The organism is Fibrobacter sp. UWB12, assembly GCF_900142485.1.
Lineage (GTDB): Bacteria > Fibrobacterota > Fibrobacteria > Fibrobacterales > Fibrobacteraceae > Fibrobacter.
Window position 1 is genome coordinate 288,358 of the sequence record NZ_FRAZ01000001.1, and the last position, 56,901, is coordinate 345,258.

The window sequence follows — 56,901 nt, forward strand, 5'->3', positions numbered from 1 at the left end:
CTTACTGATAAGTAATTTTTCCATTTGCTTCGCATAGCGGCGTTCTCGACCTCTCGCCGTACGTTTTGTACGGCTTCGGGTCTGCGGCCTTGCTCTGCTCGCAACTGAAAAAATTCCTGACTTTAAAACCCTGCAAGTTTTTGCAGGGTCTTTTGTTTCTACTCGCCTCTAAGAAAAAATTCGTAAGGCGAGTGAAGCGCGAACGCTTGCGTTCGCATTTCCGAGCCTAGAATTTTGCGCTTGCGCAAAAAATTGGATTTTATAGAGACTCTCGTTTGCGCGAGGGTTTCTTTTTTTATTTCTGATTTTGTTGTGAATCCGGCTTTGGCTCGGCGGTTTCGTCGTGTTCCTCGATTTTTGAGACTTTGGTGAACCAGTAGTCTTCGCTGTTGATGGAACTCATGTTGCCGATGAGTTGGTCGAGGTCGAGATTCTTGATGTCGTTGTTTTCGTTAGGCATGTAATGAATATAAAAATCATTTGAAAAGGAGGTTCCCGCTCGGGGGCGGGAATGACATTTAAAGAGATCGTTTTTACATGATTTTTGTAGATTTACAGTGTCTTTAGCAAAGGAGCATTTATGTCGATTGCCGAATTTTCGAAGAAATTTCATGCAGATAAGCGTGGTAATTGTGCCATGGCTGTAGCTTATGGCTATGCCCGTGCAACGGGCAAATCCGAAGAAGAGGCTGTGAAGGCTGCCGAAATGTTCCGTGCTTTTGGCGGTGGCAAGGCTCCTGATGGCTTGTGTGGTGCGCTTTATGCAGCGAAGATGATGCAGCCGGACCATGCCGAAGCGATTGAAGAAGTCTTTAAGCGTGGGGCGCAGAATTGCACCAAATGTCAGGAAATCCGCCCGAATAAGATTATCCCGTGCAACCGTTGCGTGGAACTTGCCGGCGAAGCGCTGGACTTTTTGGAAAAATAACTGGATGCTTCGGGCTTTTTGCCCTCAGCATGACAAAATTGAAAGCCTAGTCTATATTCTCACGTTCAGCAGGTCTTCTTCCCAGGCTTCTTTTTGCTTGCGAAGTTTTTCGAGTGACTTGTCGTCAGCGAGGCTTTCGTCGCGGGCTTGCATGAGTGCGCGGTAGCTTTCGACGAGCTTGTTTGCGTGCGGATAGTCCGGTGCAAGTTCCGACAGTGCGTTCAAAATGGCGTCGTCGGAGTACAGGCGGGCGATTCCTTCGAGAGTGCGCTCGATAAATTTCTGTGTCTCGTTTTCTTGCTTGAACGCTTTGGCTTCTTCGAATTCAGTGGGCGTGATTTTGTCCATCCACTCACATTCTTTGGCGTAAAGTTCGTTGTCTTCGGCGATGGCATCCTTGCGATCGAAAATTTCCAACTGCGACTTGAGGAACGGACGGTAGCTTTCAACGTCGATTTCAAGCGATGTGCGCTTTGAAAAATCGGCAAGATTCCTTAAATTTGCCTCGGAAGGGTTGTTCAGGAGGCATTCCTTGAGCACGGCAAGCTGGTCTTTGGGCGGAAGCTTCTTGAATGATTCCGAACGGGTGCTGTTGGCGCGGATTCTCAGGCGCAAAATGCGCAAGAGCAAAAGCATCATGACAACGAAGAATACAATGGACCAATTCATGGGCGGAAAAAATAGTTAATCCGTCTAAAAAAGGGGTGGTCCTTTAGGTGTTTTTGCACATATTATACGTATGTTTTCAGGATAAGTAAAATATATTACGTTTTTACATATATTTTGCATTATCATCGAACCTCATTTGACTTTAATTGGTTTATATTTAGGTGGAATTGTTGTAACCTATTATTAGGTGGAGATTGGACTATTATGAAATTTTATAGATGGATTACTCTCGGTGCTCTGTTTGGTTGCTCCGTAGTTGGTTTTGCACAAACGGCTGCCCAGGATGTCCGTACGTTGGATATTGTTATTCGCGATTTCCAGCCGAATCACCCTGACTTTGAAAACTTCTCCGAAGAATCTGTCAATCATATCAACGAAATTTATAACTACAGAACAGCTACTGGCGCTGCAATGAACGCCTTCGGTTACGATGCTGTGTGGTATGGAAACTCATCTCTCCACAATACCTGTGGAAACATGAATGCATTTGAAAAGTATGGTTTCGGTACCCAAATTGGCGTTGATGGTCTTCCGATGAAGGCTAATCTTTCTTTGCCAGGATATTTGCAGAACACATCTCTTGGTCCGGTCTTGAAATATGGTGAATGTAACCAGAAGACTAAAGATGCTGTTACCGGTGCAGATGTGACTTTGCGTGGTTACGAAAACGCAAAAGATGACGTGAGTGGCTACAAGTGCCCTGCTGGAAATACGAACTGGTCTAACCCGGTTATTTACACTCCTGGAATGGTGATGCCTTATTTGCTTTTCACCAAGATGGATGGTGAAAAACTGGATATGTATGACGGCGTTATCATTCAAAGAGCGAATTTGTATTGTGATAACCAGTTCTTTGAACAGTGGTATGTTGATGTGCCGGGTCAAAACAAGCGCGTGAATACGACGATGGATATTCCGAAAGACCCGAATTCCAAATACTACGTCTACGACTATAACTATAATAATGGTGGTTACTCTCCGCTGGATAGCATCAACCCGACTACAAGAGAATGGGTGATGAACAAGCCCTGTAACGCTTCGATTCAGCCGAACGGTGTTTGTGACCAGTTTGAACCGCAGACGCTTTCCATTTTCTGCCCGCCTTATAACTATCAGTATGCGAATAACCAGGCAGACTTCTTGGGCAATAATACCTTTGAACTTTGCAAGGAATGGCTGAATCAGGGTGGTCCGCGTGCCACGAATTCGGCTGGTTCTGGCCATAGTGCTGCTTGGCAGGCTGCTGTGATGTACGATGCCACTCACCCTGGTAAACTGGGCATGAAGCATCTCCGTAACTACGCCTTTACTATGATGGGTTATGCTAGCTTTAAGTACAAGCAGTCCAACCAGATTCCGACACCGGAAGTGTTCGAATTCGCTGGTGACGATGACATGTGGATTTTCGTGGATGGTGTGCTCGTTGTGGACTTGGGCGGTACGCACTTGTCTGCTCCGGGTAAGGTCAATATCCAGACTTTGGCTGTGAACAACCATGGTTGCCATGCAGGTGAACCTCTCGCTACTTATACAAACTGCTTGGGTGCTTCTGATGCAACAGGTTGGGCTGATGATACTTGGCATCATTTGCACTTCTTCTATGCTGACCGTCAATCCGATGGTTCCAACATTTACATCCGCACGTCTCTTGCCGAACTCGCTCCGTCTCGCTATGGCCAGCCCACGGTGAACGATGTCGTTGTGAAGGTGGACGAAAACGGTATTTCTCATAACAGCATGTACATGAACGTTCCGCTTGCTGACTCTAGCCTTGTTGCTATCAACAATCCGAATGTTCCGTCTATGGTTGTTTTGCGCAACATCACTGTGCTTGGTCCTGATGGTACACCGCTTAAGACGATTACGGGCCAGGATTCTGTTGTGACGATGGTCTATGGCTTCTATGTAACTACGATGACAGGCCCGATTGACAAGGGTGCTGCTGGTTTGATGTACCAGTTCGAAGGTGTCGTGAAGGATTTGAATGGCAATGTTATCGATGGTGGCCTTTTGGGCGATGACCGCTTGGCATTTAACGTTCCGTACAGCCAGGGTCTTAATGACGACGGCAATGGCGGTAACTACACGGCTCAGGAATGGGCTCAGTTGATGGCTTGGTCCCAGAAGGTGAACTTCTATGTGGCTGCTTCTTCTGGTAAGCATGTGGAAGGTTTCGATGAACGCGAAAAGTGGGGTAAGATTTCTTATACTGCTGTCGCTCAGACTCCTGTTATTCCTGATGATCCGGCATTTGACCGTCCGGACTTTACCGCTGAAGCTCAAACGCTTACAGACATTGCTGGTAGCGGCACGCTCCCGACGGACATGACTGCTGACCTTGTTTTGACTCCGATTCCGGCTGTAAGCAATTCTGACCCGCTCAAGTGGGCTAAGGACAATGCTGAAACGCTTATGATATCTGGTCCGCAGGGTGCAACTGCTTTGCCGGTGGGCTCCTCTGTTGTGTATGGTGCAGGCCAGAATGAAAACAAGACTCTCTGCTATAACGATGGTTCTGCAAATGTCCCGGGCAAAAAGAGTAATGAAACTTGCACAAGTTGGTCTTTCCCGACGACTCAGCCGTTCCATGTGAACATTCGCGTGTTTGACCACTTGGGTCACTTTGTGAACCAGTACAATAAGCGCGTGACTAAGGAAGAATTCGAAAACGCTTTGAATGGTCTGCGTTCTTCTACTCAGTCGGCTGGTCTTAAGATGCCAGGCTGCGGTGATACGCCGATGTATGGTGCAACGGGTGCTATGCTTGCCACAATCAAGATGTATCCGGTAACGGATAAGGGTCGCTTGCTTGCAACGGGTCCGTATGTGTACCAGATGACGGTTGTGAAGGATGCTTACACTTACTGCTACGAAAGTAATGGTAACAACCCGACGACTATGACCATGCCGTTCCAGCGTACTACCGAAACGATTAGACGTGGTTACCGCAGAACTCAGAAAAAATAAGGCATAGTTCTGTAGAGTTTTGAACACCCTGTGGCTTTACGCTGCGGGGTGTTTTTCTACATTGTGAATATGCTTTACCGTAAGTTTATTTCTCGCTTGTTTGTTGCCTTGATGCTTGCTGTGTTGACTAGTGTTTTTTCGGGCTGCTATAGCTTTACCGCAAGTACGCTTCCGAGCCATATCAAGACCGTCAACATTCATGAGGTCGATGACAAGACTCTTGACCCGGTACTTGCGAACAACATCCATACAGCTGTTGTCGATATGTTCAAGCGCAATGCTGGCGGTGTGCGCTTGGTGAACAATGATGCCAATGCTGATTTTGAAATTACTTTGTTAAGCTATTCGAACAAGCCTGAAAACTATAATAGCAATAGCGATGTGGAAACTTATCGTGTTACAATACGTGTTGAAGTAAAGTTTTACGATAACGTAAAAGAAAGAATCATCTATGAAAGCAAGTCGCTTTCTGCTGATGGAGTCTATGACGTCCAAGCTAACGAGACCGAGGACCGCCATGGCCAGACGCGTGCCGTTGAAAAACTCCAGGACTTGATAGTCTCGAACGCTCTTGCCAAGTGGTAATAGAAAAGGGTAATAAAAAAAGCGACTCGGCAATATCGCTTGAAGGCACATCTTGCCGAGTCTGGGGTTGGTTTGGAGTATTACAAATATGCTTATTTTAATGTGTTTTGTTAAGCCCCTAATATCAAATTATACCGAAAAATAGTGTAAAATATTTCTTTAGAGGAATTCCTGGAGTGTGACTTTTTTTTCGTTGAGCAAAGCTTCCGTAAGCGTACTCCCTTTATAAGTCAGCTTTAGTGAGAAGAACGGCTCTCCTCGTTCGAGTAGCGCAAGGAATATCAAGTCTCCGTCCCAGTGGGGGAGTTCCTTCACTTTTTGCTTGTCCACCCATTCCAGTACGCCCTCGTTGCAGTCCTTGAGCGAACCCGTAAATTCAGTTGCTGTAAAGAGATGCATGAATTCGGTCTGGTCCATGCCGTCGCTGATGAACGTGACAATGCCGCGGTATTTGGGGTGTATCAATGTGAGTCCGGTTTCTTCGAGCGCCTCGCGGTGGATGCAGTCCTCGGGGGATTCCCATTCTTCGAACTTGCCACCGATGCCGATCCACTTGTCCTTGTTGATGTCGTTTTTTTTCTTGACTCGGTGGAGCAACAGGTATTTGTTGTCTTGTTCGATATAGCAGAGGGTTGTGTTGATCATACTGCTCAAATATAGAATTGTTTGTAAAATAAAGCTTTTGGGAGCGTTCCTGCTAAAAAAATTGACATTTCTTGCGAGATAAATGTATAATTATTGTATGTTTTACAAAACATGCGACTAGGACTATGCAAAATTGCGTTAAAGAAATTGTAGTTGATTCGAAGTTCGAAAATGTCAGGGCTCTTACTGAGTTTGTTGAAAGTTCTCTAGAACCCTATCATCCGTCAATGAAAGCTGTTACGCAAATTGGCGTTGCCATTGATGAGTTGTTTAGTAATGTTGTTCGTTATTCGGGATCTGCAAATATGAAACTCATCCTGCATGTGAACGAGGATGTGTTAACCGCAAAGTTGACATTTATTGATGAAGGTGTAGCGTATGATCCGCTTTCGAAGGCTGATCCGGACGTGACACTTTCGGCGGAAGATCGCGAAATTGGTGGGCTTGGAATTTTTCTTGTGAAGAAAATTATGGACGGCGTTGAATACAAACGCGATGGCCAAAAGAATGTTTTAACAGTTGTAAAAAAACTGACTTAATTTATTAAACTAAAATCGAGGCTAGAATGAAAATCGAAAAAAATGTGGATGCATCCAAGGTGTCATTTGCCCTAGAAGGTCGTTTGGACACTATGACTGCGCCTTTGCTCGAATCTGAGATTCAAGGCAAGTTGGATGGTGTTACGGACTTGGAATTTAATTTTGCTAAGCTGACGTATATATCTTCGGCAGGCTTGCGTGTTATGCTTGCTGCGCAGAAGGTTATGAATAAGCAAGGCACGATGGTTATCAAGAACGTATGTGATGAAATAAAAGAAATTTTTGAGGTGACGGGATTTTCAGATATTTTGACGGTTGTCTAAAATCTGAATGCATAGTTTGTATGGATGTTAAAAAAAACGGCACCTGTGCGGTGCCGTTTTTTGTATAAAAAGGAGATGCCCTTATTTAACTCCAATTAGAGATAAGTCTCTGACAGCACCTTTATCTGCACTTGATGCCATAGCAGCGTATGCCTGGAGTGCCTTGGACACCACGCGGTTGCGGGTTTCCGGTTTCCAAGCCTTGGCACCGCGAGATTCCATTTCCTTGCGGCGGGCGTCGAGTTCGGCGTCGGTGAGTTCCACGTTGATGGTGCGGTTCGGAATATCGATTTCGATAACGTCGCCCGTGTGCACGAGGCCGATGTTGCCCTTGTTGGCTGCTTCCGGAGAAGCGTGACCGATGGAGAGACCGCTCGTACCGCCGGAGAAACGACCGTCGGTGAGGAGGGCGCAGGACTTACCGAGGTGACGGCTCTTGAGGTAAGAGGTCGGGTAGAGCATTTCCTGCATGCCGGGGCCACCCTTCGGGCCTTCGTAGCGGATGACGACGACGTCGCCAGCCTTCACCTTGTTGCCGAGGATGCCTTCGACGGCTTCTTCCTGGCTTTCGAACACGATTGCCGGACCGGTGAACTTCCAGATGGATTCGTCAACGCCTGCGGTCTTCACGATGCAGCCGTCCACAGCGAGGTTACCGTACAGAACAGCGAGGCCGCCGTCCTTGGTGTAGGCATGTTCGCCATCGCGGATAGCGCCGTTTGCGCGGTCGAGGTCGTGATCCGGGTACATGAAGTTCTGAGAGAAGGCTTCGATATTGTACTTGCGGCCCGGGCCAGCGAGGTAGCGCTGCTTGGCTTCGGCGCTCGGGTTACGCTTGAGGTCGTTCACTTCGAGAGCTTCGCCCATGGTGGCGGCGTGAACGGTTTTTGCATTCTTGTGGATGAGTCCCATGCGGTCGAGTTCACCGAGAATGCCCATGATGCCGCCAGCGCGGTTCACGTTTTCGACGTGGATGTTGTGGACGGTCGGGGCGACCTTGCAGATGCACGGCGTGTTGCGGGAGAGACGGTCGATATCCTTCATGGTGAAGTCCACGCCAGCTTCCTGTGCCACAGCGAGCAAGTGGAGCACGGTGTTGGAGGAACCGCCCATGGCGATGTCGAGACGCATGGCGTTTTCGAAGGCGTCCTTCGTGGCGATGCTGCGCGGGAGGATGCTTTCGTCGTTCAAATCGTAATACTGGTGGCAGAGTTCCACGATGCGCTTACCGGCAGCTTCGAAGAGTTTCTTACGTTCGGCGTGAGTTGCAACGATCGTGCCGTTGCCCGGGAGGCTAAGGCCCAAAGCTTCGGTAAGGGAGTTCATGGAGTTTGCGGTGAACATGCCGGAGCAGGAACCGCAAGTCGGGCAAGCGTTTGCTTCGATGGCGGCCACTTCTTCGTCGCTGATAGTGTTGTCAGCGGAATCAATCATGGCGTCGATCAAGTCGAGAGCGCGGTCCTTGCCGTCCTTCGTCGTGACGTGGCCAGCTTCCATCGGGCCGCCAGAAACGAAGATTGCCGGAATGTTAAGACGCATGGCAGCCATGAGCATACCCGGAGTCACCTTGTCGCAGTTAGAAATGCAAACGAGTGCGTCTGCGCGGTGAGCGTTTGCCATGTATTCGGTGGAGTCGGCAATGAGGTCGCGGCTCGGCAAGCTGTAGAGCATGCCGTCGTGGCCCATAGCGATACCGTCGTCCACAGCGATGGTGTTCATTTCCTTCGCGACACCGCCTGCGGCTTCGATAGCGCGGGCGACAACCTGTCCCAAGTCCTTGAGGTGTACGTGGCCCGGAACAAACTGAGTGTAGCTGTTCACGACGCAAATCACTGGCTTACCAAAGTCTTCAACCTTGGTTCCTGTTGCGTGCCAAAGGGCACGTGCACCGGCCATTTCACGGCCTTCCATAGTCTTGAGCGAACGAAGTTTCGGCATAATTTAATCCTCATGAATGCGGCGGCTACTGCGCCAAATTTTGGGTCAAAATGTAGAAAAAAAGTGGATTTGCACACAATTATGAAGTTTTTTGGACCAAAAAACAGGCTTTGTTGTGATTTGTAATATATTTTATGTAAAAATTGTTATTAAAATATTACATTTTATTTTGAAAACTCTGGTCTTAATCTATATTAAACAAAAAGAGAATCTTAATGAAGGGGTATAGCTCTATGACAAGAATTATCATGTTGATCAGCCTCGTGGTTGGCATGGGGCAAGTTTTTGCAGCTTGGGATGGGGTTTCCAAGGAAAAGCCAAGTAAGAATACTGATGACGTTTTTTTGATTGAAAACGAAGCTCAATTGGCTTGGCTTTCGGATTCTTTGAATATCAAAGAGTCTAATCAAGGTACTCTGAACTATAAAGTCAATGTTAAGTTGATGACTGATCTTGATATGGGCAATCATCTGTTTGTGCCTATTTGCGGTGGTGGCGGTGACAGGCATTATACGGGTGTCTTTGATGGTAATGGCCACATTATCTCCAACTTGACTATCAATGGAGAAACGATTGCTAAGCAGAAAGATGATCCTAGGTATGGGCAGAATATCGCCTTTATTGGTGTTTTGGGTGCTGGCGGAAAAGTCAAAGATTTAGTTCTTGAAAAAGTGAATATCCAAAGTTCCACGAATATAGGTGTTGTGGGTTCATCTAACCAGATTTCGGTGGGTGCAATTGTTGGCTGGCAACAGAGCGGAACGATTGAAAATTGTTCTGCGTTTGGTTCTATTATTACAAGTGGTAACGGGCAAGGTGTTGGTGGTATTGTCGGTAACTTGCACAATGGTACAATCACGAATTGCTTGAGTTCTGTTGAAATTCGCGCTTCGGGTAAGAATGTTGAAGTTGGTGGTATTGTTGGATTGACAAAAGATAATGCCGTGACAATACAATCCTGCGTTTATGAAGGGAGTGCATTGGAAAGTACGGAAACAGGCCATGTTGGTGGTATTGTTGGTCAGCAACTCGGTGATAAAGCTTTAGTTGTTGAAAGTTCTTTTTATAATTCGGAAGCTGCTGACGCTGGTATTGGTCAAATAAATGGAGAAAATACGCAAGATGGTTCTAAAGGTGTTAAAAAACCTAATAGTGAACCATTCATTTGTGTGATGAATGGCGGTGTATGGACGGAATCGAGTGGCACCTGTAGTATTACAGAAGGTGAAACCTGGTTTACCGGAGACTCGGCTGTATCCTTAAAGGGTTATGGTGCTGATGGCTTTATGGTGACGTTCAATGCGAATGAAGGTGCTTTCCCTGCAAAGGCAAAGAAAAGGAAATTCATTGAAAGGGGAAAAACTATTACGGGCGATGAAATTACGACGCCGGTCCGTGAAGGTTTTGCTTTTGCAGGCTGGGCTTTGACGAGTGATGCCAATGAACCTGCTAGTGATTTGGGACAGGTTAACAAGGTTATGACAATCTATGCTGTATGGAAACCCGTTTATGCAGTGACACTTAGTGCGGCTCCAGGAAAGTTTCCCAATGGAAATGAAGAAGAAACTGTTCTTGTGGTCGAAGGTGAAAGAGTTTCCGTGAATAACTTGGAATTGCCATTTACATATACAGATGCAGAAAGTAGTACAAAGTATTACTTTAAGGGCTGGGCTAGTGAGTCTGGAGCGTTAGAGGCGCTTGATGTTCTTCCGACAATAACTGCAGAAAAAACGCTGTATGCTGTTTGGAACGAAGCTGTTTTCTATACAGTTGCCTTTAATGATAATGGCCGTGGCAAGACTGTTGTTGACTTTGTTCTTGCCGAAGAAGGGCAAAAAATAGCCGCTCCGGAAGCTCCTGTTCCGGATGAAGGCTATGCTTTTGATGGATGGTATACTGAATCTACTTGCGAAAACAAGTTTAATTTTGAAAGTACTGTAATTAACGAAAATGAGATACTTTATGCTAAATGGAATAAAGTAAAGTATGATATCGAGTATCATTTGGATGGCGGAACCAATAACGCAAAGAATCCGGCATCTTATGATATTGATACTGAAACGTTTATGTTTGAAGCGCCTGTAAAGGATGGCCATGTCTTTAAGGGCTGGTATTATGATGCTGAGTTTAATGAAAAGGCAACACAGGTGACCAAGGGAACAACAGGCAAGAAGGACTTGTATGCTGAATGGGAAGCAACAAAATACGTGATTTACTATTTGGCGGGTCCTGATGCATACGGAACGCTTGCTCCGGATACTCTTGTTTATGGAAAATCTGTAAAGCTTAAGGGCAAAGATTATTTCCATCGTGAAGAATTCAGACAAGTTGGCTGGTTGAATGCCGATAGTACTAAGATTTATGACTTAGATGCTGAATACAAGGAGAATGCATCAATAATGCTGTTCCCGAGATGGAAGGCTTTGTCATATAAGATTACATATGAGCTGGACGGTGGCGTTAACAATTCTGCGAATGTAGATAGTTATGTTGATGAAGATGTAGAAGACGGTAAGGTGATTGAATTGAAATCTCCGTTTAGGTGCGGCTATAAGTTTGATGGTTGGTACGATAACAAAAAGTTCACGGGTTCTGCAGTAACACAGATTAAGAGTGGAACTGAAGGTAATTTGACGTTCTATGCAAAGTGGAATAGTTTCTCGGCATTTAAAACCTATGGAGCTGTTAAGATTTATAGGGACAATGGCGTGAATTGCGCTGTGATGGAAAACGGTTCAAAGAGCAAGGTTAATATTAATAGCGATATTGGTGTTAGCTTTGTGTCTTACGATCGTAAGTTCCCGGTGAACAAAACTGATGATGATAAAATGTACTCTACGATTGTGTTGCCCTTTACCATTGCAAAGAGCAAGGTCGATGGTGCTGAATTCTATGAGTTTAAGGGAGTTGCAAACGATGGTGGAACTAAAAAAGTTCAGATTAGCCTTGTGGAAGGTGATAAGATTCAAGCCAATAAGCCGTATATCATCCGTACCACCAAGGAACATCTCTCGTTCAACATTGGTGATGGCGAGTCTGTTGTAATGAATACAAGTGATGCGAAAAACACTAAGAGCACGGATGGCTTGTGGGAACTTCGTGGAATGTATTCTTACAAGCAATGGGCTGCTGGTGACAAGGAACTTGGTTTTGCTTATGGTTATACAGCCAAGGCTACGAAGAACGTTCCTGTGGGACAGTTCGCACGAAATGTCGCAAATGCATACATTTATCCGTTCCGTGCTTACCTCCTCTATACACCTCAATCTAAGATCTCTGCACCTCAAAAGGTGGCTTCGGGATACTTATCCAAAACGGCAACATCGGCATCTATAGATGAATTTGCTTTGCCGGAAACGATGGAAATCGTGGTTGTAGATGGAAAACAAGGACGATTTGGCGAAACGGCTCCTGCTTTCAACATGTGGAAATCTGCACCTGGTCAGGTGAAATTGCTTGACGGTTGGTTCGATATGTTGGGACGCAAATTGAAAGCTAAGCCAACGGCTAAGGGAATTTATTATTATAACGGCAAACGAGTAAGGATTTATTAATTATGGAACAGAAAAAAAGAGAATACGTTGCGCCTGATATGAAGGTTATCGGCCTGAAAACTCAAGTTGCTTTATTGGATGTTTCGAACGATAGTGAAGTGGGACAGGCTCCCATTCCTTGCGATACAGATCGCTTGGCTTAATTAAAGCCTTCATTGAGAATGGATAAACTTTTTTCACGGACCTTTTCGGTCCGTGGAATTTTTTGCGTTTCTTTAAACTTTGGCGATAAACACATTAAGGCTAAATCCGCCATGGCTGGTGACGATTTGCTTTGCTGTGGGATTGCGCTTGGGCGATAACGCGGAACATTCGCGCAATAGATTTGATGTGCAAGTATATTTGGAACCTACGTGGGTGTCGTCTTTGGGTGCAAGGATGGCAACCGTAAGTTCTTTGTGGAACTGTTTAAGGTCGTTTCCAAGCTGTGTAAGCTTACGGCCTATTTTTGTATATAGCTTTGGTGCATCGAAATCGAGACGCTTGCCGTAGGGTGGATTCAGTACGATAATGGGGGAGGCTTTATCGCTTGCATCTGCGATTTCTTTTGCAGTATAAGAGAAAAAGTCGCGGATTTGCGGAGTGATGGGCTTGGGCTCGATGCTTGCGAGCGGGCAGCAATCTACGTTGTGATTGATGATTTCGATGGAGCGTTCGGAAATGTCGCTCGTTAGAATTTTAGCGATGATGGGAAGCCTTGTCGCATTACAAGACTTTATTGGGCCCTGCTCCTTCGAACCTAACTCCACTAAGGGGCTGAAGCCCCTAGTCTCGTATATCGTTTCACTCAGGGTGACGTGTGAAGGTGTGTTGCTTCTTGTATCGTTCGGTGTGCCGCTTCGCGTAATAAAATTCCAGGTGGCTTCTTTAAAGGCGGGGTGATGCTTGAGGGCGAAATCTCTGCATATGCCGGGGATGATTTTATTTGCAATGCTGGCGGCTTCGAGACTGAATGTGCCGCTGCCGGCCATCGGATCGATAAGGGTGATGTTTCGCGGATGTTCAGTGTCATCCTGAGTGGAGTGCGTAGCACGAAGTCGAAGGATCTCTATAGCTTCGAAGATCATCGCAACGGCTATGGTTTCTTTGAGCGGGGCGTCGTTCACGAATCGCTCAAAGCCGCGCTTGTAGAGCTCTTCTCCGGCGAGGTCTTGCCAAATGGTGCAACGGTCATCGATGAGGGTAACGTATAGGTTTTGCATCGGGGCGTTGCGGGGTGCCCCCGCAGAGGGGGTAGCGGATGCCGAGTCGGCAGGAGCGAGGGGGAGGCTTACCCCTTCTATTATTTTATACAAGCGTTCAGCGATGGCATCGCTGTGGTACAGGCGAGAATGTTTACAAGTAACGTGAATGTTTAATGCGTTGGTGAACTTAACTGGATCCTTCGCGCAGTTCGGGATGACGTTGCTTGTCTTTGGATTATCGCTTCGCTCTAATCCCAAATGCTGGACTCGGTCATGCTCATGCAAGCATGGTCGCGACGCTCGTCCTACGCATTTGTCGTCTGGTAAATACAATTCCCACGGGATTTCTGCGGCTTTCTTTTCGAGCTCGCGAAAGTTTTCTGCTTTGAAGTCTGCTATGTGCATCAGTACGCGATTTGCAATGCGACTGAATGCGACCGCTTTCCAGGCTTCCGTTATTTTTGCAGTGAATTCAACTTTGCCGTCCCCAACAATGTGAGGCTGATCTACAGGATTATTTGCATTGAATGTTTCGACGCCTATGGACTTAAGTTCGTTAATGAGCGTTTGTTCGAAACCGAGTGGCACTACCGCCAAAAAACGATGCGGTTTTCCAATGATGTGCTTTTTGATGCGTTTGTCGAAGGCGTCACTCATGGACTGCAATATAAAAATTGCTACATGTCCAGATCAATCGCAATCAAGTTCTTCGAAGGTTTAGTCGGTGCGACCACGGGCAGCTTGCTCAAATCTAAGTTGATAGCAATGATGTCGCCAGAAAGTGACATGATGGCGCCTGTGGATGTATTGAATGTACCGATGACTTTTCCAAAACCATTGCTTACGGTCATGGTTGTCGGTGCAATGACATAATAGCTTGTGCCAAGTTGGTAGAAGTAACTGGGCTCGCTTACGACGATGTTTTGCGGAATTTGAATGTCCAAACCACCTGTTGTGGTTTTGGATGCAGGTTCCTGAACTGCCGCACTTTCGGAGCAGTTCCAAGCTGTAGCTATGATTCCAGCTAGTAGCAGGATTTTAAAAATCTGGTATCTCATTTTCATTCCACTCTTCACTCGTTGTAAAAATATATTGACGTTTCCATAAGCGGTTGCGAAAAAATCTGTTAAAATCATTAAATGTTCTCGAGGCGTTCTCTATGTGTATATTTTATTCGGTTAGAAATCTTACGGAAAACTTACTGCTGTTTTTGCGGAAAAATGATGCGATATTTGGCGTTCTTTCAAACTTTTTTCTGCGTGTTACTATCTTTTTTAATATGAAAATGAAAAAGTTTGCTTTGATTTCTGCGATGGGCTTTTTGGCCGTTTCCGCGTTTGCTGCACAGGGTGCTCCGATGGGTGCTTCTGTCGATCCAACTCCCGAAGAACAGAAGGCTCTCGATGCCTTGAAGGGAAAACTCGAAGGTGCTATTGTGTGGGCAACGAGCCGAGCAAATCCGCACCATGACATTTGGATTATGAACGCTGACGGGACGAATGCCCGTGCGCTTACCAAGAGCAACAATGTGGACTGGTTCCCGCGTGTAGCACCTGATGGCTCGAAGGTGCTCTTTAACCGCAGCAAGGCTGGCTGGGTTCCTGAAAACGATGCAAACTACCCTGAAAAGTGGGACTTGTGGACTGTCGGTATTGACGGCACGAACGAGACGAAGATTGTCGAAAATGCAACGTGGGGCACTTGGCGTCCGGATGGCAAGTCGATTGTGTTTAGCCGTGCCGGCAAGGTCTTTACGATGGACCTCGCAAGCAAAAAAGAAACGCTTGTGCTTGATGGCGAAAAAGCGTTCAATAAGGCTGGCGTGATTTTGCAGGAACCGAACATGAGTCCGGATGGAAAGCATCTTGCCATTACGCTCCGCGGTTCTATGCGCGAAACGGGCGTGTGGGACTTGGCTAAGAAATCTTGGACAAAGTCTGGCGATGGTTGTCAAATTGACTGGAACTTTGACGGTTCTAAGCTTTATCGCGTGAACCCTACGGGTAACGGTGGTACGGCTGCTCCGAGTGAAATTTTGTGGTTTACTGCTAAGGATGGCAAGCAGGTGGAAAAGGTCGGCTTCTTTGGTATCCCGAAGAACGTGAAGCTGATGGATTTGCCGGGCCGCCGCAGTCATGAATACTTCCCGCGCCTCTCGCCTGATGGCAAGTGGCTTGTGTGGGGTGCAACCGACAAGGGCCACGACCATGACTTGTTCGACTATGAACTTTATCTGTGGAAGATTGGTGAACCTGTCGAAACTGCAACGCGTATTACGTACAACAGTGGTAATGACCGCTGGCCGGATATCTGGTTTGGCAAGGTTCCTGTGAGCGCAGCTCCGACTGCTGCAGCTAAGGCTGTTGAAACTGCCGCGAATGCAACTGCTGCCGCTGTTGCTGGAGGCGTAAGCGATGCCAAGATGGATGAACTCATCAAGGCTATTGACCGCTTGACGGATGCAGTGAAGGCACTTGCTCCACAGAAGTAACAATGTACACTGAACCAAAATTTTTAGCGATGAAAGAAACCTCCAAGTTCAAACGCTTGGCGGAACTTTTGCGCGTCATTATTCTGCAGTTGGGCGACGATGTGCCACGTGCTCGTCGTGAATTTGAAACTTACGCCGAGTGGCTGCATTTGCCCGAATCTGAACGTCTGGTGGGCAAGAATCAAGCGCAGATGATTGACTTGTACAAAACCTTCCGCACTCGTGCTGGTCTTGGTTTTGAACGTGACATTTATTTGGAACAGGAACCGGGCGACCGCGAAGTTGCCAATGAAAAGCCAATTCAATTTGCGGTGCTTGTTCACAATTTGCGTAGCGCTTTCAATGTCGGTTCCATCATTCGCAGTACGGATTGTTTTGGCCTTGAAGGTGTGCATTTGAGTGGTTACAGCTGTGGCCCGGACCATGTGACGGTTAAAAGTGCTGCACGTGGATGTCAGGAGTGGATTCCGATTAAGCGTTGGGACGATCCGTTCGAATGTATCAAATGGCACAAGGAAAACGGTTACGAAATTATTGCGCTTGAAACTGGCGAAGATATTCCGAGTATAAACAACGTAAAATGGCCTGAAAAGGGCTTGATTGTGCTCGGTAATGAAGAACTTGGCATTGCTCCCGAAATTATGGAACAGGCGACCATGAAAGTCACGATTCCGATGGCTGGCCGAAAGGCGAGCATGAATGTGGCTGGCGCTTTTGCCATCATGGCATTTTGCTTGAGAAGCGCCAAGGGCGAGTAATTCAGATAGAATTGTTAAAACAAAAGTCCCGCGGATTTCTCCGCGGGATTTTCCTCCTCACATTCCCCTTGCCCAAACACATGGGTTCCAAATTTAGGGGATGCTATTTTTAGTTCTTTACACAGCGTACGCGTGCTCTCTGTTGCCGGCCTGAAGGCCCGCCAATACCTCTGCCACTGCTGACCGAAATTTTAAAGGAGCTTTGGAGTTCCTGAAAGTCACGGAGGGAATTCAAGTTCGCTTTCGCCCATTCCACACCTTCGGTATCTCCGACAGCGGTGTAATGATGCAGCAATGAATCGAGTTCCATCTCCTTGTCTCTAGTGAATGTATTGTGAGAGTAGGTGTTGTAAGTGACATTTAGGTATTTCTTTTCCATCGGTTTTAGATTGAAGTCGAATTTGTTGAAGAATACGCCTGTCATATCTTTTGCCATAGCGGTTTCTTTATCGGTTCTCCAAGTCTCGTCAAGCAGGTTACCGGCATTACCGACATAGTTGATTAAGTTTTTCCAATCGTTGGTGCTGGCGATGTGCCAACCGTCGGGGCAAATGCCTTGATGAACTGAATCGATTAAGCCTTCTTCAACAGGCTCCCACAAGTATTTGACATCGATTTGCATGGCATTGGTCCAGCTATAAATGCCATCTGTAATAAATGGAGACTTTTTGCCGTTACTGGGTAAATCCGAAAGCGTGACAAATCTTAGGTCTTCTGCCATCCATTCGTATGTTTTACCGTTGTGCTCGAAAATTACGGTTTGGTATTTGTGGCCGTCTCGAGGATCGGTCATGCTTCCTATTTCATGGTCGATTCTCATCTTGAGTGAATCGATATGCTGTTTTGTAGTCAGATGCCAGTCGAAACCATCGCAGAGGAAGTAGTTTGGAGATTGGAGCTTGTTTTCGTCTTCCTCGTCGTCGTAAACTTCAAGGGGCTTGTCAATTCTTTTTGTTTCGCCCCAGCGATTTTCTGTGCAACTTTCGAAATCAAAATATTGCGCGAGAACCAACCTGTAAAATTGAGTTCTTTCTGCCATGAGCTCGTACTTATCTCTGCCTTTTGCTCCGGTTTCGCCTTCGTACATCACGTTGCCAAAATAGCTGTTTGTTATGTAGGCATTTCCGACAAGTGGTGCCAACAAAGAGTCGTTGAGTGTGCCATCTTCAGCAAAGTCATCGGCATACTTATCGACGTATGCTTGCAATTTGGAGCAGTTTATGTTGGCTGGGTCCATCTTATATTCCCATTTATCGCCTTCTCCGTTCCAGGGATCTGTGAAATCTTGGGTATCGACAAAGATGCTGATATGGTAGAGCGTTCTATCGGCGTCTGAAGAATTATAGATGTTCAAATCTTCTGCTGCGGGGACCTCTATCCTGACACCGAATGCACCAAGAACTTCAGTGGCGGCTTGTCTCTTGGCTTGAGCGAATGTCTTGCCTGATTTGACTAAATTCAAAACACGTTTGTATTCAAAATGTGTCAAGAGGTTGATGTTTGCTGTGTTGCGTTTTTCCAAATTGGATACCGCGTTGAGGCGCAGAGAACAGTGGGAGCGTTCACCGTTGACTTCGCGAGTGTAGTGGCCTTCGGCGGTGAGAATCGCGTATTGGCATTCCAAATCTAAGTCGCCAAACTTGAAATCGCCATCGTCGTTAAGGACCTTTGTTTCGAATTCCCTGCCGGTGGGCTCAAGGTTACCTTCTGCCGAAGTTTCCTTGAGAACTACGCTGGAACCTTCTACAAAAGGACCTTTCTGTACGGCGCCGGAAAATTTTTTGCCCAAGAGAGCGGTAACGCCTTCGGTTTCTTCGCTTATACCGCCGGCGGTGTTGATATCGCTACAGGCGCTGATGCCTGCAATAAGAGCAACAGCATTAAAGAGTTTTAAAGAAAAATTCTTCATTGTTAAACCTCGCTGTTCGATGTGTCTTCTTTGGAACGTTTTTTGATATTCTTTGTTAAAGGGAAAAGCTGTACGTTGAGTCTGCAAATTTTTTCGACATCTTCTTCGGCTGAAACGATGGCGAAAATTTTTTTGCGACATTCCTTAAGGGTTTCGATGACTTCGTTGTAGCTTTTCTCTGTCATGCCCATGGTAAGGCCGCTGAAGTGCCTTTCTGAAATGGGAAGGTCTTCGAATGCTTGCAATGCGAATTCTCCCATTTTTCGAATAAGGGAATGAACGGGAACGGAAACAAAGCCTAAACGCCCTGTGGTGAGCAATTTATCGGTTTGATGGTAGTTGCCGTTTTCGTCCATCTTCAAGAAATTGTTCTTGACAAGGAAATGCAAACTTTCGCTTATTTCGGCGGCGGTGACCGGAATGCGAATCGCTTTGGCAATTTCCAATGGCTTGGAGCCTGGCATCGCGGGTGCGAGTTCGCGGACTACGGAATGAAGCCAGGATTCGTAGTAAGTGTAGGATTCGCTGCCGAGCAACTTGACGTTGTGTGCCGATGAAAGTTCTTGGATTTCTTCAAAAAATTTCTTTTTCTGTTGGTCGTTCTTTGCGTTTTCGTATTGAACGAGCAACATGAAATAGTCGTATTCGAAGCCTTGCAGTCCCATGGCTAAAGCGGTTTTTTGAGCGCCTTCTTCTACAAGCTTTGCTTTGTTGTCACTGACGAGCTTGAGGTAGGAACCGGAGGCAAATCCGGCCAACTTTGCAAACTCTCGCCATGTGAATGCGGAACTACTCTTTTTTTCGGAGTAGTAGTCTTGAATGTATTGGTGATAATTCTGATATTCGATGACTGATTTAAGCATGGTAATAAAATAAAGAAATTTGTTTGGAATGTCAATAGATATAAAACAAAAAACTTAAAATTTTTCAAAAAAGTTTGATTTTTGATATATGTTTTTAAAAATTTTTGATTTTATAAAACAAAATTGAAGTTTTATAAAACAAAAATCGATTTTTGCTGGTGGTGTATGTCATTTGGGGACTGTATACACATGTTTGACTTAATGTTGTTAACTTATCTGCTGTTCTATGTAACCTGTATTGCGTGGAATATGTTTATGAAAACGATGTTTCGTTACGTGCGAAAGAATTGAAGTTTTAGAGGATTACTCGGCGTATGGTGATGGGGTCCGAAAAGGCAAAATGTCGTTGTTTTTGGGGGCGTTTTCTCGATAAGTCCGTATTGTCGAAATACGGGGTGTTTTGGACGATATGGCATGCGTCGCTCAACCGCAGAAATGCTTGCTGCGCGCCTTGATTCCTTGCTGAAAAATGCTTGATTCTAAGTGATTTTGGTAAGTTTTTTCTATCTTTTATCTTACATGCACGACAATTCAAAAACTAGGGTCCTCATCGCTAATGATGATGGAATCCAGAGTGGCTACATGCACGCTCTGGCGTGTGCTCTTGCGCCCTACGCGGAGGTTTTTGTGTTTGCTCCAGAAGTGGAACAGAGTGGTGTCGGGCATGCGTTTACAGTCCGTCGTGGGCTTGCTCTAAAAAAGCGAAATCCAGTTGATGTCGCTGAAGGTCATGTCGAGTTTTATTCGATGTCGGGGACGCCGGCGGATTGCGTCAAATTTGCATTGGGACATTTTGCAACTCATGGGCTTTCCACTGAGGGGGCCGGTCCGGGGCTGTTTGACGTGTGTTTTTCGGGCGTGAATCTTGGTGAAAATTCTGGCGTGTCGTCGCTTTATTCGGGGACGGTTGCTGGTGCTCGTGAGGCTGCTCTTTGGGGCGTGCCGGGGATTGCGCTTTCGCTCCGTGGAACGAATGCGAATATGCTAGATGTCGCTAAGTCATTTGCCGTGTCTGTTGTGAAAAATCGCCTGTTTGAACAGATTCCTGTAGGAACGTTTTGGAACGTGAATTTCCCAAAGGCTACCGCCGAAACCTTCAAAGGATTTAAGGCTACAAAGATGGCCCTTGGAATGTTTACGGACCACTATTCCCATGAGGGGAACTTGTGGCAACTGGATGGCGACAAGCTGTGGAATGAGCAAGCTAAGGATAGCGATGACTATCTCTTGAATCAAGGGTATGCAACCATCACTCCACACCGCATAGACCAGACCGACCAGGAAAGTTTAGAAGTAATAAATGAAATGTTAGAAGGAGGCGGAATGATTTAGGAAAATGCTTCCTACTTCCTACTGTCTACTTCCCACTAATTTGAGGTTAACTAATGTCAGAAGAAATGGTACCTGGATCGCAGTTCAAAAGTCTTGTCGAACAAGACATGCAAGACTGCTATCTTCGCTACTCGATGAGCGTTATTGTCGCTCGTGCATTGCCGGATGCGCGCGATGGCTTTAAGCCCGTGCACCGCCGCGTGATGTACAGTATGCACAAGTTGGGCGTGGTTCCGAATAAGGGAACGGTCAAGTCCGCCCGTATCGTGGGTGATGTTATCGGTAAGTACCACCCGCATGGTGACGTTGCTGTTTACGATACTCTTGCCCGTATGGCGCAGGATTTCTCGTTGCGCTATCCGCTGGTGTTTGGTCAGGGAAACTTCGGTTCTATTGATGGTGACAGCCCGGCTGCCATGCGTTATACCGAAGCGAAGATGAACAACCTTGGCGCCCTTATGCTCGAAGATCTCGAAAAAGAGACGGTCGACATGGGCCCGAACTACGATGAATCGCTCGAAGAACCGCTGGTGCTCCCGTCTGCGCTCCCGAACATGATTGTGAACGGAACATCGGGTATTGCAGTAGGTATGGCGACGAATATGGCTCCGCACAATTTGCGCGAAGTTGGTGCCGCTATCCATGCTTTGGCTGAAAATCCAGACTTGACTGGCGAAGACCTCATGGAATACGTGAAGGGTCCGGACTTCCCGACAGGCGCTATTGTCTGTGGTCGTTCTGGCATTCGCGAAGCTTATCTCACTGGTCATGGCCGTGTTCGCGTGCGCGCCCGTACCGAAATTGAAACGGATGCAAAGGGCAAGCCGCGCATCATCGTCACCGAAATTCCGTACATGGTGAACAAGGCTGAACTCTGCAAGAAGATTGCAGACCTCGTTCGCGACAAGCGCGTTGATGGCATCACTGATATTCGCGATGAATCTAGCCGTGACATCCGCATTGTGATTGAACTCCGTCGCGATGCTGTGGGTGAAGTTGTCTTGAATAACTTGTTCAAGTACACGCAGCTCCAGACAACGTTCAGCATTTACAACTTGGCGCTTGTCAACAATCTCCCGAAGCTCCTTACGCTCAAGGATCTTTTGCAGGTTTACATTGACCACCGCCTTGATGTGATTACGCGTGCAACGCAGTTTGACTTGAAGAAGGCCGAAGCTCGCTTGCATATCATCGAAGGTTTGCGCATTGCAACGCAGAACATCGATGAAGTTGTGAGAATTATTCGCCAGAGCAAGACGACTGAAATTGCAAAGCAGAGCTTGCAGGATCGCTTCACTTTGGATGAAATCCAGTCGCAGGCAATCGTTGATATGCGCCTTGCTCAGTTGGTCGGCTTGAACATCGAAAAGTTGGAAGCCGAATACAACGAACTCATTGCGACTGTTGCTGACTTGAAGGACATCTTGGAAAAGCGTGAACGCCGCATTGCCATCATGCTCGAAAAGCTCGATGCCGTTGTGGCCAAGTATGGCGATGAACGCCGCACCACGATTGGCGAAGCTATTGACGATAGCGATGACGAAGACCTCATTGCCGAAGAAGAACAAGTCATTACGCTCAGCAAGGAAGGTTATATCCGTCGCTTGCCGATTGATACGTTCAAGGCTCAGAACCGCGGTGGTAAGGGTATCATCGGTGCCGGCCTCAAGGACGAAGACAACGTGGAACAAATCTTCACGGCTAGCACGCACAGCTATTTGCTCGTGTTCACGAACAAGGGTCGCGTTTACTGGACGAAGGTCTACCGCTTGCCGGAAGGCGCCCGCAACGGTAAGGGCCGCCCGATTGTGAACTTTGTTGCTCTCACCGAAGGCGAAAAAGTGCAGGCGATTGTGCCGGTGCGCAAGTTCGGTGGTTACTTCTGCCTCGTGTTTGCTACAAAGAAGGGCATCATCAACAAGATGGACCTCACGCTCTTTAGCCGTCCGCGCAAGGCTGGCGTCAATGCCATTAGTCTTGACGATGACGACGAATTGGTCAAGGTCCAGCTCGTGGGCATGTCTGCTGAAGAATACGAAGCTAGCAAGAACGCCTCTGATGACGATGCTGCAGAAGCCGTTGAAAACGCCGCTGAAGCTCAGGCTGCCGAAGCCGCTATTGCCGAAGAATCTGAATCTGGCGATGCCGAAGATTTTGCAAATCGTCCGATTCCGAAGGATCTTTTGATGATTGCGACTAAGAACGGTCAGGCCGTCACGTTCCCGATAAGCTGCTTCCGCGCTATGGGCCGTGGCACTCACGGTGTGAAGGGCATTACGCTTGCCGAAGGCGACGAAGTCATTTCGCTCTTGTGGCTCAAGGCCGGCAACAAGATCTTGACCATTACCGAAAAGGGTTATGGCAAGCGTTCTGAACCGGGCTCTTACCGCGTGACCCGCCGTGGAAGCAAGGGTGTCCGCAACTTGAACGTTACAGACAAGATTGGTGCCGCCGTGTTCGTAGAAAGCGTTGCTGACGATTACGATTTGATCATCACGAGTAAGGATGGTCAGGTCATCCGTATCAAGGCTGCTGATATCCGCCTCACGGGCCGCAATGCCCAGGGCGTCAAGGCGATTACATTACGCGATGGCGACGTCGTGAAGGATGCAACAGCACTTCCGAGCGTTGAAGATATCGAACAAGATAGTGCCGACGCCAAGGAAACTTTCGATAAGGTCAAGGGCGTTGAAGTCGACGATGATTCCGTTGTGAAGGACGATGCTGAAAAGCAGGAAATCGGCCCGACGGAAACCGAAGAATAATCGTGAACCTTGTAAAAGTGGAACTTTAGTTCCCGAACGTCGCTTTAGCCTCTTCCTGGAGTTTCCGGGAAGAGGCTTTTTTTATGCCGAGCGGGCGTGCCGTGAGCAACAAAGCCCCAGTTCTTTTGAACTGGAGTGGTTGCGAGAGCGAGGCGAGCGGTCGTATCCGTGAGCCCGAAGCGACCCGTGTTGACGGGTCGTGAAGGCGAGAGCGAGGCGAGTACGGAGTCTTGTATTTCAAAAGAGCCGAGCGGTCGTATAATGTAAACTAATTGTCGTTGTTTTTTTCAACAACAAACATTTGCTTAACGTAGGTCTTTTTTCTTTTGCCTCTCATATATTATGTTCAGCATAACTATAATGTGAGGAGTACATTAATATGAAAAAATATTTTAGTACAGCCAAGATCGGGTTAGCTCTAACATTTGGACTAGCTTCCGGTGTATTTGCACAGGATTTCTGTACCAATGCTCAGCATTCCGGTCAGAAAGTGACGATTACCTCGAACCAGACTGGCAAAATCGGCGATATCGGTTACGAACTCTGGGACGAAAACGGTCATGGTGGTAGTGCTACCTTCTATAGCGATGGTTCCATGGATTGCAATATCACTGGTGCTAAGGACTATCTTTGCCGTGCAGGTCTTTCTCTTGGCAGTAACAAGACTTATAAGGAACTTGGTGGTGATATGATTGCCGAGTTCAAGCTTGTGAAGAGCGGTGCCCAGAATGTGGGTTACTCTTATATCGGTATCTATGGCTGGATGGAAGGTGTTTCTGGAACGCCTAGCCAATTGGTCGAATACTACGTGATTGATAACACCCTCGCCAATGACATGCCGGGTAGCTGGATTGGTAACGAAAGAAAGGGTACCATTACGGTTGACGGCGGTACCTATACTGTTTATCGCAATACCCGTACAGGTCCGGCTATTAAGAACAGCGGTAACGTGACGTTCTATCAGTATTTCAGCGTTCGTACCTCTCCGCGCGATTGCGGTACCATCAATATTTCCGAACACATGAGACAGTGGGAAAAGATGGGCATGTCCATGGGTAAGCTCTACGAAGCCAAGGTGCTTGGTGAAGCTGGTAACGTGAATGGCGAAGTCCGCGGTGGTCACATGGACTTCCCGCATGCCAAGGTCTATGTGAAAAACGGCTCTGATCCGGTTTCTTCCTCTTCTGTGAAGTCTAGCTCTTCTACGGATGCACCGAAATCCAGTTCCTCTAAGGGTAACGGCAACGTTTCTGGTAAAATTGACGCCTGCAAGGACGCTATGGGCCATGAAGGCAAAGAAACGAGAACTCAGGGTCAGAACAACTCTAGCGTGACGGGTAACGTCGGCAGTTCTCCGTACCACTATGAAATTTGGTATCAGGGTGGTAACAACTCCATGACGTTCTACGACAACGGTACTTATAAGGCAAGCTGGAATGGTACCAACGACTTCCTTGCTCGTGTCGGTTTCAAGTATGATGAAAAGCACACTTACGAAGAACTTGGCCCTATCGATGCCTACTACAAGTGGAGCAAGCAGGGTAGTGCTGGTGGCTACAACTACATCGGTATCTATGGCTGGACGGTGGATCCGCTCGTAGAATACTACATTGTTGATGACTGGTTCAATAAGCCGGGTGCAAACCTCCTCGGCCAGAGAAAGGGCGAATTTACGGTTGATGGTGACACCTACGAAATCTGGCAGAATACCCGTGTCCAGCAGCCCTCCATTAAGGGTACGCAGACCTTCCCGCAATACTTCAGCGTTCGTAAGAGTGCTCGTTCTTGCGGCCATATCGACATCACTGCCCACATGAAGAAGTGGGAAGAACTCGGCATGAAGATGGGGAAGATGTACGAAGCCAAGGTGCTCGTGGAAGCCGGTGGTGGCTCGGGATCCTTCGACGTGACCTACTTCAAGATGACCGATAAGGCTCATCCGCTTCCGCAGCCTGAATCCAGCTCTAGCGAAGCTAAGTCTAGCTCTTCGAAGAAGGTTGAATCTTCTAGCAGCACGATCGGAATTCACATGGTTTCGAGAACGCAGCTCAAGAGCGGTGAAGTTCAGGTGTTCGACATGCAGGGCCGTTACCTCGGCATTGTGAAGGTCGATGCAGGTGCTTCTGTGAACGAAGTGCTCAAGGCTAACTTCAAGAACTCCGGCATTTACATGGTGAAGCAGGGCGCATACATGCAGCGCTTCTCCGTGAAGTAAACTAGTCTCTCCTCCTAAGACTGTAAAAAACGCTCCCCGCCGGGGAGCGTTTTTGCATATATCGACAAGTGCTCCAGATGCTTGCGAGCGTATTGCGAAAAATCCGTTAAATGAGAAAAATGGAAAATGTTAAAATGCGGCGTGAACTGCTTAATAATGCCGCGGGAACGCTACGGGAATAGTTCGAAGATATCGCACGTTTTTACATACAAAAAAACGCGGGTCCCGAAACGGAACTCGCGTAAATACTTTGTCTAAAGTCGAAGATTACTTCTTAGATTTCCGTGAGCAAAAAGCGACCGGTATTAACCGGTCGCGGTTGCGAGAGCAAAGTCTTATTACAATCTTGTATTACTTCTTAGACTTTGCGGTCTTCTTAGGAGGATGAGCAGCGATCTTCTTCACGCTCTTGTCTTCTTCCTTAGCAGCCTTTTCAGCTTCCTTGAACATGGCTTCCACCTGTTCGAGAGCGCCGTTCGGATCTTCTTCGATAATTTCAGAAGCTTCGTCCACGAGCTCTGCGAATTCATCGTACCAGTCAGCGAAAATTTCGACTTCGAGGTGATCCACACCCGGAACGGTCAAGCGCACGCCGCAGCTTTCGCCAACGCGGTCGAGGAACTTTGCAATTTCCGGACGGAGGAGGGAGAGGTCAAGACCTTCGAGATCTTCCGGTTCCAAGAGAACGCCGTCGACCTTATCGTCATCTTCGGCCTTCTTGGACTTCTTGTCGCCCTTCTTGCACTTGCAGTTTTCACCGCAGCAGCATTCGTTGTTGAAGTCGCCGTTCATAGCGAGATATTCTTCATCGTCGATGCCACTGTCGTAGTAGAATTCGTCGTCTTCCAGATAAAGTGTTTCAACGAAGATGCTCTTTGCGCCGAGAGTCTTGGCTGCTGCCAAGAATTCCTTGAGGTCGCCGCCGAAGTAGCGAGTGGCTTCGGCTTCTTCGTTCAGAGTCTGCACCGGAATCGGAAGAAGCTTCTGCTTCTTGATGTGTTCGCAGACCAAGTCGGTAACGGATTTTTCATTCTTAGCCATTGTGATTCTCCTGTTAAAAAAGTCTTCCTACATGTCTATTAGACATGATACTTCTTCAAGCTGGTTGCCTTTTCGTCGATAAGCTTCATGATGCGTGCAACAGCGTCTGCGCCGTTTGCTGTGTCCTTCACGCTGACGAGCGGCTGGAACAACGGGCTGTTGAAGAGCGTTCCGAGAGGAATCGGGTTCTTGCGGCAGAACGTGGCGTCGATGTAGTCGCGTGCAGCCTTTTGCAAGTTGTGAGCCTTGTCCTTGTCGCCAGCCTGGAAAGCCTTGTAGAGGTCAACGAAAGTCTTGCAAGCTTCCGGGATGTTGCCCGTTGCGCTCACGATACCCGTGCCGCCCATTTCGAGGAGGTCAGCAAAGAGACCGTCTTCACCGCTCATCACAGCGAAGTCCTTGCCCTTCGTTTCCTTGATGACGCGCATCGTGTCTTCGTGGAACTTTTCGCCAAAACCAAATTCAACCGCCTGCTTGAGACCGATGATGTTCTTGTCTTCGGCAAGAGCAATCAAGGTGTCCGGATGAACGTAGCTGGAGGTGCGGCCCGGAACGTTGTAAATAACGATCTTTGCACCCGTTTCGCTACTGAGCGTCTGGTAGTGCTTGAGCAAGCCTTCCTGCGGCGGATTGTTGTAGTAACCAGTTACGCAGAGGACTGCCACCGGAGCAATCTTCAAAACGTTTTCGATCATCTCGATAGATTCGCGCGTGCAGTTGGAGCCTGCGCCTGCAATCACGGGAACGCGACCGTCAACGTAGTCGAGCGTGAACTTAATGATATCCAAGTGCTGCTGCGGAGAGACCGTTGCACTCTGGCCCGTCGTCACGGCGGGGAGCACACCACTAGCACCAGCTGCAATAACATCGTCAATCATCTGCCCCATCTTCTTGTAGTCGATGGAGTTGCGAAGGTTCTTAGGATCGTCGTTCTTGAGCGGGGTGAACAACGCGGGGAAAACACCAGTAAGTTGAGAAGCGTTTGTAATTTGCATAGTGACCTAAATATAGTATTAGAAGGAAGACAAAGGACGAAATATGAACGAAAAATATGGCGAAATTAAAGGCTTGTAAATCAAGAGTTGTAGCTTGAAAAAAACGTCATTGCGAGGAGCGAAGCAGAGCCTGCCACGAGCAAAGCGTGGTGGCGGCAATCTAGTTAAGGTGGATGGGGTAGTTTTATGTTGGGACTTTGTTCAAAATGCGGCTTGCTGAAATTTGAAATTTTTACAGGAATTGTAACCCCCTTAATTTTGCGCTTCTTCCGCCTATCTTTTGTCTCCTTCTTGCTGTAGTTTTTCTAAATTTTGCGCGTTAAAACTAAAAAGGAACCGTTATGGAAAACATTACCCAGATTTGGAAAAAGATTCAGTCCCCCGAATTCAACCCGGCTACCGATATGAACCTGGTTGAAACCGTGAAGCAGGTCGCTTTGACCTCCCAGGAACCGGCTAAGGTCAGCTTTGGTACCTCCGGCTGGCGCGGTGAAATCGGTTCTGAATTCACGCTCCGCAACTTGCAGGTTGTCGGTGCTGCTATTGTGCGTTTGTACAAGGAAGCAACTCCGGAACTTTTCGCTGCTCTGGGTGTCAAGGACTTTGCTGAACTTCAGAAGCGCGGTGTGGTCGTTGGCCATGACAACCGTTTGCTCGGTCACGAATTCTGCGAAGCTGTCGCAGACCAGTTTGCAAAGGCTGGCGTGAAGGTTTACTACGGTGGCGAAATGCCGACTCCGGAATTCTCCGCTGCAATTGAAATGCTCGGTGCCGCATGCTCCATCAACATGACTCCGAGCCACAACCCGAGCCATTACAATGGTATTAAGTTCAATCCGGCTGACGGCGGTCCTGCTGGTCCGGAAATCACGAACGTCATCACCAAGCTTTCTAACGAAATGATGGCTACTTGGAAGTTTGAACCGGTCTCCAAGGTTGACTGGGAAATTATCGACTCCCTCAAGATTTATAAGGAATTCCTCGTGAAGCAGGGAACGATCAAGTTCGACCGCATCAAGGAATTCATCAAGAAGGGGCGCCTCACGCTTGTGTGTGACCACGTTCACGGTTCTACCCGTCGCCGCCCGGCTGCTCTCCTCGACAATCCGGAATGCCTCATCACGCTCCGCAACGAAGACGATTCTTTGTTCGGTGGTATCGCACCGGAACCGTCCAGCAAGAACCTTGAAAAGGTTCGCAAGGTCCTCGACGAAAGCAAGTCCTGGTTCCGTCTTGGTGCAATCTTTGACCCGGATGGTGACCGTATCCGTTTCTACGATGGCACTCGTGAAATCGACATGAACCAGTTCGGTGCAATCGCTTTCCACTACATGGCAACCTGGCGCAAGGAACAGGGCTGCGTGGCTAAGTCCGTTGCAACTTCCAACTTCGTGAACATCATCGCTGAAAAGCTTGGCGTGCCTGTCATGGAAACTCCGGTGGGCTTCAAGAACTTCCGCCCGTGGCTCTCTCGCAATGCCAAGCAGAAGGCTCTCGTTGCATTCGAAGAATCTGACGGTATCTCTGGCCTCAACAACACGCTCGAAAAGGACGCTCAGTTCGGTCTCCTCATCGCTCTCGAAATTCTTGCTACGACAGGCAAGAACCTCGGCGAATACCTCGATGCTTTGTACGAAGAATACGGCCGCTTCTATCCGACCCGTTCTGGTTTCGAAGTGGACAAGTCCCTCGTTGGCGAACCGCTCAAGGCTAAGGTGAACGCCATTGCCGATATCGCTAAGCCGGGTGCAAAGGTCATGGTCGGTGCAAATGAAAAGACTGTGAAGCAGCTCCTCACGCTCGATGGCGTGAAGGTCATCTTCGACGATGATTCTTGGATGCTCGTGCGCCCGTCCGGTACGGAACCGAAGGTTCGTATCTATACGGAATGCCGTAACCCGGATGAAAAGGATCCGATGTTCGAAGCTGCAAAGGCTTTGTTCTTCAAGAACTAAGGACAAATTAAGCGAATTGGATTAGGGAAATGAAAAAAATTCTAACGGTCATCTTCCTTGCGTGTGCATTCGTGTTCGCGCAGGAAGGCTCTCTTAAGCCGGGATTCCAGGCTTTCTCTGGTGCTTTGATCAAGCTCAAGAAGGCTGAACACGGCTTCCACAAGTTTAGGCTCAGAGTCGATGTGGCTCCTTGGGCATTCCTTGCGGAAGGTGAAGTCCAGGCCCCCGGTGGAGATTCTGATGTCCTTATAACGGCTCTTTTCGATAGAGCTCTTTACGCTGTGCTTGCCTACATTCCGGACAAGATTGCTGCCGGTTCCGATGGTGAAGAATACAACGTGGGCTTCTTCGATATGATGCTTTATTACGACGAAGAACCGACTAGAATTCGTAACTTGTCGTTCAAACTTTTGCCGCCTGCAAACGACAGCTGGGCACAGAGCATTTTGGATGATGCTCTCCAGTCTGGCTCGCTTCTCGGTAGAATCTGGAGCGGTAAGTACGAACGTGAAATTACAAAGGCGTCCGCTGTTCCTATAGACAAGACTAAGCTTGTCGATATGCAGCAGAAGCGCAAAGAGGCGAAGGCTCTCGAAGCAGAACGTAAGGCTCGCGAAGAGTCTGAACGTAGAGCTAGGATGCAGAGCGAAAAGGTGAAAATCAAGTCCAAAAAGCAAGATAGCTCGTTGGATTGCTCTAGCCGCAAGCTTAGCGCAAAGCAGAAACGCCTCTGCAAGATGAACAAGAAGTAGAACTTTTTTAAATTTAAGCAAAAACCAACTAGAGGTAAATTATGTCCGGTCACTCCAAATGGGCCACCACCAAACGCAAGAAAGCCAAAACCGACGTTGCTCGCGCTAAGGCTTGGAACAAACTCATTAAGGAAATCTCCATTGCTGCTAAGCTCGGCGGCGGCAACCCTGATGCAAACCCGCGTCTCCGTGCTGCTATCCTCAAGTCCAAGAGCCAGAGCTTGCCGACCAAGAACATCGAAAGTGCAATCGCCAAGGGTACGGGTGCTAACTCCGGTACCGAAATGACGGAACCGTTGTACGAAGGACGCGGCCCGGCAGGCATCGCTATCATGGTGCAGTGCATGACCGACAACAAGGTCCGTACGGTTGCTGAAATCCGTAACATCTTCAACAAGAACAACGGCTCCATGGGCGAATCCGGTTCCGTTTCTTGGGCATTCACCTACAAGGGCGTGATTGTCGTTGATGCTGAAAAGTATCCGGAAGATCAGATTATGGACCTCGTTCTCGAAGCTGGTGCAGAAGACATGAGCACGGAAGATGGCGTTCATGAAATCTCTACTTCTCCGGAAGCTTTCGATGCTGTTTCCAAGGCTCTCGAAGCTGCTGGCATCGAAATGATGAGCGCTGAACTCAGCTACGTTCCGAATGATCCGGTTAAGCTCGGTCATGACGACGCTGTGAAGCTCCTCAAGCTCATCGACAAGTTCGAAGATCACGACGACGTTCAGGAAGTCTATCACAACGCCGAAATCGACGAAGCTGACATGGACGCAGAATAGGTTTTCTTTTAAAACCTTTAAAAAGCCGATTGCCCCAAGCAGTCGGTTTTTTTGTTATTGACTTAACGTCAACGGAAATTTTGAAAGCGCACTTTGAAATGCTTTGATTTGCGATAGCTTGTTTGTATATTAAGAAAAAAGGAGGATCTTATGAATATTCGCAAATTTTGGCGATTGAGTTGTTTGACTGTTGCCTCGTTTTTTTGGGCGAGTTGCTCGGAATCAAATCCGCAGTTCCCCATGGCTCAGGCGGCAAATCCAGATTCATCGGCGGATGCGAATGGGGGCGGTTTGGACGATGAATCTTCAAGTTCTGCCGTAGCTCCTGAATCGAGTTCTGCTGCAGAAATTGAATCAGGTTCCGCCGATACTCCGCCACCTCCTAGTTCCTCGTCTACAGTGTCTGAGATGAGCTCATCTAGTGAAACGCCTTCTTTGGGTAGTTCTAGTTCATTAATTGCTGGAAGTTCCTCTAGTGCTGCGAGCTATATCTTGGCTAGAGATCCTTCTGTGACTTGCTATGCTAATTCTTATATGGGAACGACGGCTTGCAGTAGTACAAAAGATATTTCTTGTGAAGATTATAAAAAGTATTTGGGTTCAGATACAACTTTGTCCGAAAAAATTATCTCAAGATGGGAAAGTGCTCTCCAATCTTGCGGTGCTGTTAAGGACTTGTTTCGGGAAGAAACGCTTTATGGCATCTCTTATGGGGGCTGCCCAAGGCGTATGTTTGTGGACATGAAATGTTCTAATGACAGCTCTTATAGCGATGTTATATTAGATGGGAAAAATTTCTATACGAGCCAAAAAGAATATGATGTGGCTCATGGCGTCGCGCCAGATGTTGTTGTAAAAAATTGCCCGCAGGGAGATTTTGCCTTATTTACGGATGTCCTTGCTGATGTGCAGAAAAAATTGTATGAGATTGTTTCTGAAAAGTTCATGCAAGATATTGTGAGATCAGAAAACGAGCAAAAATATTTAGAAAGTCTTTTGGATGGTGAAAACAAAACGTTGAAAGGACGCTTAGCTCCCTATACTGAAGATAGTGGGGAAGGGAATGATTCTCGGTTGAGAATGTATTCTGGTTACTGGTTTGATGGCTATATCGCCAAAACAAAAACTTGCGAAGATGGCACGCCTGTAATAACGGAACGCTATCAGGAAAAATACGATGCGATTCTTGCGGAATGCCTTGAGCTTATTGAGAAAGAATTAAAAAAGGCTGAATAAAATTTTGTTTCATGTTCCTGGAAATTCAATTTGTAAAATAAAACATCTCGCGTATGAATTTATTTGAGCAAATTGTATATTGTTAAAAAAGGAGAAAATGGGAATGAGAAACATAAAAAGTTTATTCTTGTCTGGACTGGCTGTTGCTTTTGTGATGGGACTTGGTACGGCTCAAGCAAAAGAATGGGAACAGTCTTTTATAGTGAATTTGAGTTCCTCGGATTATATTGATAATCCTGTTTGGGGATTTTCTAAAGACAGCGTTGTTTTTGAAAATGGCAAAGGCTATAGTGTTTGGCAGTGGGATGCTGCTTGCGTTTGTGGCATTTTATATGGGGCTTGTAATTTTACAATGAAAAACGTCGCCTTTTTTGAATATGACCAAAATTTTTGGAGTGTCAATTCAAAGGATGCTTTAAAAGAAGGGACTACTCTCGATTTGAATGATTCTTTGGCTTTTTATGAGGAACGGGACGGTAGTTGGCATTCCTTGACGGAATCATATAAGCACTCATTAAAAAATAGTACGGCGAATGATACGAATTATTTTGTGTATAAAAAGGACTCTTCGTATTACGCGTTGTGCCAATATATAACTGTGTACGATACGGTGTATGATTGGAATTATAGGGTGACAAAGCAAGGATTCCCGGCTTATTATGTTCACCAATGTATTTTCCAAGATGACGGAACGCCCACGTTTAGCAAAATTCCGTCATATAGCGGCGAATTGCCTGTTGGAAAAGGTGTTTTGCCGCCTTCACCTATTGTAAAACCAGTTCGTAATAGGAATAAAGTTAAGCCAGTTGCAAAACCGTATTTAGTCAACGGAAAAACTGCTAAAGGGAATGCCGCTTTCGGCATCCGCGTTGAAAAAGAACGGATTTATCGTCCCAGCGTTTCTCGGTAGCTGTGGACTGCGTCTTTGTACTTGCTCACAGCTTCTGCAATGCGGTCGGCGAGGTCTTGCTGGCCAGCCTTGGTCATCATGTAGGCTTCGTCTTCTTCGTTGCTGATAAAGCCAAGTTCAATGAGCACTGCAGGCATCATGGCACCGACGAGAACCATAAATCCGGCACCGCCGACGCCTGTGTTCATCTTCTTGATTTTCCCGCCATCGAAACTGTCTAGCAATTTTTCCGTGAATAGGTAACTAGTTTGTTTGTACTGTTCGAGGCGAGCTTCGAGCTTGAACCATTCCAACGGTGAAAGTTCGTCCTTGGCATTTTTTTCGCCGTAGAGCGTGGCGACTGCGTTTTCACGACGGGCTATAGCCTTGTCTTCTTCGCTTTCCGGGGCGCGCAGTACGTAGAACTGGTAACCTTGGATTATCTTTTTACGTTCTTCGGTTGCATCGATGGCATTGCAGTGCAGGCTGATGAAAAGGTCGCCATCCCATTGGTTCGCCAAGTTTGCTCGTTGGCGCAGTTCAATGAAAACATCCTTGCTGCGGGTGAGCTTCACGTTGAAGCCTTCGTCTGCAAGGTTCTTGCGCAAAAGCTTTGCAACGGCAAGAACGATATCTTTTTCTTGGGACTTCTTGCCCGAAGCGCCTGGGTCTTTGCCTCCGTGTCCGGGGTCAATTACGATGGTGCGAACTTCGCGGCTGCCTGCAATTTCTTGTTTGGGAGCCTTCGGTTTGACAACGACTGGCTGTGCAGGTTTCTGTTCGGCGGGCTTTGTAACAGGCTTCGCCGGCGCAGTTTCATTTGCTTTGGTTTGTGCGGTCTCGGTCTTTGTGACAGGGACTGCCGCGACTTTATTGGAAATCTTTTTTGCATCGTTTTCTGCAATCCAGATATGTCCATTTTCAAGTTGCGGTGCTTGCGAAAGTTCTGTCGTACGACCATTGCGAGTCATGTACGGAATGCCAACGGCAAACTTGATCGTATCCTTGGCGGAAACAATCGAAAAAGTTTTTTGTACGGGATACCAGCGGAACGACCCCTTGACTTCGCGAGCAATCGACTCCACATCGACCCTGGCTGATGCCGCTAGGGTGAGGCTACATGCGAACAGTAGCAAAGCAATAATTAGCGATGGGCTTTTGCAGCGCGAGCCATTTCCATTTTGGCGTCGCGGACTAGAATGTCCTGTCGCTTGTCGTGTTGATCCTTGCCTCGGCATATTCCTACTTCGAGTTTTGCAATACGGTTCTTAAAGTACATTTTCAGCGGAATGATGGTACAACCTTTCAATTCCTTTGCCTTACGCATCTTCTGGATTTCGTGCGTGTGGGCGAGGAGCTTTCTTCTGCGTGCAGGGAAATGGTTGAAACGATTCGCGAAAAGGTATTCGTCAATGTGTGCACCGACAAGCCAAAGTTCGTCCTTGTTCTCGTCGATATCGATCCATGCTTCGCCCAGTGTGCATTTGCCATCGCGGATAGATTTGACTTCCGACCCGATAAGCATGATTCCTACTTCAAAAGTTTCATCCACAAAGTAAAGGTGATTTGCCTTTCTGTTTTGGATAACGGGCGTACTAGATTCTTTCTTTGCCATCTTTAGGAACAAAAGCCTCTTCTTCTAAGTCGAAAGGAAGCTTATTGATTTTTTCGATTAAATCCTTGCTAGGTTCGAAAACCGGACGCGTTTGGGCGGGGATATTGACCAGCTCGCCAGTCTTGGGGTTCCGGGTGCGGCGTTCCTTGCGCTGTTTATTTTTGAAGCGACCGAATCCACGCAATTCAATATTGCTTCCTTCGATAACGGAATTAGAAATCGCGTTGATGAGTTCTTCCACGATGACTTTGGTTTTTACTTGCGTAAAACCGGTCTGGGAAGCGATTTCATCAACGAGTTCCTTCTTAGTTATGTTGGACTGAGTCGCCTTCATATTAAAGAATTTACAATAATTTTAAGCAACTGTTACGCTTTTTTGCTCCAACCGATGCTTTTTTTGTGCATATGGGGCACTGCAGCATCCAAAGCTTGTTGCAATTCGGCGCAACCTTCGCCTGTCACTGCCGATGTGATGACCACTTTCTGGCGGTGCTTCTTGAATTCCTTGATAGCGTTTTCGATGCCGAGGTCGCTCTTGTTGAGCGCTACGACAAAGTTCTTTTCGGCAAGCTTCGGGTGGAATGCCTTGAGCTCTTCCTTCAAGACCTTGAACTGTTCGTAGGCGTTTTCGGCAAAGCCGTCAATCACAAAGAGCAACGTGTGCGTACGTTCGATGTGCTTGAGGAACTGGTGGCCAAGGCCCTTGCCTTCGCTTGCGCCTTCCAAGAGACCCGGAATATCGGCAACCACAAAGCTGTGGCCGTTCACCTGGACGATGCCGAGCACCGGTTCAAGCGTTGTAAACGGATAGTCGCCAACTTTTGGACGTCCGCTAGAAATTTTGTTCACGAGACTGGACTTGCCTGCGTTCGGGAAGCCCACGAGACCCACGTCTGCCATGAGCTTGAGTTCGAGGAACAGCTGGCGGACTTCGCCCTTTTCACCCGGAGTGCATTTGCGCGGAGCCTGCACTTTCGGGGTTGCGAAATGCTGGTTGCCCATGCCGCCCTTGCCGCCGCGAGCCGCAATCCACTTCTGGCCCGGTTCGGTCAGGTCCGTGAGGATATGGCCCTGTTCGTCCTTGACGATTGTGCCACGCGGAACGCTAATGATTAAATCTTCGGCAGATGCGCCGGAGCAGCGCTTTGCGCCGCCGGGCTGACCGCTTTTTGCCTTGTAAATGTGCGTATTGCCCATGTCGAGGAGCGTGGTGTACTGCTCGTTCACCTGCAAAATCACGTGACCGCCACGACCGCCATCACCGCCATCGGGACCGCCGAGGGGAACAAACTTTTCACGATGGAAACTGCAGATGCCGTCACCGCCTCTGCCGGAGCGAACTTCAATATTTTTTTCGTCTAAGAACATAGCCCAAATTTAGAAATTTTTGTGATTTGTGGAAGAGGGGAGGGCGTGTCATTCCCTACTTGATGGGCAATCTCCTTTGGTGGAGCCTCAGGCTCACTTTATCTTTTGTAAAATCTTTTGATTCTTGCAAACGGTTGTTGACAAAATAAATCGCTTGACGAACGACCCCTTGTTTTTGAAATTTCATCATTTTATATTATAGGAACACACCTTAGTAGTGTGTTGCCGGGTTTCACCTGTCTAGTGATTCTCCATAGTTATTATATGCGTTACTTATATGAAAAATAAAGGACAATGCTATGGCTAGACCGATTCGTGAAACTCCGATTCTTTATGGCGAGGATGCTCGTCGTTTTCTTGAAAACATGAAAATTCGTCGACCGGAAACTCCAGAAGCTCGTGCCCAGCGCTTGCGCGATTACGAGTTTATGAAAAAGGCTTACGAACGTGGTATGGCTGAACAGCGTGCCCGAGAAGTAGCTAATGGAGGTTTTGATCCATGGTTCAAGAAGGTATAGATACAGAAAAATTAAGTTTTATTCGGATTCGACCATCTTATTCCGTCAAACAATTTAATTGTGGCGATCGCGATTTGGATGATTTCATTCTGAATCGTGCGCCCGCATTCCAAAAGCATTTGCTTGCAGTAAGCTATGCTTGTACCGATTCTAGTACAGGTCAAGTATTGGCTTATTGTAGCCTAGCAAATGACAGAGTTGCATTGGACAATTTTAGGGATAAAACAGAATTCAATCGGTTCCGAAAGAAGAGCGGGTTCCCGAACGAAAAACGTTTAAAAAGCTATCCTGCGGTCAAACTTTGCCGCTTGGGTGTAGATGTCTCGGCTAAAAAGCATCGAATAGGGACGACAATCCTCAATTACATCAAGTCAATGTTTGTTATTGACAACAAGACTGGTTGTAGATTTTTGACGGTGGATGCGTATTTGAACGCTGTTCCTTTTTATGAAAAGAATGGCTTTCGATTTATGAATTCTGAAGATGACGATCCGCATACAAGGTTGATGTACTTTGACCTTATGGATTTGGTTGCATAAATTTCACCTCCAAAAACAAAAAACGCCAAAACTCATAGAGTTTTGGCGCTTTTTGAAATTTAACGGGTGACGAATGCGGATTAAACTAATCCGATCGTTTCGTCGAGGCCGAGCGCGATATTCATGTTTTGAATAGCAGCGCCGCTAGCACCCTTGCCGAGGTTGTCGATAATCGTTGTCACCTGCATCATGTTCTCGTTGCCGAATACCTGGATGCGGGCGTTGTTCGTATCGTTACAGACAGTCGGGTCCAAGCGGCCGTTGAACAGCACCGGAGCTGCTTCGTACGGCAAGACCTTCACGAACTTCGAACCTTCGTAATGCTTGGCGAGGATTTCGGTCAAGTCCTGCGGACCGACCTTCTTCGTGAGCATGTTCGGGAAGATAGCGACCGTCACGGCCATACCCTTGTAGTATGGGCCAAGCACCGGGTTGAAGAACGGAACATTTTCAAGTTCGCAGTACTTCTTCATTTCAGGGAGGTGCTTGTGGGCGAGCGCAAGCGCGTACGGGGCGGGAGCCATGATTGCCTTGGATTCACCGGCCTTGTGGCTCAAGTTTTCTTCGGCTTCGTATTCGGCAATGAGCTTCTTGCCACCGCCGGAGTAACCGGTGATGCTGTAAGCGGCGAGGTTTGCGCTCTTCGGGAGGATTCCCGATGCAATGAGCGGGTGCACACCGAGGATAAAGCCCGAGGCATGGCAACCGGGGTTTGCAATGCGCTTGCTCTTGGAAATCGCTTCGCGCTGGGCGGTCGAAAGTTCCGGCATACCGTATGTCCAAGCCGGGTTCACGCGGTGAGCCGTGGAGGCGTCGATGATGCGTGTGTCCGGATTCGTGCAGAGGGCGGCGCTTTCCATGGAGGCGGCATCCGGGAGGCAGAGGAAGGTCACGTCAGAAGCGTTGATCATCTTCTGGCGTTCGTTCACGTCCTTGCGGAGTTCCGGATTGATCTTGAGAATTTCGAGATCGTTACGCTTGGCTAAGCGTTCGTAAATTTGCAGGCCGGTTGTTCCTGCTTCGCCATCTACAAATATCTTGAACATTTTTAGGTATTAGGTTTTAGGTTGTAGGTTTTAGGTGTGCTTATCGGGGTTTTAGGGGCGGAGCCCCTAGGCGAAGGGGTGGCGAGCGACGGAGTTTTCGGAGTGCGAGCCAGGGGAAGGCTTTCCCCCTTCTTTCGTCTCTCGTCTGTAGGCTCGTAGAGCCGTTCTTTCGTCTACTTATCCGCGCCGCAGCACTTCTTGTATTTCTTGCCAGAACCGCACGGGCACGGGTCGTTACGGCCAACAACCGGACCTTCGTGACGGATGGTTTCCTGCTTCACGGCACGACCGTCATAGAAGAACCATGCACCGCCGACCTTGTGGAATTCGCCAAGTTCGTGGTGGTTGCGGGTGATGTTGCCCTGCTTGAAGCGAGCGACAAATTCGACCCAGCCGATGTTCTTTTCTTCTTCGGTCTTGGTCTGCTTGATTTCGATGCCGAGCCATTCGGACTGACGGCTCCAAGCTTCTACGCTCGGTTCGTCAAAGTCGTCGCGCTGCGTTGCTTCGAGGGAGTCCTTGAGCCATGCGATTTCGTGCTTTGCGTAAGCGGTATAGCGAGAGCGCATCAATGCTTCGGGGGACGGGGCGAGAGCTGTCTTCTTAATGATTGGTTCGCAGCAGTCGCAGTATGCTTTGCCAGAACCGCAGGGACATAAATCGTTTGCCATAGTAAAAATCCTTGTTTAAAACTGGTGCAAAAATACAAAAAATTGGGGCGCGTGTGGAGTGCTCCGTTCATTTTTTACAAGCCCAAAGTCTATAAAAAGAAAACCCCGACACAGAGGCCGGGGTGACAACTAAAATAGCTGCGTGATAATTACAGACACTTCTTCATGAGCCAGAATTCTTCCTTGCCTTCGCGGCCCGGAATGCTGTTCGTCGGCTTCACGCGTTCAACAATGTCGAACACACCGTCCAGACGAGCCATGAGTTCGCCTTCGCTCATGCAGTGCGGAGGGCCCTGCATGGTCTTGCCGTTCATGAGCGGGTACATGAGGCAGATGAACACGCCGTCGTCCTTCATCATCTTGTAGCAGACTTCGAAGAATTCGTCGCGGCGGCCCGGATGGATTGCCGAGAATGTGCCGTAATCGTAAATGATGTCGAACAGCTGGCCGCCACGCTTGGCGTCCTTCGGTGAAAGCGTGAACAAGTCAAGGTCGAGCGAGCGCAGATTCTTGTGTTTGCGGCTCAGATGGTCCAGTTCATCGACAGCGGTCGGTGCAAAATCTACAGCCAAAACATCATGTCCACGCAAAGCCCAAGCCTCGGCATCGTATCCGAATCCGGCACCGGGAATCAGCACGGAACCCTCTGCAGGGCAGGAGGGGTGCTTGAAAAATTCGAGCAGGGCCGGGGTCGCCTTCTTGAAATTCCAGTAGTCCTTGCCTTCGGCATAAAGATTGTCCCAGAATTCCGGGAGGTTTTGCGTTAACATTCTTTACCTTCCTTTTTGTACGCTAATTGTCCACATGCGGCAAGGATATCCCTACCGCGCGGATTGCGGATCGTGATTTGAATTTCAGCAGCTCGCACAGCGGCGAGAAAGTCTTCCACCTCTTCGGGGGTGGGGGCGTGGAGTGTCGGGTCATCGCCATCGTTTAGCACGATTGCATTCACTTTCACTCGGCGAGGGGCGCAAATACGGATGAGTTCCTTGGCAGCCTTGGGAGTGCAGGTGATGTTCTGGATGAGCACGAACTCGAACGTCACGTAGTTATCGGTGCGGCGGATGTATTCATCTACCGCTTCCAAAAGTTTTTCGATAGGCCACGTCTTGTTCACCGGCATCACGGACGAACGATATTCGTTGTTCGTGCTGTTGAGGCTTACGGCGAGGCAGCAGGGCGTATTGCGGTCCACGAGCTCCTTGATTTTCGGGACAACTCCCGAAGTGCTCACGGTCATGCGCTTTGCGCCCATGTTGAAAAGTTTCTGATTGTGCAGGGTGCAGCAGACGCGGTGAACGTTTTCAAGGTTGTTGAGCGGTTCGCCCATGCCCATGAAAATGATATTTGTCACCTGTGCGACTCCGCCTTCTTCGTTCATGAAGCCGTTGTCCTTCAGGTACCAGTTCACATTGATGATTTCTTCGAGGATTTCGCCTGCTTCGAGGTTACGGGTGAATCCCATCTTGGCGGTACGGCAGAATGCGCAGTTCATGGCGCAGCCAACCTGAGTCGATACGCAAACGGAATAGCGACCATTTGCAGGAATCATCACGGTCTCGATGTGGTGACCGTCCTCGGTCTGGAACAGCCATTTTACCGTTCCGTCGACAGAAACAGAACGCTGGTCTTCCTTGAGACCGCAAAGCGTGAACTGTTTTGCCATTTTTTCGCGGAGGGTGGGGGAGATATTCCCCATGTCGTCGTAAGAACGCACCTGCTGGCAGAATAGCCATTTTTGAATTTGATCAGCGCGATAGGGCTTTTCGTCTACATCCCGAAGCCAAGCTTTGAGCTCGTCGGTTGTCAAAGTTTTTATATTGCGCGGCCATTCCATCAGACGCAAAGATAGAAAATTTTAAGTTTTTTGTTAAGGGCTAGGGCTGATGGAATCCTTTGGCATTGCGTATGTATTCTAGGCTTGGGTAGACACTTTCGGCTGCATTTTGCATGTCTGATAAGGCATTTTCGGCATTCTTTGGATTCTGTTGCCATACGAGGTGCTGGTAAATACGATCTAGTTCGGCCATGAGAGAACTGATGTTTGTTTTCAGGGCTATGGATAGCTGGGATAGTGTGTCGAGAGAAGGTACTCGTTTCCCGCATTCCATTTGGGATATGAATTGTCTGGATATCCCGGATTCGATGGATAGCGACTGCTGTGTATGTTGCCGCGATTGTCTGATCGAAATTAGGAGAAGCCTTATAGCTTCATGGAGTAGGAGTGTCTCGTAGTACATCGAGACCAAGTTTATGAAAACTTTAAAAAAAATAGTGCATGCGATAGTTGTCAAAATGACTAAAAATACATTTACAAATGTGTACATGAATGGACTTTTTTTGAGTTTTGGTGTCGAGATTATTGTTTATTTTTCGAAAAAGCAATGAGTTATATCCAATTTTCTGCGCATGGCGCAAAGGAGTACGAATGATTGACGTGAAAGGGAAATGGTGTCTTATTACGGGTGGTTGCCGCGGAGTCGGTCGCCTGATAGCCATTGAAATGGCTAAACTCGGTGCAAACCTCATTTTGCAGGGTCGCGATAAAAGCCATGCCGAAAAGGTAATTGCGGAACTTGCTCCGTATGGAGTTCAGGTGAAGGCAGTGGGTTGCAATCTCGAAAATGAAGCCGAAATTGATGCTGCCCTTGCCGAAATCGACTCTTTTGGCGTTCAGGTGGATCTCGTTTTCAATAATGCGGGCCTCATGAGCCACTATTTTTCGGACTACACGACCAATACGATGGACGACTTCCGTCAGGCTATGGCGGTAAATTTCTTTGCTCCGATTAAAATCGCCTACCATTTTTTGCCGGGAATGATCAAGCGCGGCTTTGGTCGCATGCAGCTCACTACGAGCGGTATCGCCAACGAGCCTGAACTTGCCGGTTATGCTTGCGCGAAGGCCGCCCTCACCAAGTTCGTGAAGGATTTCGCCTGCAAACTCAATGGAACCGACGTGATGATGAACGTGATGGATCCGGGGTGGCTCCGTACGGATCTCGGTGGCCCGAATGCGCCGAATGCACCGGAAACAGTTATCCCGGGAGCCCTTGTGAGCGTCCTTCTCGATGACAAAAAGAGTGGTCGGTGGTTTAGTGCTCAAGAATTTACGGGGCTTGCCATTGCCGATGCTGTCGAAGCGGGGCGTAAGGTTTCTGCTTAGGATTGTTTATCGCTTTGCGCATAATCACACTAACCTCTAATTTTATTACGGAAATATGATAAAAAACTTGCAAATCAGCGGATTTTAAACTATTTTAATTATTAGAGGTTATTTTCGTTTTTTGGGGGGGGAGTGGTATATGGAGTCGTTTCGAGAGTGGATAGCGGAATTATTGTTGTTGGATTTTGCATCCACCCCCGTGCTAACGGAGGCGTGTGGTTATGTCGGTGCGAGATGTATTGGAAAAATCTGAGATCCCTATAGCTGTCTATCAATTTGTTGATGGATACATTAAAACGGTTTTAGTCTCAGAAGGTCTTGTTCGCTGGCTTCCTCCAGGTTGCACTCGTGAAAATCTGATTTCTTTACTTGATACGGACATGTACAGGGATGTCCATCGTGAAGATGTCGTGCTTGTTGCGACTAAGGCAAAAGAGTTTGCAAAAGCGAAAAATTGCCATTACGATGTTGTTTATCGTCAAAAATTGTATGGTAAAGAAGAATTCCGCACGCTCCATGCGGTAGGGTACCACGATCAATTCGACGATGGTAATGATTATGTAGTCGTTGTTTACGATGACGTGACTGCAGCGCTAGAATCAAACCGCGGAAATCGATTAATTTTTGATGATAGCCTTGTTGAATATCTGAATACAGATAAAGTTAATCCCTATGTTATTCTCGATGCCAAGACTCACGAAATTTACATGGTCAGTGCATCTGTGGAACGAATTTTGAAACCGGTAAAGGCTTTTGATTCCGGGATTTTGTTTGAAGAGTATTTCTTCAATGCCGGCGAGTCGAGCCTGATTACTGTGGATGATATTCTCGAAAAGGGCGAAGCTATTGTTCAAAATCCCCGCACGGGCAAAGACTTGATTTTAAGCGCAACTTTGATGCGCTGGCACGGTAAGAATTCCGTTTTATTGCGAGTCAGTGAACATGCCGACCGCTATTTCGATTCTCTGACAGGCCTTCCGAATATGGAATATAGCCGCGTGTGCGGTGAAAACTTTGCAGATAAAATCAGGAATGCTGGCGGTGAGCCTGCCATTATCTTTTTTGATATTGTCGGGATGAAACTGTACAATAGCGCAAACGGTTTCAATATGGGAAACGAGTTCCTGATCAATTTTGCGGCGTCTCTTAAAAAACAGTTCCCGAAAAATTTGATTTGGCGTTTTTCCAATGATCATTTTGCAGTCATTGCAGATGTCCGTAATGTAGAAGATAAACTCAATGAAATCCGTAGAAATGTTAAGGGGTTTATCTCGAAAATATCGATGGACCTTTATGTAGGTATTTGCAAGATTGACGAATTTGATGCAATCCTCGATACAAGTGAAAAGGCTAAACTCGCTTGCCATGAACAAAAGAAAAATGGCGACACCTTTATCCGCTATTACGATGATGATTTGCGCAAAGCTCTTTTGCTCCAGAACTACGTTGTAAATCATATTGACGAAGCTATTGCGAAGGGGTATATCAAGGTTTACTACCAACCGGTTGTCCGTACAATTACGGAAACGTTTTGTGGCATGGAAGCGCTTGCCCGTTGGATAGACCCGCAATATGGTTTTTTGAATCCGGCCGTATTTATCGGAGCTCTCGAAGAATCTCGCCAAATCCATAAACTCGATAGCCATATTGTAGAGCTTGTGTGTAAGGAAATGCGCGAGGAACTTGACCAGGGGCATCCTGTGGTTCCTGTGTCGTTTAACCTTTCGCGTCTGGACTTTATCGGTTGCGATATTTTTGATGTTGTCGAAAAAGCTCTTCAGAAGTATAACATTGAACGCGAGTATATTCGAGTCGAAATTACAGAAAGTATCATGGCTTCGGATTCTTATGTCCAGAGCGAAATTCAAAGATTCCGTCTGGTGGGTTACGAAGTTTGGATGGACGATTTCGGAAGTGGCTATTCATCGTTAAATACCCTCAAGGATTACAAGTTCGATGAACTCAAGATTGACATGGCGTTTCTCTCGAATTTTAACGATGCTTCCCGTACGATAATCCGTTCGACCGTCCGCATGGCGAAAAATCTTGGGTTAAAGACTTTGGCCGAAGGTGTCGAAACCAAGGAACAAATGGATTTCTTGAAGGGCATTGGTTGCGAAAAGGTTCAGGGTTACTATTACGGAAAACCGCAACCTTTGAAAGATACCATGGAGCACATGAAATCCATCGGGATGCTTATCGAGGATAGTGATATACGTGTTGTTTATTCGAAATTGGGGCGCCTTGATTACCTGGTGGATTCTCCTAAGGGTATTCTGGAATATAAAAATGGTTTGTTTAAGTTCCTCTTTGTAAATAAGCAACTTGAAGAACAAGTTCTGAGTATTGGTTTTGCCAATATCGAAGATGTTGAAAATTCAATCAACGATCCTAAAGATCCCGCTTATTACACGCTTCATGAGGCGGAAAAGGCTGCTTATAAAGCACCAAAAGAAATGACGTACGCCGCTCATGGCACGTATGTCTTTTTGAGCGGAAGCCTGATTGCCGATATTAATGGTAGTCATATTTATGACATGTCTTTGCGCAATACACATGTCAGTGCTTTTGATAGCTCTGTAGTAGATTCGAAGGCTTCTCTCCCGACTGAGACAAAGACGATATTGCTTGCCGATGTCAATCCGCAAAATAGGGCGTTCCTCGAAAGCGTATTGAGAAAAGATTATAATTTGCTGCTTGCCGAAGATGGCGAACAGGTTCTGAACATTTTGCTTGAATATGGTAACCGCATATCGCTTGTGTTGATCGATGCGGATCTTCCTAAAATTGACGGGTTCAAGATTATTCAAAAATTCCAATGTGATCGGCGCGATCTCCAGATTCCTTTTATCATCATGACGGATAATATGGAACTCGCAAAGGAAAGTATCCGCTTGGGTGCCTACCAGTTCATCCACACGCCTATCAAAGACCAAGGATTGATTAAGGCAAAAATTGATGGTTCCATCAAGAATGCAGAATTTCTCCATCAGGTGGCGCTGAATTACATGGAATATGTCCCTGGTGGCATCATTGTTTTTGATGCATCAAATGCAGATATTCTTTATGTGAATGCCCGCGTACTTGATATTTTTGAGTGCGATAGCGTCGATGAATTTCGCGAGTTTATCGGTGTCGATTTTAAAAATACGATTCTTCCCGAAGATTATGCAAAGACGGATAGGGAACTCAAAGAGCAGGTGCGCAGCGGCAGCACTGCAACAAAGCAGGTGACTTATCGTGCCAAAACGGCTAAAGGTCGAGTCAAGCGCATTTACCATGTTGGAAAAGTCTTTAAAGATACGCCGTATGGAAGTGTCTTCTCCGCATTCATTTCGGAAGATGACATGGCGATGAAGAGCTATTTTACCCGCAGGGATGCTTTTAACGAATTTATGGCTTCTGGCGAAGCGACACATACAAAATCGTATGAACCAGGCTATAAGGGATTCTTGTTCTGGAACTTGACGAAAAATTCACCGGTAATCCGGATGGACGGAATTTCGTATATCCCCAAGGAATTAGAGGGTAAATATACTTATGAGACCCATTATAGTTTCTTGAGTACTCTTATGCTGAAAGATAACACTCTCAAAGCATCGGACTACACTCGTGAAAAGTTGATTCTGGATTTCATGAATAAGTGTATTGTCCCGCCGTTGGATGTGACCTATGATATAGACAATATCCTGTTTACCATACGGTCAAGTTTTGATATGATAATGGACCCGGATTCTGGAGATATCATATTGAAACTTCAAAACGAAAATGTTGAGACGAGTAAAAAAGTAGAAAAATAAATTTGGATAAGTAGAACTTTTTTGTTGTTAATGGAATGTTGGCAAGAACCGTGCTTTTAAGAGCCATTGAATCCTGTCGAATCACCAAAAGCCCTTTTAAAGTCCTTTTTGTTTAAAATTTTAAACATCAGGCGGTGCTTCAACATTAAAGTTCTACATAGCCAAAATCTTGCCTTCTCGCGTCCATGGTTTTAGCGCTCTCCACGAGTGCTTTCGCTCAAAATTCCGATGATGACGAATGGATTTCTGACGATTCCAACCCATCTGCAACCACCGAGAGCAAATCCGGCTCTTACGACGGTTCAAACGATAGCGAATTCGCAAACGACGAAGAAGACGATGATGAGCGCTTCATTTCTTCATATTCTTCTTTGCTAAGATAGCTCCACCGACCAGGAGGAACTAAATACTCATCATAATCACATTCATAGTGTAACTTAACATTACTTTGTTCATTTCCAAAAGTAAATTCTTCGACGGAGCCAGCATTGTCTGCAGTACATTTTTTCGGAGCTTCTTCATTTACGTACAGCCTTTTCCAATTTCCATCACCTTCATAGATGAAGAACAAGACATCTCCGGTCTCCGGGCTTTCCTGCGGCCTTCCTACTTTACCGCAAATAGCACCAACTGTCACACCTGTAGTATCGCAAGTAACAGACGCTTCTTTCGGATTCCAAGAACCATTTTCACATCTATAATAGCTAGGATAAACAGGGATTACCATTGTAGGTCCGCCATTAAAGAGGCGCTTCCATTCGGTTTCTACAACGCCCTCGTTTTCGGCAGTGCATTCTTTGTCATTCACAAGTTGCACGTTCTTAACTGACGACGAGGATTGAGCAATAATCGATGAAGACGAGGATTGAGCAACTGAAGAAGACTCTGGAATTGTTGACGACGATTCAGGTGCCAATGACGAAGATGATTCCAGCGCAGGTTCAGAATAAGCCTGCGGATTTTCACCAAACGCGGACGTTGAATTGGAATCGCTACAGGCGATAAACGAAAATGGGATTGAAGCAGCAAAAATGACTGCAAAAATGGATAAAATACGACGATGCGTACCCATACAACAAAACCTCCTTTACAAAAGCGCAATATAAACTTTTCTTTTACAAAAAAGCATCGATTTTCGATTTGTAATAAAAAAAGAATACGGGGGATTTAGAGACTTTTTCACCCATTTTACCTAGACATCCGCCCTAGGACGCGCATCCCACGCTCTGTAAACTTTTTTTCTCTTTATTTCACCTGTATTAAAATATTTTTAAGTCGTTGAACATCCACGATTTGTTATAATTCCAACATGCTTTTAAGAAAATCTTGGATAAGTAGAACTTTTTTGTTGTTAATGGAATGTTGACAAGAACCGTGCTTTTAAGTGTCATTGAATCCTGTCGAATCACCAAAAGCCCTTTTAAAGTCCTTTTTGTTTGAAATTTTAAACATCAGGCGGTGCTTCAACATTAAAGTTCTACATAGCCATAAATTTACTGCTTTTTTGTGCAATATTTTGAAAATGTCACCTTTTGACATGCTGTTTTTATTATATTGGTGCTCATGGTAGCACTAAATAAGTCTAAGAAAGAAATTGAGTATCTCTGTACGGAATGTGGCAATACGACTCCGAAGTGGGCCGGTAAGTGCCCGTTTTGTGGAGCGTGGAGTTCCCTTAAGGAACATGTAGTTGAAAAAGTTGTTGAGGCGGGGCGTGCAGGTCGTGGGCTCGGTGGCCCTGTGCATAAAGTGGTTCTGCTGAAGGATGTGGCAACGGAAGATACACGCCGCTTGAGTACTGCAAATTCAGAATTTGATCGAGTGCTTGGGGGCGGTTTTGCGCCGGGGAGCCTTGTGTTGATTGGTGGTGATCCGGGAATTGGTAAATCAACGCTTGTGCTTACGACTCTTGCGACGATGAATGCGGCGGGTGTCAAAGCACTATACGTGAGCGGTGAAGAAAGTGCCTGCCAGGTGAAGCTCCGTAGTGAACGCTTGAATGTTTCGGGGAGCGACATGATGCTCCTTTGCGAAACGAATCTCGAAAAAATTTTGGAACAGGCGAAAGAGGTAAAGCCTCAGGTGCTTGTGATAGATTCCATCCAGACGGTCTATAAGGGCGACCTTGCGGGGACGCCCGGATGCGCAACGCAGCTGCGCGAGTGCACGCTAGACTTGATGGTCTTTGCGAAAAACTCCGGTTGCATTACGATATTGATTGGACATGTGACGAAGGACGGGCAGATTGCCGGTCCGAGGATTTTGGAACACATGGTCGATACGGTCGTGTATTTTGAGGGCGACCGAAATCATCAGTACAGGCTATTGCGCACCATCAAGAATCGCTTTGGCGCGACCGATGAAATCGGTGTTTTTGAGATGACAAGTCATGGGCTGAACCCCGTACTGAATCCGAGCAAGGTCTTTTTGCAGGAAGGCGTGCCACCTACGCCGGGCAGTGCCGTGTGCTGTACGATGGAAGGCTCCCGTGCACTTCTGTTCGAGACTCAGGCTCTTGTAAACCAGACGAATTTTGCAGTACCGCAGCGTGTGGCGGCTGGGATTGACCCGAAACGCCTTACGATTATCCTTGCGCTTCTAGAAAAGTTTGGAGGCGTGACGATTGGTGCCTCGGATGTGTTTGCTAGTATCGCTGGTGGTATGAAGGTGAACGATGCTTCGTCAGACTTGGCGCTTGCACTTGCCGTAGCGAGTAACCATTTGAATATCCCGATATCTAGGCAGACGATTGCGATTGGCGAACTTGGACTGTCGGGTGAGGTGCGTGGAGTAAGTCTTTTGGACCAAAGGCTTAAAGAAGCCCATCGCCTAGGAATGGCCGAAGCGGTTGTGCCTGCTAGTTGCAAACTTTCTGAGAATGTTGGCTCGATGAAAGTTGTTCGGGTGCACTCCTTGGCTGACGCGATTACATGGCTGATGGACAAAAAGTAAGGCGCCTTTGGCGCCCAATACAAAACAAAAAAAGGACGCTCGATTGAGCGTCCCTAATTTCCGTTATTCAATTGGCCTTATTTTTCGCCCGGTCTCTTGAAACCGTAAGCGCGCGGGTCAAAACCGGCCGGGAACTTGGTTCTTTCGTTGTAGAACACCTTCTTGGCGGTGAACTTTTCAATCTTTGCACCGGTCAAGTCTGCACCGGAGAAGTCCACGTCTTCCATCTTGGTGTCTGCGTCGATCTTGACACCTTCCATCTTAGCATTGAGGAAGGTAACCTTGATGAGCTTTGCACCAGAGAAGTTTGCACCGGAGAGCTGAGCATTGTTGAATGCGGAGCGTTCGATGGTGGAGTTGGCGAAGACTGCCTTGGTGAGGTCGGCGTTGTCGAAGATGTCCTTGAAGACGTAGGCACCATCGAACACGGCCTTCATGAGTTCTGCGTAGTTGAACACGTTCTTGCTCACGTTGGCATCGAAGAAGGAAGCCTTGTTGAGCTTGGTCTTGTCGAAGGAGCTCTTGGAAACATCGCCCTTGTCGAAGATAACGCCGTTCAAGTCCTGGTTGTTGAACTTCATGTTCTTGACCTTGGACTGGGCGAACTTGGCCTTCTGGAGCTGCGTTCTGGAGAGGTCCACGTCATTGAAGGTGGTCAAGGAAAGGTCTGCTTCCTGGAGGTTCACGTTGTTGAACGTTGCACCGCCGAATTCAGCCTGAGAAAGACCGGCCTTGGCGAAGTTCACGTTGTTGAGCTTGACGCCCTTGAAGTTTGCAGCGATGAGGTTGCAAGCCGTGAAGTCCGTCTTTTCCATGGTGGTCTTGCGGAGGTCGCTGTTAGCCATCAAGGAACGGGAGAAGTTCGTGTTGGTGAGGTTTGCCTTGCTGAAGTCGGCACGGGTAAGGTCCATGTCGGTTGCAGAAGCCTGGGTGAGGTCAGCCTTGCTGAAGTCGCATTCGTCAGAAACCTTCATGGCGTCCATACGAGCGTTCTTGAGGTTGGCCTTCGGGAATTTACTGTCGAGAAGCGTTGCACGATAGAGGTTTGCGCCTTCGAGGTTTGCTCCTTCGAAGGATGTCGAACGGATGTCGGCACCGCTAATCGTTGCGCCCTTGAGGTTGGCGTTTTCGAAGTTCGCCTTGCTGATCACAGCATTGCGGAACGAAACTTCCGGAAGGTTTGCTTCTTCGAAGTCCGGGGATTCACCGTTGCAGCGCTGGAAGTCTGTAACGCCCTTGACGGCTCTGGACTTCTGGAACTGGTAGTTGGTAATCTTCTTATCGCGGAAGGATGTGTTCAGGTCTTTACCTCTGAAGTCTTGCGCAGAGACGTTGAGCGCAAGAGCACTAAGGAGGCAGAGACCAAATTTATAGACGTTCTTCATATTCATAGTCAAATTCCCTTTATGAAAAAGTAAATCAAATAACGGATAGCCCTAAAATAACTAAAAAAATTGCAAAACTACCAATGAAAAATAAAAAGTGACCAAATAAATACTAATTTTACGTTGAAATGACAACTTTTCGTTCAAATTCTTACAATGCGGTGATTTGCGGTGCAGGTCCGGCCGGTCTTATGGCGGCTTATCAGCTAGGAAAATTGACAGGCTGTGGCGGACGAATTCTTCTTTTGGACAAAAAAGAACCTTGGAAAGAGCCCATTTTTTGCGCCGAAGCTGTATCTACCCATCGTTTGAACGAATTGTGGCCGATTGACGAGTCCTGGGTGCGTGGAAGTATCTCCGGTATTTACTTTACATCGCCCAAGGGTTACAAGGCTGAATTTTACAGTAAAGATTGCGGTCGCTTGCTCGATCGATCCAAATTCCATCATGCGATTGCCGATGCTTGCGTTGAAGCGGGGGTGGAATGTCGCTTTGACGCTCTTGTCAAAAGTATTTCGCGTAGCGAAAATGGCTGGAATTTGAATGTCCAGGTGGGCGAAGAATTCTTTGAAATTTCTGCAAAAACGGTCATTGATGCAACTGGGCCGGGCTGCCGCCTCACTCGAGGAATCCCGTGCCTAGAAGGGATTGAATCGGGCGATACCGATTTGGAACCGGGTATTTTTGCTGTGGCCGAGGGTATTGAGCACAAGCGTGACCATATCGACCTGTTTTACGGAAGTGAATTCCCGGGTGGTTACGGTTGGATTTTCCCACGTGATGGCAAGGAAGTGAATATTGGTTTTGTTCTTGCGAAAGATGCAAAGCCCGATATGCCTTTGCGTGAAAAACTCAAACATTTTATTGATACCCATTATCCTGGAGCAAGTATCAAGGCTATTTATGGTGGCATGATTGCTTGCGGGCAGTCCAATAAACCGCTTGCAAAGTGCGGACTCTTTAAGGCGGGGGATGCTGCAAGTTGCGTAAACCCGATGAGCCGTTCGGGGATTGTCGAGGCTCTTTTGAGCGGAAAGATTACGGCGGAAGCTGTTTATGAGTGGCTGAATGCCTCTGATGATGATGCCCGAGTTCGCATCGAAGCTTCTGTCCTTGACCGCTGGATGGCCTCTTTGGGCAAGTCTCATTTGCAGATTGCAAGGGCAAAGCCCGGGCTTGCCAAAATCAAGGATGAACAGTTTGACAAGGCGGCGGAACGCTTGTCGAAACTCCCGCGCGAAAAGCAGACGTTGCTCCGGATTTTCTTTGCTGTGCTGTGGTCTTGCCCGTCTGTAATTTGGAAAATGCGTTCTTTTTTGCATTAGTATGAGTATGTCAGAAAGTATTGTTGATCGTCAAGAAAAAATTAGGGCCAAGTTCGCCTCGTTTAGCGACCCCGATGACAAGTGGAAATTCCTCTTGGATTTGGCTCGCGAGCACAAGGGCATGGATGCTTCGCTTAAGGCGGAAAAGTTCATTATCCAGGGCTGTGCCTCGACGATGTATCTTGTGCCGAAATTTGAAAATGGAAAGATTCATTTTGAAATGGATGTCGAAGGCGGTACGACGAATCCGCTCATTAGCCGTGGTCTCGGTGCGCTTGCATTGCAGATTTTCAATGACATGACTCCGGCTGATATTCTTTCGGTGGATCCGACATTTTTCCAGCAGATTGGTTTGAATGTAGGGCTTTCACCTACACGCTCGAACGGATTTGCAAGCCTGATGAAACAGATTTATTTATATGCACGCGTCTTTGACGCAATTTCAAAAAAATAGGACTAATCTATGTTTAGTTTTTTGAATGGAAAGAGCCCGTTTGACGAGGCTGAAGAAAAACTGGAAGCTGGTGAAACCGTTAACGGGAGACCGAAGCTTCCGCAGGCGCCGATTATGGGCTGGCAGGACGGCGTGTTCTTGCTGGTGCTTGCCGGCTTAATCGTGGGCGTGTATTACTGGTACCAGTATACAAAGCAGAAAAGCGCAGAAGTATTTGCCACGTGCGACGCTTTGTATGTCGCTGCAGAATCGAATCCTTCGAAGTACGCGGATGCCGAAGTTTGCTATAACGAAACATGGGATTTGAGCTTTGTTAGCGATTCCATGGAAATTCTCCGCCAGAATCGTTTGGGCGCTATTGAAGACTTGCGCAACCAGCAGAAAGACGTCTATGCTGATGCTATGGGCGCCATGGCAGCCCGTGATACCGTTGCTGCATACAACGTTGTGAATGCATACAAGGGTCCGATGCTCTTAAGCCAGGGAGATCGCAAGGACTGGGAAAAGATTGTCAATAGTGATGCCGTCAAGGCTTGTGTTGCTGCGGCCGCTGCTCGTGCCGATTCGATTGCAAGGGAAAAAGCAATTGCGGATTCTTTGGCTCAGGTGGCTGCTGAACTCCGTGCAAAGGCTGTTGCTGATTCTATTGAAAAAGCAAACAAGAAACTCGCTCGCAAGGGTAAGCGCAAGAAGGCTTAATAGGTAATAGGTTGTAGGTTATAGGGGTTAGGGAAATTAGGTATTAAATTTGGCGGCGAAGCCGCGATTATAAATCCTAAGACCTAAAGCCTAATCCCTAGAAACCTTTTCAACTGTAATTTCGCGTTCGGTCTCGGAAACGATTTGGATTTTAACGACGTGGGTGATGCCTGCGTCGTTTTCTTCTAATCGCTCGGGCCATTCGATGAGGCTGATGCCGCTTTCGAGATAGTCCGGATCCATGCCGACTTCATAAAGGTCTGCACCGCCTTCGAGACGGTACAGGTCGAAGTGGAAAATGGGCGGGTTGTTCGGGTATTCGTGGAGGATGGTGTAGGTCGGGGAGCAGACTGTGCCTTCGAAGCCGAGACCTTTGCAGATGCCGCGGCTGATGACGGTCTTGCCTGCGCCGAGGTTTCCGTAAAGGGCGACCTTGTCGCCGACCTTGAGTTCCTTCGCAAATCCAAGCGCCCAGTTGTATGTGTCGTCTTCGGATGAAAAATGCATGATAGTAAATGGGAGGGAATAGGTATTAGGTTGTAGGTTTTAGGTTAATTAGGCGCCTATGGCGCGATTATTATAACCTAATTCCTAAAGCCTATTGCCTAAAACCTTATAGTTTCTCTTTAAACTGCTCGTACGTGAATTTGTGCAGCAGGTGGAACTTGCCGTTTTCGTCGAACTTGCCGATGCTCGGATGACGTACGCCGTTGAAGAACGTGGTCTTGACCATGGTGTAGTGGATCATGTCTTCGAAGATAATGCGGTCACCGACCTTGAGCGGTTCGTCGAAAGAGAAGTCCCCGAGCTGGTCGCCTGCGAGGCAGGAATTGCCTGTGAGCTTGTACGTGTGAGCCTTTTCGCCAGGGAATGCTGCGCCGATGACGCTCGGACGGTACGGCATTTCGAGGCAGTCCGGCATGTGGGCGCTGATGGAAACGTTGAGTATGGCGATGTCCATTTCGTTGTGGACAATGTCGCCAACGCTTGCGACGAGTTCACCGGTCTGCCAGCCGATGGCTTCGCCCGGTTCCATGATGACTTGCAAGTGCGGGTAACGTGCGGAGAAATCCTTGAGAATGCGCACGAGTTCGTCGCGGTGGTAGTCCTTGCGGGTGATGTGGTGGCCACCGCCGAAGTTCACCCACTTCATTTGCGGGAGGTACTTGCCGAAGTGCTTTTCAAATGCGGCGAGAACGCCTTCGAGAGCGTCAGCGTCTTGTTCACAAAGTGCATGGAAGTGGAGACCGTCAATGCCGTCGAGAAGTTCGGGCTTGAATTCTTTTTTGGTCACGCCGAGGCGGGAATATTTACCGCAAGGGTTGTAAATGTCGGTTTCGACTGTCGAAAATTCCGGGTTCACGCGGATGCCGGCACTGACGCCGTGGGCAAGCGTCTTGTCCTTGAAACGCAGCCACTGCGAAAAGCTGTTGAATGTGATGTGGTCGGCTTGATCGAGGATGGCGTCGATTTCGTCGTCTTCATAGACGGGGGCAAAGACGTGGACTTCCTTGTTCATCTCTTCGCGCGCGAGGCGGGCTTCGTTGAGGCTAGAGGCGGTGGCGCCGGCGAGGTATTCGCCGATGAGCGGGAAAGAACGCCAGAAGCTGTAACCCTTGAGGGCGCAGATGATTTTGACGCCGGTCTTTTTCTGGATATCGTCGAGGATTTCCATGTTGCGGCGGAGACGCGTTTCGTCAAGTACGAAACAGGGACTTGGAACTTGAGAATAGTCGAGCATGGTAAGAAAGATAGAAATTTCATTGATATTCTGATTTGAGTTTTATTATTTGAACTATGTTAAATGATGAAGTTATTTTTTTGTATGATTGGTTATAATGAGTTTTACTTTTGAGGGCGTTGAATGAATGTCGCTTTGTGGTTTTATTTGCTGCTTTATAATGTCTATTTGACATGTAGTTTAGTGAGCTTGCCCTATGATTTTATTCCGTTTAAAGTAGATCATAATATCATAAGTGGTTACCTATTGTTTGCTACGATTGTCATCTTTTCATTGCGACCATTTTTTGTTAAAAAATTAAACCATCTAGTTTTACTTTTGGCTTCTTCATTGTTTGTTTCTGCTATTGTAGCGAGTGTTGATATTAAGGCTGCATCTGTTTATGTTGCTTTGCCCTTAGTGATCATGTCATTGATTTTAATTCCGATTGCTTTTTGTAAAAGGCTGAATCGATTAAATGAAAAAAGTTGGATTATTATGCCTTTGGCAATCTTGTTTTTTATATTGATTTATATAGGGAAAAGATACTTTCCGCAATGGGTTGGTCCTTATGATTTTTATGTTGCGTTAGAGTTTGGATGTGTTATTGCATTTATCTATTCTCTTGTACAAAATTCAATCTATATCATTAGAAAAGTTTTAAAGGAATAAAGTTGAAACTCTCAAAATTTTCTATGGTTATGTTCGAATAATCGGAGGCTTGTTTTGCGGCGATTGTTGATTGGTTTTATAGCGTTGGTGATTTTGATTGTGTTGCTGTGCGTGGCGACGCTTTGCTTTGGCGCGGTGAACATTCCGTTTTCGTCGGTGGTGCAGGCGCTGTTTAGCCCAGGTGCGGATGTTTCGTCGAACATCTTGTGGAACTTGAGAATCCCGCGAATGATTGCTGCGATTTTGGCGGGTGCGTCGCTTGCGGTGTCGGGCTTGTCGCTACAGACGGTATTCCGGAATCCGCTCGCGGGGCCGTTTGTACTTGGCATTAGCAGTGGTGCTAGTCTCGGTGTGGCGCTTGCGCTTTTAGCGGGTATTGGCTTTGGAAGCGTCGGTGTGCTAGGCTCGGCGGCACTTGGGGCTTTGCTTGTGACGCTTGTCGTGATGTTTGCGGCGACGCGTTTTGCGCAGACGGGCGTGCTTTTGATTGTTGGGCTTTTAACGGGCTACTTTATCGATTCGATTGTAAGCGTCTTGATTGCAGGGAACTCTTCGGAATCGTTGCGCGTTTATGTAGCGTGGGGCATGGGAAGCTTTGGGCGCGTGACGCTTGGTGATGTCTGGATTTTTGTGGCAGCAGTGCTTGTGGGATTAGTGATGATTGGCGTTTCATTGCGGTATTTGAATGCTGCGCTTTTGGGAGATGATTTTGCACATGGGCTTGGGCTGAACGTGAAGTGTTCTAAGATTTGTGTATTGCTCGGGGCGAGCCTTTTGGCGGGGGCAACAACTGCATTTTGCGGGCCGGTGGCGTTCATCGGAATTGCGGTGCCGCATTTAGCTTATTTGCTTTTCAAGACGACAAACCATCGTGTGCTTTTGCCGGGGGCTGCTTTGTGTGGAATGGCGCTTGCGCTTTTGGGTGGACTTTTCCCGGCCTCGGTGCCGCTGAATGCAGTGCTTTCTCTGGTGGGTGTTCCTGTGATTATGTGGGTTCTTGTGCGCGGTTCCGGTTCGCGGATTTAGGGGGCTTTATGACGAATGTTGAATCGCAGAACATTTTGCTGGAATGTAAGGATTTGCTTGTCGGCTATGGCAAGGCGCTTGAAACAATGAAAAGCCCGTTTGATTTTTCACTCTCGTCGGGAACAGTTGTTGCTTTGATGGGCGAGAATGGTTGCGGCAAAAGTTCGTTGTTGAAAACTTTTGCAGGTTTGCTTTCGCCGGTGGCGGGAATGGTTTCGCTAGAGGGCAAAACGCTTACAGAGTGGGCTCCGCGTGAACGTGCTCAGGCTATTTCGCTTGTGCGGATGTCGAGCGCGGTACCGCCTCGCATGAGTGTGAGCGAATTTGTGCGCTTGGGACGTTCGCCGTATTCTGGAATTTTTGACAGCCGTACGGATGAAGATAACCGCATTGTCAAAGAATCGATGGATCTTTTGGATGTGGCAAATTTTGCAAATCGTCCGATTGCTGAATTGAGTGATGGCGAACGCAGCCGTGTGTTTTTGGCGGAAGCGGTCGCGCAACAGGTAAAGGTTTTGTTGCTTGATGAACCGAATGCGTTCTTGGATATTCCGCGTAGTCATGCGCTGTTCCGTTTGCTCAAGAAAATTGCTATGGAACGTCAAATGGGCATTATTGTTTCGACTC

Annotated in this window: 52 protein-coding genes and 1 pseudogene (2 of these 53 cut by a window edge); 29 read left to right on the forward strand and 24 right to left on the reverse strand. The window is 47.4% G+C overall.

Annotation, left to right across the window (positions count from 1 at the left end; genetic code table 11):
- Positions 1-15, forward strand: partial view of a phosphoglycerate kinase gene (gene pgk / locus BUA34_RS01150; protein WP_072826912.1) — the 3' end only. 1,242 nt of this gene lie to the left of the window's left edge; the window shows 15 of its 1,257 coding nt (coding positions 1,243-1,257); the start codon falls outside the window, past its left edge; it ends in the stop codon at positions 13-15.
- Between the two features lie 280 nt (positions 16-295).
- On the opposite strand, the gene BUA34_RS15820 is transcribed toward pgk, so the two are convergent.
- Positions 296-460 (reverse strand): hypothetical protein, encoded by a 165-nt coding sequence (locus BUA34_RS15820; RefSeq protein ID WP_175545402.1) that lies wholly within the window; start codon positions 458-460, stop codon positions 296-298.
- A 120-nt stretch (positions 461-580) separates the two neighbouring features.
- On the opposite strand from BUA34_RS15820, the gene BUA34_RS01155 reads away from it, so the two are divergent.
- Positions 581-928, forward strand: coding sequence for a hypothetical protein (locus BUA34_RS01155; RefSeq protein ID WP_072826913.1), 348 nt, complete (start codon positions 581-583; stop codon positions 926-928).
- A gap of 51 nt (positions 929-979) precedes the next feature.
- Here the strand turns inward: BUA34_RS01155 and BUA34_RS01160 are convergent, their stop codons facing one another.
- Positions 980-1,597, reverse strand: coding sequence for a hypothetical protein (locus BUA34_RS01160; protein WP_072826914.1), 618 nt, complete (start codon positions 1,595-1,597; stop codon positions 980-982).
- Positions 1,598-1,801: 204 nt separating this feature from the next.
- On the opposite strand from BUA34_RS01160, the gene BUA34_RS01165 reads away from it, so the two are divergent.
- Entirely contained in the window at positions 1,802-4,564 is a 2,763-nt protein-coding gene (locus BUA34_RS01165; protein ID WP_083579694.1) for a fibro-slime domain-containing protein, read from the forward strand.
- A gap of 69 nt (positions 4,565-4,633) precedes the next feature.
- Entirely contained in the window at positions 4,634-5,149 is a 516-nt protein-coding gene (locus tag BUA34_RS01170; RefSeq protein WP_072827175.1) for an LptE family protein, read from the forward strand.
- 159 nt (positions 5,150-5,308) lie between these two features.
- Here the strand turns inward: BUA34_RS01170 and BUA34_RS01175 are convergent, their stop codons facing one another.
- Positions 5,309-5,794: an NUDIX hydrolase gene (locus BUA34_RS01175; protein ID WP_072826916.1), complete on the reverse strand. Its 486-nt coding sequence runs from the start codon at positions 5,792-5,794 to the stop codon at positions 5,309-5,311.
- A gap of 125 nt (positions 5,795-5,919) precedes the next feature.
- Here BUA34_RS01175 and BUA34_RS01180 point away from each other — a divergent pair, with 125 nt between their 5' ends.
- Positions 5,920-6,333: an ATP-binding protein gene (locus BUA34_RS01180; protein WP_072826917.1), complete on the forward strand. Its 414-nt coding sequence runs from the start codon at positions 5,920-5,922 to the stop codon at positions 6,331-6,333.
- A gap of 26 nt (positions 6,334-6,359) precedes the next feature.
- On the forward strand, positions 6,360-6,656 hold the full coding sequence (locus BUA34_RS01185) for an STAS domain-containing protein (RefSeq protein WP_072826918.1): 297 nt from the start codon (positions 6,360-6,362) through the stop codon (positions 6,654-6,656).
- An 81-nt stretch (positions 6,657-6,737) separates the two neighbouring features.
- Here BUA34_RS01185 and ilvD read toward each other — a convergent pair whose 3' ends face one another.
- Positions 6,738-8,594, reverse strand: a complete 1,857-nt coding sequence (gene ilvD, locus BUA34_RS01190) for a dihydroxy-acid dehydratase (protein ID WP_072826919.1) — start codon at positions 8,592-8,594, stop codon at positions 6,738-6,740.
- A gap of 233 nt (positions 8,595-8,827) precedes the next feature.
- Between ilvD and BUA34_RS01195 the strand changes: the two genes are divergently transcribed.
- Positions 8,828-12,148: an InlB B-repeat-containing protein gene (locus tag BUA34_RS01195; protein WP_175545403.1), complete on the forward strand. Its 3,321-nt coding sequence runs from the start codon at positions 8,828-8,830 to the stop codon at positions 12,146-12,148.
- A gap of 2 nt (positions 12,149-12,150) precedes the next feature.
- Positions 12,151-12,291 (forward strand): hypothetical protein, encoded by a 141-nt coding sequence (locus tag BUA34_RS15825; RefSeq protein ID WP_175545404.1) that lies wholly within the window; start codon positions 12,151-12,153, stop codon positions 12,289-12,291.
- 72 nt (positions 12,292-12,363) lie between these two features.
- Here BUA34_RS15825 and BUA34_RS01200 read toward each other — a convergent pair whose 3' ends face one another.
- Entirely contained in the window at positions 12,364-13,989 is a 1,626-nt protein-coding gene (locus BUA34_RS01200) for a THUMP domain-containing class I SAM-dependent RNA methyltransferase (RefSeq protein ID WP_072826921.1), read from the reverse strand.
- A gap of 20 nt (positions 13,990-14,009) precedes the next feature.
- A complete protein-coding gene (locus tag BUA34_RS01205; RefSeq protein ID WP_072827176.1) occupies positions 14,010-14,390 on the reverse strand; it encodes a hypothetical protein in 381 nt (126 codons plus the stop codon).
- Positions 14,391-14,617: 227 nt separating this feature from the next.
- Between BUA34_RS01205 and BUA34_RS01210 the strand changes: the two genes are divergently transcribed.
- Positions 14,618-15,823, forward strand: a complete 1,206-nt coding sequence (locus BUA34_RS01210) for a TolB-like translocation protein (protein ID WP_254794266.1) — start codon at positions 14,618-14,620, stop codon at positions 15,821-15,823.
- A gap of 2 nt (positions 15,824-15,825) precedes the next feature.
- Positions 15,826-16,581: a TrmH family RNA methyltransferase gene (locus BUA34_RS01215; protein ID WP_072826923.1), complete on the forward strand. Its 756-nt coding sequence runs from the start codon at positions 15,826-15,828 to the stop codon at positions 16,579-16,581.
- Positions 16,582-16,690: 109 nt separating this feature from the next.
- Here BUA34_RS01215 and BUA34_RS01220 read toward each other — a convergent pair whose 3' ends face one another.
- Positions 16,691-18,490 (reverse strand): FISUMP domain-containing protein, encoded by a 1,800-nt coding sequence (locus BUA34_RS01220; RefSeq protein ID WP_072826924.1) that lies wholly within the window; start codon positions 18,488-18,490, stop codon positions 16,691-16,693.
- 2 nt (positions 18,491-18,492) lie between these two features.
- Positions 18,493-19,353 (reverse strand): TIGR02147 family protein, encoded by an 861-nt coding sequence (locus tag BUA34_RS01225; RefSeq protein WP_072826925.1) that lies wholly within the window; start codon positions 19,351-19,353, stop codon positions 18,493-18,495.
- 519 nt (positions 19,354-19,872) lie between these two features.
- On the opposite strand from BUA34_RS01225, the gene surE reads away from it, so the two are divergent.
- The 3 genes from surE to BUA34_RS01240 all read left to right on the forward strand — a co-directional run bounded on the left by surE (position 19,873) and on the right by BUA34_RS01240 (position 25,665).
- Entirely contained in the window at positions 19,873-20,685 is an 813-nt protein-coding gene (gene surE, locus BUA34_RS01230) for a 5'/3'-nucleotidase SurE (RefSeq protein ID WP_072826926.1), read from the forward strand.
- 53 nt (positions 20,686-20,738) lie between these two features.
- On the forward strand, positions 20,739-23,450 hold the full coding sequence (gyrA, locus tag BUA34_RS01235) for a DNA gyrase subunit A (protein ID WP_072826927.1): 2,712 nt from the start codon (positions 20,739-20,741) through the stop codon (positions 23,448-23,450).
- A 379-nt stretch (positions 23,451-23,829) separates the two neighbouring features.
- Positions 23,830-25,665, forward strand: a complete 1,836-nt coding sequence (locus BUA34_RS01240) for a glycoside hydrolase family 11 protein (RefSeq protein ID WP_072826928.1) — start codon at positions 23,830-23,832, stop codon at positions 25,663-25,665.
- Between the two features lie 351 nt (positions 25,666-26,016).
- Here the strand turns inward: BUA34_RS01240 and BUA34_RS01245 are convergent, their stop codons facing one another.
- On the reverse strand, positions 26,017-26,706 hold the full coding sequence (locus BUA34_RS01245; RefSeq protein ID WP_072826929.1) for a hypothetical protein: 690 nt from the start codon (positions 26,704-26,706) through the stop codon (positions 26,017-26,019).
- A 38-nt stretch (positions 26,707-26,744) separates the two neighbouring features.
- Positions 26,745-27,701: a 4-hydroxy-tetrahydrodipicolinate synthase gene (gene dapA, locus BUA34_RS01250; protein ID WP_072826930.1), complete on the reverse strand. Its 957-nt coding sequence runs from the start codon at positions 27,699-27,701 to the stop codon at positions 26,745-26,747.
- 341 nt (positions 27,702-28,042) lie between these two features.
- On the opposite strand from dapA, the gene BUA34_RS01255 reads away from it, so the two are divergent.
- The 5 genes from BUA34_RS01255 to BUA34_RS01275 all read left to right on the forward strand — a co-directional run bounded on the left by BUA34_RS01255 (position 28,043) and on the right by BUA34_RS01275 (position 33,339).
- Positions 28,043-29,656 (forward strand): phosphohexomutase domain-containing protein, encoded by a 1,614-nt coding sequence (locus tag BUA34_RS01255; RefSeq protein WP_072826931.1) that lies wholly within the window; start codon positions 28,043-28,045, stop codon positions 29,654-29,656.
- 29 nt (positions 29,657-29,685) lie between these two features.
- Positions 29,686-30,408, forward strand: a complete 723-nt coding sequence (locus BUA34_RS01260; RefSeq protein ID WP_072826932.1) for a hypothetical protein — start codon at positions 29,686-29,688, stop codon at positions 30,406-30,408.
- Between the two features lie 41 nt (positions 30,409-30,449).
- Positions 30,450-31,193 (forward strand): YebC/PmpR family DNA-binding transcriptional regulator, encoded by a 744-nt coding sequence (locus BUA34_RS01265; protein ID WP_072826933.1) that lies wholly within the window; start codon positions 30,450-30,452, stop codon positions 31,191-31,193.
- Between the two features lie 150 nt (positions 31,194-31,343).
- Entirely contained in the window at positions 31,344-32,429 is a 1,086-nt protein-coding gene (locus tag BUA34_RS01270; RefSeq protein ID WP_072826934.1) for a hypothetical protein, read from the forward strand.
- A 103-nt stretch (positions 32,430-32,532) separates the two neighbouring features.
- Entirely contained in the window at positions 32,533-33,339 is an 807-nt protein-coding gene (locus tag BUA34_RS01275) for a hypothetical protein (RefSeq protein WP_072827177.1), read from the forward strand.
- On the opposite strand, the gene BUA34_RS01280 is transcribed toward BUA34_RS01275, so the two are convergent.
- Genes BUA34_RS01280 through obgE form a run of 4 tightly spaced genes read right to left on the reverse strand, consistent with a single transcriptional unit; the run spans position 33,315 to position 36,301 of the window.
- Positions 33,315-34,403, reverse strand: coding sequence for an N-acetylmuramoyl-L-alanine amidase (locus BUA34_RS01280; protein ID WP_072826935.1), 1,089 nt, complete (start codon positions 34,401-34,403; stop codon positions 33,315-33,317). The two genes, BUA34_RS01275 and BUA34_RS01280, sit on opposite strands and share 25 nt — an antisense overlap.
- 59 nt (positions 34,404-34,462) lie before the next feature.
- Positions 34,463-34,933, reverse strand: coding sequence for an SsrA-binding protein SmpB (gene smpB / locus BUA34_RS01285; RefSeq protein ID WP_072826936.1), 471 nt, complete (start codon positions 34,931-34,933; stop codon positions 34,463-34,465).
- Positions 34,914-35,267 carry an HU family DNA-binding protein gene (locus BUA34_RS01290; protein ID WP_072826937.1) on the reverse strand — a complete coding sequence of 118 codons (354 nt, stop codon included), beginning with the start codon at positions 35,265-35,267 and terminating at the stop codon, positions 34,914-34,916. The genes smpB and BUA34_RS01290 overlap by 20 nt, the downstream gene beginning before the upstream one ends.
- Positions 35,268-35,299: 32 nt before the next feature.
- The gene (gene obgE, locus BUA34_RS01295; protein ID WP_012820189.1) at positions 35,300-36,301 is read right to left on the reverse strand and encodes a GTPase ObgE; all 1,002 of its coding nucleotides are present in this window, start codon (positions 36,299-36,301) and stop codon (positions 35,300-35,302) included.
- 299 nt (positions 36,302-36,600) lie between these two features.
- On the opposite strand from obgE, the gene BUA34_RS01300 reads away from it, so the two are divergent.
- Together BUA34_RS01300 and BUA34_RS01305 are read left to right on the forward strand one after the other, a co-directional pair.
- Positions 36,601-36,819: a hypothetical protein gene (locus tag BUA34_RS01300; RefSeq protein WP_072826938.1), complete on the forward strand. Its 219-nt coding sequence runs from the start codon at positions 36,601-36,603 to the stop codon at positions 36,817-36,819.
- The gene (locus tag BUA34_RS01305; protein WP_072826939.1) at positions 36,801-37,358 is read left to right on the forward strand and encodes a GNAT family N-acetyltransferase; all 558 of its coding nucleotides are present in this window, start codon (positions 36,801-36,803) and stop codon (positions 37,356-37,358) included. The genes BUA34_RS01300 and BUA34_RS01305 overlap by 19 nt, the downstream gene beginning before the upstream one ends.
- A gap of 80 nt (positions 37,359-37,438) precedes the next feature.
- On the opposite strand, the gene argC is transcribed toward BUA34_RS01305, so the two are convergent.
- The 6 genes and pseudogenes from argC to BUA34_RS16040 form a co-directional block, all read right to left on the reverse strand.
- Positions 37,439-38,404, reverse strand: a complete 966-nt coding sequence (gene argC / locus BUA34_RS01310; RefSeq protein ID WP_072826940.1) for an N-acetyl-gamma-glutamyl-phosphate reductase — start codon at positions 38,402-38,404, stop codon at positions 37,439-37,441.
- 173 nt (positions 38,405-38,577) lie between these two features.
- Positions 38,578-39,075 (reverse strand): YchJ family protein, encoded by a 498-nt coding sequence (locus tag BUA34_RS01315; RefSeq protein WP_072826941.1) that lies wholly within the window; start codon positions 39,073-39,075, stop codon positions 38,578-38,580.
- A gap of 149 nt (positions 39,076-39,224) precedes the next feature.
- Entirely contained in the window at positions 39,225-39,845 is a 621-nt protein-coding gene (locus BUA34_RS01320) for a methyltransferase (protein ID WP_072826942.1), read from the reverse strand.
- A complete protein-coding gene (gene rlmN, locus BUA34_RS01325; protein ID WP_072826943.1) occupies positions 39,839-40,912 on the reverse strand; it encodes a dual-specificity RNA methyltransferase RlmN in 1,074 nt (357 codons plus the stop codon). Before rlmN ends, BUA34_RS01320 begins: the two co-directional genes overlap by 7 nt.
- A gap of 40 nt (positions 40,913-40,952) precedes the next feature.
- Positions 40,953-41,105: a hypothetical protein gene (locus tag BUA34_RS16035; RefSeq protein ID WP_254794287.1), complete on the reverse strand. Its 153-nt coding sequence runs from the start codon at positions 41,103-41,105 to the stop codon at positions 40,953-40,955.
- A gap of 18 nt (positions 41,106-41,123) precedes the next feature.
- Positions 41,124-41,402: pseudogene (locus BUA34_RS16040) on the reverse strand (helix-turn-helix domain-containing protein); the annotation flags it as partial.
- A gap of 101 nt (positions 41,403-41,503) precedes the next feature.
- Between BUA34_RS16040 and BUA34_RS01335 the strand changes: the two are divergent.
- A complete protein-coding gene (locus BUA34_RS01335) occupies positions 41,504-42,241 on the forward strand; it encodes an SDR family NAD(P)-dependent oxidoreductase (protein ID WP_072826944.1) in 738 nt (245 codons plus the stop codon).
- A gap of 239 nt (positions 42,242-42,480) precedes the next feature.
- Positions 42,481-46,041 (forward strand): EAL domain-containing protein, encoded by a 3,561-nt coding sequence (locus tag BUA34_RS01340; protein WP_254794267.1) that lies wholly within the window; start codon positions 42,481-42,483, stop codon positions 46,039-46,041.
- Positions 46,042-46,333: 292 nt separating this feature from the next.
- Here the strand turns inward: BUA34_RS01340 and BUA34_RS01345 are convergent, their stop codons facing one another.
- A complete protein-coding gene (locus BUA34_RS01345) occupies positions 46,334-47,113 on the reverse strand; it encodes a hypothetical protein (protein ID WP_072826945.1) in 780 nt (259 codons plus the stop codon).
- Between the two features lie 491 nt (positions 47,114-47,604).
- On the opposite strand from BUA34_RS01345, the gene radA reads away from it, so the two are divergent.
- Positions 47,605-48,993, forward strand: coding sequence for a DNA repair protein RadA (radA, locus tag BUA34_RS01350; protein ID WP_072827179.1), 1,389 nt, complete (start codon positions 47,605-47,607; stop codon positions 48,991-48,993).
- Positions 48,994-49,070: 77 nt separating this feature from the next.
- On the opposite strand, the gene BUA34_RS01355 is transcribed toward radA, so the two are convergent.
- Positions 49,071-50,384: a pentapeptide repeat-containing protein gene (locus BUA34_RS01355; RefSeq protein ID WP_072826946.1), complete on the reverse strand. Its 1,314-nt coding sequence runs from the start codon at positions 50,382-50,384 to the stop codon at positions 49,071-49,073.
- Between the two features lie 122 nt (positions 50,385-50,506).
- Between BUA34_RS01355 and BUA34_RS01360 the strand changes: the two genes are divergently transcribed.
- The 3 genes from BUA34_RS01360 to BUA34_RS01370 are packed head-to-tail and all read left to right on the forward strand — an operon-like array spanning position 50,507 to position 52,856.
- On the forward strand, positions 50,507-51,703 hold the full coding sequence (locus tag BUA34_RS01360; RefSeq protein ID WP_072826947.1) for an NAD(P)/FAD-dependent oxidoreductase: 1,197 nt from the start codon (positions 50,507-50,509) through the stop codon (positions 51,701-51,703).
- 7 nt (positions 51,704-51,710) lie between these two features.
- Complete coding sequence (locus BUA34_RS01365; RefSeq protein WP_072827180.1) at positions 51,711-52,157, forward strand: SufE family protein; 447 nt, start codon at positions 51,711-51,713, stop codon at positions 52,155-52,157.
- A gap of 9 nt (positions 52,158-52,166) precedes the next feature.
- The gene (locus tag BUA34_RS01370; protein ID WP_072826948.1) at positions 52,167-52,856 is read left to right on the forward strand and encodes a hypothetical protein; all 690 of its coding nucleotides are present in this window, start codon (positions 52,167-52,169) and stop codon (positions 52,854-52,856) included.
- Between the two features lie 90 nt (positions 52,857-52,946).
- Here BUA34_RS01370 and tsaE read toward each other — a convergent pair whose 3' ends face one another.
- Together tsaE and nspC are read right to left on the reverse strand one after the other, a co-directional pair.
- Complete coding sequence (gene tsaE, locus BUA34_RS01375; RefSeq protein ID WP_072826949.1) at positions 52,947-53,363, reverse strand: tRNA (adenosine(37)-N6)-threonylcarbamoyltransferase complex ATPase subunit type 1 TsaE; 417 nt, start codon at positions 53,361-53,363, stop codon at positions 52,947-52,949.
- Positions 53,364-53,469: 106 nt separating this feature from the next.
- Positions 53,470-54,597, reverse strand: a complete 1,128-nt coding sequence (gene nspC / locus BUA34_RS01380; RefSeq protein WP_072826950.1) for a carboxynorspermidine decarboxylase — start codon at positions 54,595-54,597, stop codon at positions 53,470-53,472.
- A gap of 123 nt (positions 54,598-54,720) precedes the next feature.
- Here nspC and BUA34_RS01385 point away from each other — a divergent pair, with 123 nt between their 5' ends.
- The 3 genes from BUA34_RS01385 to BUA34_RS01395 all read left to right on the forward strand — a co-directional run.
- A complete protein-coding gene (locus BUA34_RS01385) occupies positions 54,721-55,248 on the forward strand; it encodes a hypothetical protein (protein ID WP_072826951.1) in 528 nt (175 codons plus the stop codon).
- 66 nt (positions 55,249-55,314) lie between these two features.
- Entirely contained in the window at positions 55,315-56,274 is a 960-nt protein-coding gene (locus BUA34_RS01390) for a FecCD family ABC transporter permease (protein WP_254794268.1), read from the forward strand.
- An 8-nt stretch (positions 56,275-56,282) separates the two neighbouring features.
- Positions 56,283-56,901, forward strand: partial view of an ABC transporter ATP-binding protein gene (locus BUA34_RS01395; RefSeq protein WP_254794269.1) — the 5' portion only. The gene runs 128 nt beyond the window's last position; the window shows 619 of its 747 coding nt (coding positions 1-619); the start codon lies at positions 56,283-56,285; the stop codon falls past the right edge of the window.

Bases quoted from the DNA above. Each gene is read 5' to 3' on its own strand.
- BUA34_RS01200 (WP_072826921.1), bottom strand. From the start codon at position 13,989: ATGAGTGACGCCTTCGACAAACGCATCAAAAAGCACATCATTGGAAAA.
- dapA (WP_072826930.1), bottom strand. From the start codon at position 27,701: ATGCAAATTACAAACGCTTCTCAACTTACTGGTGTTTTCCCCGCGTTG.
- BUA34_RS01160 (WP_072826914.1), bottom strand. From the start codon at position 1,597: ATGAATTGGTCCATTGTATTCTTCGTTGTCATGATGCTTTTGCTCTTG.
- BUA34_RS01245 (WP_072826929.1), bottom strand. From the start codon at position 26,706: ATGGCTAAGAATGAAAAATCCGTTACCGACTTGGTCTGCGAACACATC.
- BUA34_RS01315 (WP_072826941.1), bottom strand. From the start codon at position 39,075: ATGGCAAACGATTTATGTCCCTGCGGTTCTGGCAAAGCATACTGCGAC.
- tsaE (WP_072826949.1), bottom strand. From the start codon at position 53,363: ATGCATTTTTCATCCGAAGACGACACATACAACTGGGCGCTTGGATTT.
- argC (WP_072826940.1), bottom strand. From the start codon at position 38,404: ATGTTCAAGATATTTGTAGATGGCGAAGCAGGAACAACCGGCCTGCAA.
- BUA34_RS01240 (WP_072826928.1), top strand. From the start codon at position 23,830: ATGAAAAAATATTTTAGTACAGCCAAGATCGGGTTAGCTCTAACATTT.
- BUA34_RS15820 (WP_175545402.1), bottom strand. From the start codon at position 460: ATGCCTAACGAAAACAACGACATCAAGAATCTCGACCTCGACCAACTC.
- rlmN (WP_072826943.1), bottom strand. From the start codon at position 40,912: ATGGAATGGCCGCGCAATATAAAAACTTTGACAACCGACGAGCTCAAA.
- ilvD (WP_072826919.1), bottom strand. From the start codon at position 8,594: ATGCCGAAACTTCGTTCGCTCAAGACTATGGAAGGCCGTGAAATGGCC.
- BUA34_RS16035 (WP_254794287.1), bottom strand. From the start codon at position 41,105: ATGGCCGAACTAGATCGTATTTACCAGCACCTCGTATGGCAACAGAAT.
- BUA34_RS01335 (WP_072826944.1), top strand. From the start codon at position 41,504: ATGATTGACGTGAAAGGGAAATGGTGTCTTATTACGGGTGGTTGCCGC.
- BUA34_RS01290 (WP_072826937.1), bottom strand. From the start codon at position 35,267: ATGAAGGCGACTCAGTCCAACATAACTAAGAAGGAACTCGTTGATGAA.
- obgE (WP_012820189.1), bottom strand. From the start codon at position 36,301: ATGTTCTTAGACGAAAAAAATATTGAAGTTCGCTCCGGCAGAGGCGGT.
- BUA34_RS01265 (WP_072826933.1), top strand. From the start codon at position 30,450: ATGTCCGGTCACTCCAAATGGGCCACCACCAAACGCAAGAAAGCCAAA.
- BUA34_RS01320 (WP_072826942.1), bottom strand. From the start codon at position 39,845: ATGTTAACGCAAAACCTCCCGGAATTCTGGGACAATCTTTATGCCGAA.
- BUA34_RS01215 (WP_072826923.1), top strand. From the start codon at position 15,826: ATGTACACTGAACCAAAATTTTTAGCGATGAAAGAAACCTCCAAGTTC.
- BUA34_RS01370 (WP_072826948.1), top strand. From the start codon at position 52,167: ATGTTTAGTTTTTTGAATGGAAAGAGCCCGTTTGACGAGGCTGAAGAA.
- BUA34_RS01345 (WP_072826945.1), bottom strand. From the start codon at position 47,113: ATGGGTACGCATCGTCGTATTTTATCCATTTTTGCAGTCATTTTTGCT.
- BUA34_RS01210 (WP_254794266.1), top strand. From the start codon at position 14,618: ATGAAAAAGTTTGCTTTGATTTCTGCGATGGGCTTTTTGGCCGTTTCC.
- BUA34_RS01155 (WP_072826913.1), top strand. From the start codon at position 581: ATGTCGATTGCCGAATTTTCGAAGAAATTTCATGCAGATAAGCGTGGT.
- BUA34_RS01305 (WP_072826939.1), top strand. From the start codon at position 36,801: ATGGTTCAAGAAGGTATAGATACAGAAAAATTAAGTTTTATTCGGATT.
- BUA34_RS01275 (WP_072827177.1), top strand. From the start codon at position 32,533: ATGAGAAACATAAAAAGTTTATTCTTGTCTGGACTGGCTGTTGCTTTT.
- BUA34_RS01255 (WP_072826931.1), top strand. From the start codon at position 28,043: ATGGAAAACATTACCCAGATTTGGAAAAAGATTCAGTCCCCCGAATTC.
- BUA34_RS01385 (WP_072826951.1), top strand. From the start codon at position 54,721: ATGAATGTCGCTTTGTGGTTTTATTTGCTGCTTTATAATGTCTATTTG.
- BUA34_RS01185 (WP_072826918.1), top strand. From the start codon at position 6,360: ATGAAAATCGAAAAAAATGTGGATGCATCCAAGGTGTCATTTGCCCTA.
- nspC (WP_072826950.1), bottom strand. From the start codon at position 54,597: ATGCTCGACTATTCTCAAGTTCCAAGTCCCTGTTTCGTACTTGACGAA.
- smpB (WP_072826936.1), bottom strand. From the start codon at position 34,933: ATGGCAAAGAAAGAATCTAGTACGCCCGTTATCCAAAACAGAAAGGCA.
- BUA34_RS01220 (WP_072826924.1), bottom strand. From the start codon at position 18,490: ATGAAGAATTTTTCTTTAAAACTCTTTAATGCTGTTGCTCTTATTGCA.
- BUA34_RS01360 (WP_072826947.1), top strand. From the start codon at position 50,507: ATGACAACTTTTCGTTCAAATTCTTACAATGCGGTGATTTGCGGTGCA.
- BUA34_RS01355 (WP_072826946.1), bottom strand. From the start codon at position 50,384: ATGAATATGAAGAACGTCTATAAATTTGGTCTCTGCCTCCTTAGTGCT.
- surE (WP_072826926.1), top strand. From the start codon at position 19,873: ATGCACGACAATTCAAAAACTAGGGTCCTCATCGCTAATGATGATGGA.
- BUA34_RS01260 (WP_072826932.1), top strand. From the start codon at position 29,686: ATGAAAAAAATTCTAACGGTCATCTTCCTTGCGTGTGCATTCGTGTTC.
- BUA34_RS01270 (WP_072826934.1), top strand. From the start codon at position 31,344: ATGAATATTCGCAAATTTTGGCGATTGAGTTGTTTGACTGTTGCCTCG.
- BUA34_RS01180 (WP_072826917.1), top strand. From the start codon at position 5,920: ATGCAAAATTGCGTTAAAGAAATTGTAGTTGATTCGAAGTTCGAAAAT.
- BUA34_RS01225 (WP_072826925.1), bottom strand. From the start codon at position 19,353: ATGCTTAAATCAGTCATCGAATATCAGAATTATCACCAATACATTCAA.
- BUA34_RS01175 (WP_072826916.1), bottom strand. From the start codon at position 5,794: ATGATCAACACAACCCTCTGCTATATCGAACAAGACAACAAATACCTG.
- radA (WP_072827179.1), top strand. From the start codon at position 47,605: ATGGTAGCACTAAATAAGTCTAAGAAAGAAATTGAGTATCTCTGTACG.
- BUA34_RS01205 (WP_072827176.1), bottom strand. From the start codon at position 14,390: ATGAGATACCAGATTTTTAAAATCCTGCTACTAGCTGGAATCATAGCT.
- BUA34_RS01195 (WP_175545403.1), top strand. From the start codon at position 8,828: ATGACAAGAATTATCATGTTGATCAGCCTCGTGGTTGGCATGGGGCAA.
- gyrA (WP_072826927.1), top strand. From the start codon at position 20,739: ATGTCAGAAGAAATGGTACCTGGATCGCAGTTCAAAAGTCTTGTCGAA.
- BUA34_RS15825 (WP_175545404.1), top strand. From the start codon at position 12,151: ATGGAACAGAAAAAAAGAGAATACGTTGCGCCTGATATGAAGGTTATC.
- BUA34_RS01170 (WP_072827175.1), top strand. From the start codon at position 4,634: ATGCTTTACCGTAAGTTTATTTCTCGCTTGTTTGTTGCCTTGATGCTT.
- BUA34_RS01300 (WP_072826938.1), top strand. From the start codon at position 36,601: ATGGCTAGACCGATTCGTGAAACTCCGATTCTTTATGGCGAGGATGCT.
- BUA34_RS01365 (WP_072827180.1), top strand. From the start codon at position 51,711: ATGTCAGAAAGTATTGTTGATCGTCAAGAAAAAATTAGGGCCAAGTTC.
- BUA34_RS01165 (WP_083579694.1), top strand. From the start codon at position 1,802: ATGAAATTTTATAGATGGATTACTCTCGGTGCTCTGTTTGGTTGCTCC.